This is a genomic window from Phocaeicola acetigenes (assembly GCF_027529745.1).
GTDB lineage: Bacteria > Bacteroidota > Bacteroidia > Bacteroidales > Bacteroidaceae > Phocaeicola > Phocaeicola acetigenes.
Genome location: NZ_JAPZVM010000013.1, coordinates 1 through 57671 on the forward strand (window position 1 = coordinate 1; position 57671 = coordinate 57671).

Here is a 57671-nt window from a genome sequence, read left to right on the forward strand (position 1 = left end):
AATCTTTCCCCTTCTGATTTTGAAGATACGTTGAGCGATGAGGAAGCGGAGGAACGTTCGGTCAGGGAAGCGCGGATGTGGACTGCCATTGATGCCTTGCCCGAACGCTGCCGGGAGATATTCCTGCTGAACAAACGCGACGGCATGAAATACAGGGAGATAGCCGCCAAGTTCCAGATTTCCGTAAATACGGTGGATAACCACATCAGCAAGGCGCTCCGACTGATACGGGAAGGGACACAGAAAGTTTACGCATTCTTATTTAACTAATATTCACAAATTCCGCATAGTGAATTTGTCTGTAATCCCAGTCATTAATACGAAAACCAAAATAAAAGAGTATGAGAACCACGGATGAAAAATGCCTTCATTTTGTCTTGCGCCACTATCAGAAGAACAAGTTGGATACGCAAAAAGCATTGAAGGCTTTCAAAGAGAAATACCAGATAACGGAACAGGAACGGAAATCCTTCCGCTTGTGGTGGATACTTCCCGGTATGGCGGCAGCCATTCTGGTCGCAGTCCTTATTTATCCCCGCTTCCGGGAAAACGGAGCATGGAAGGAGGTAACGGCTTACTCGCACCCCGTGGATTATATGCTTCCGGACAGTTCCTCCATAACCCTGTTCCCGCATTCTTCCGTCCGTTTCCACGCAAAAGATTACCGGAAATCCAGCCGCAAAGTTCACATGGAAGGAAAAGTCGCGTTTTCTGTCAAGCATGACAATGCCCACCCGTTTACGGTAGAAGGGAAACTGTCCCAAGTCAGGGTATTGGGTACTGTCTTTACCGTCGATGAGAGCCGTGCAGACACAGCTATCGTGCAAGTCACATCGGGAAAGGTGCAGTTCTCAGCAATCGGGCAACCGGACGTTGTGATACTGACCGGAGGCATGGCAGCGCAAGTGACGGAAGAACAACCGGACGTACAGGTAATCAAAGAACGGAAAGCGGGCAGCTTTATTTTCGACAACGCCCCACTTCCAAAGGTACTTGAGGAATTGTCCCGATATTATAAAGTCAAACTATCCGCAAGCAATGAGAATAAACGCCTGACGGCCAGCTTCAAGAACAAAAGCCTTGATGAAATAATCAGGTTTATAGAGAAAGTGTTGAATGTAAAGATAGAAAAAGTAAAACAATGAAGTTAACAATCATTGCGATTATATTGTGTGTCTCTCTGGGTGCTAAAGCCCAACAGGATTCAACCGAAATGAAAAAAGCCATAGATGCCATGCAAAAAATGTATTCTGTTCATTTCGTATACGATTCTTCCTTGGCAAATATAAAGCCCAAAGGTATCTTCCAGCGGAGCAGTTCCTTGCCTGAGAACCTAAAAAGGATTTTCAGCGGAACCGGCATCCGATGGGAGATTCAGGGAGAATATGTCCTGCTGTTCCGCCAGAACAACTATACTTTTTCCGGCCACATATGCGAGGATAAGGGAGAAACGCTGATCAACGTGACCATTTTCGATTTGAATACCCAAACGGGAACACTGAGTAACGAACAGGGATTTTTCAGCATTACGCTGCCGGAGGGGAAACACAAACTTCGTTTCTCTTATATAGGTTATCAGGATGTGGTGAAGGAGGTGGATTTGACATCCAATTACAACGGTGTCATCTACCTGAAAGAAAGCAATACTTCGCTGAAAGAAGTAGTAGTGGTTGCAGACTTGAACGCTTCCCTCCGCACGACACAGACCGGCAAAGTGTCGCTGACCTCGGAACAGTTGAATACGGAGTTTTCGCTGCTTAGTTCACCGGACTTGGTAAAGACCCTCCAGAATATTCCCGGTGTGGCTTCCGGAACGGAGCTGCTTTCCGGCATGTATGTACACGGAGGCAAGAACGATGAGAACCTTTTTCTGCTGGACGGAACACCGCTTTACCAGATCAACCATTTGGGCGGGCTGTTCTCCGCTTTCAATACGGATATTATCAAAAACGTGGATTTCTATAAAAGCGGTTTCCCGGCACGTTACGGCGGCAGACTTTCTTCCGTAGTGGATGTACGCACCAAAGAGGGGAACATGAAGGAGTTTCACGGGACTTTCTCCTTGGGGCTGCTCGATGGCAGAGTCCAGTTTGAAGGCCCGATCATAAAAGACAAGACCTCGTTCAACATAGCCATGCGAAGAAGTTGGGCAGATCTTTTCACAGCTCCGGCATTCTTCCTGCTCAACCGTTCCAATCCCGATGACAAAAAGAACGTGCGCTATGCCTTTCACGACATCAACGGGAAAATCACCCACCGTTTTTCGGACAATAATAAACTGTCCCTTAGCGTGTATTCCGGAAATGACCTGCTGAAGACAAAAGCCCGGCAGACGTTCGAAGACGGGGAACATTACGACTCCGATTTCAAGGCTCAATGGGGCAACCTGACTACGGCTTTGACGTGGAACTGTCAAATCGTCCCGAAGTTGTCCGGCAGTTTCACCGGTGTCTATTCACGCAATATCTCCATGTATGATTATGTGGAAGGCAGCCGTTTCTTTTCCGACGGGGAACAAACTTCCATGACGGGAATGGAACGGTCCAACCGTTCCACAATCGACGACATGGGATACCGCATGGAGTTCGACTACCGTCCCGGCACGAATCATCATATACGCTTTGGCAGCAATTATCTGCATCACATATATCATCCGCAAAGCACGGCTTCCAGAAACCAGACGGACAGGGATACCTTATCGACAGAAAACGCAAGCAGCTATAAGGGTAACGAGGTCGCTTTTTATGTGGAAGATGAAATGCGGCTGTCCTCCAGGACGAAATTAAACGCGGGACTGCATTACACCCTTTATCAGACAGACGGAAAGATGTACCATTCCTTGGAGCCAAGACTGGCCATGAGTTACCAATGCTCGGAAAAAGCCACGATGAAAGTGTCCTATACGGAAATGAGCCAATTTGCGCACCAACTGTCAAACACCTATCTGAACCTGCCGACAGACAGTTGGGTTCCTTCCACACGCAAAGTTCGTCCCATGCGTTCAAGGCAAGTGGCAGCCGGGATATATACGGAGTTGCCTTGGCATATCAGTTTGAACGTGGAAGGATATTACCGTACCACAAGCCAACTGCTGGAATACGACGGGGGCAACAGCCTGATGCTTCCTGCCGAGAACTGGGACAATCTGGTCAAGACCGGCAAGGGAAAGTCTTACGGCGTAGAATTGTCATTGGCATACAAAGACCGTTACAATGTCATCGAAGCAGGATATACGCTTTCATGGAGCTTGCAAAAGTTTACTGATTTTTATCCCGGCTGGTATTCCAGCAAGTTCGACAACCGGCATAAACTGAACATCGCCTACCGGCATAAGTTCAATGACCGTATAGATGCCTACGCCGCATGGGTTTACCGTAGCGGCGACCGTGCCACCGTCCCGAACCAGTATGTAAACGGGCCCTCTTTTCCGGGCATACCGGATTCAGGCGAACCGGAACTGGTTTACGAGAAACCGAACAACATCACGCTCCCGGCATATCATCGGCTCGATTTGGGTGTCAATTTCCGGCGTACTACCAAAAGGGGATTCGAGCGTATCTGGAACGTCAGCATTTATAACGCCTATTGCCGTATGAATGCGTTTTATACCCGGATAGAGCGTCTGCCCGACGGCGGTTTCAGGGGTAAGGGATTTGGCATTTTCCCGATTATACCCTCGTTTAGTTATACCCTCAAATTTTAAGTGCATGAAACATTTATATCATATATTACTGCCCGTGTATATCGGCTTACTTTCGTCCTGTACCTATCATTTTGAACTGGACGATGTGGGCGCTTCTCCCAAACTGGTGCTATACAGCTATCCGGGAAGCGGCGACACAACGGTAGTCCACCTTTCACGCAGCCTTCCCGTCAGTCAGAAAGGCGAGCTCGTCCGGGGACTGAAGGGAGCGGACGTCCACCTGTCCGTAAACGGTGAAGCGGTACCCCTTGCATGGACGGACGATTCCATACCGGGAGTCCCCGCCCAAAGCTATTACGCGGTAAAGGCGTATGAAGATGGCGACAAGGTCAACATAACCGCAGCGGCAGAAAGAATGAAAGCGGTTTCATCCGCTACGGTTGTCCCGTCCCGATTCCCTTTGACATCAATCAAATTGGCTCTCAAAGACGGTGAACCGAACCTGCTTCAGTTTCGGATAGGCTTTACAGACAATGCGCAGACAAAAGACTATTATGCGTTGAAGGTGGAGCGTAAACAACTGTTCTGGAACGATGGCAAGTATTCGGAAGAAAGCAGTACCCTCGCGTTGAACTTGGACGACGAACCTCTGCTGAATACATCTTCCGGGTTAGACGATATCCTGATGATTGAAAACGGGTTCTACCGGAATTTGTATTACTGGGACGATACGAAAATTAAAGGGAAAAGCTACACGGTTCGTCTGAATACCAATTACGAGGCAGACTATGAAGACGACTTCATAACCCCTGACGGAACCGAACATATCAAACGCCAAGTGAAATACAGAATCAGCCTGTACAGCCTTTCGGAAGAGTTTTACAGGTATCTGAAATCACTGAACGACCAGAAAAACAACGGGCTTGGAAACTCTGAACTGGCTCCCATACGCTCTACTTACACCAATGTCATAAACGGGATAGGTGTCGTGGGAGGATGCAGGATGTTCCAGACGAAATGGATAGACAATTTACAGGAAAACTAAATAATAATAAAAAAAATGAAAAAGACAATTTTATCAATGCTTTTCTTGCTGGCAGGAATAGGATGCTTTGCACAAAAATCCGGCATTATCATCGGTGTGACGGACGGACATTTGGGAAAATATTCGGGATATGCTTACATGAGTACGGGAACGGCGAACAACTCTTCCTACCCCGAAACCCGATGGACACCCGGAGTAGGCTTTAATTTGGGCTACCAGTTTGGCTTCGATCTTTCCAACCGTTTCTGGATTGATGCTTCCATATTGGGAAAAGCCGTTCAGGGAAAAGCAGAGTCCTTCGATTTGAATGGAAACAACGTTGTTCCCTGGTCTGACAAGGCATGGATATGGGGACTTGCTTTGAACGGCTCAATCAATTACCGCATCTGTTCCGGACTGTATGCCGGTATTGGCATTGAACCCACCGGTTATTTCAAAACCGATAAATTGAAGGAAAACTTGGAAGGGCGGGTTTTCGACTTTCCGATAGTCCTCACCTTAGGCTATGAGTTTAAGAACGGCATGAAATTGTCCGCTTCCTACAAGCATGGTTTCAAGCCATTGTATGACAATGCTTTTGCCTCCAATACAAAGAATAACAAAGAGTTCGGCATATCATTATATGTGCCCATGTTTAAATAATAACCAATTATTAAATTTTTTCAATTATGAGAAAAACGCTTTTTAGTCTTGCTTTGGCAATGGCTGTCTTATCATCATGTAGTTCTGATGACATAGTGAACAATCCGATGAATGAGGAGAACCATTCTTTCCCGGCCTCCAGAAGTTTGCATGAAAATATTCTTTCCTTTTCCAGTGAGGAGGAATACAATGCCTTGCTCGATTCCTTGGGCACGTTGTCCGATGAGGAACTTCTGCAATGGGAATCCGGACAGAAAGGCTTCACCTCCATGTACAGGATGCACAGCGAAGCCTTGGGACAGATATTAAACGCCACATGCAAGGAAGAATATGAATCCATTAAGACTGCTTACCAGACTGATTTTATATTCAACGACAAGGACAGCACCGATTTGTCGATATATATGCCGGTGTTGAATGTAAGCAAGGCAATCACATTGACCCCCGAAGGGTTCGTATGTATCGCCGGTGAGAGAAAGAACATGAAGGAGTTTGAAAATTATGACGGATATAAAAAAGAACTTTCTTTACTTTATCCTGTCCCGCTGGGTGTAACGATCGAAAATGGTATAAACAGGGTTTACGTGAAAACGAAGAAAAGAAAGTTCACCGCACAGATTGGTATGCGAGGAAACCAACAGGCTATCCGTGTAAATGCGTCTAAAAAAGTTTTATGGGGCTGGGTGGAATATACGACTGCGTACTATTGGAAATACACGCCTAACGGCCCTGTACAATTTGGTAAAGAAGTGAAAAGCGGTCATGACATTATGATCGTGGGCAATCCTTTCCCAAATGGAGCGAAATTGTATATGTGGACTCGCGGTACCGGTGAAGAAAACTGCGGAATAATGACTGTGCAATTGTAATCCTTATTGAACCGGATTATTCACCAATCATTCGGGACGAATCTCTGATATAGCCAAATGTTCGTCCCGAATATTAAAATTATCATTTTATGAGCAGGAAAGTATTTACTTGTTTTATAGTGATTTTCTTTTTTCTAAATAAAGCCGCTTCTTACGGTCAGGAATTTCAAGTGTCGCGTGACACCGTCAAGGTTTCCGTTCAGGAAGGAAATACTTCGCCTCATAACGAAAGAAGCATTACCCCAAAGCCTTTGGATATACGGAAAGCGGTTGATCTTTCTTCCGGCAGTTGCCCGTCCCAGATAACATTTGACGTGCAGAACCCATATAATCCGACATTCCCTACCGACAAATCGCCTTTGCATGAGGGGGAATATTCGACCTCCGGTATCATTAAAAGCTATCCTTCCGGCTATTTTTACGGCATAGGCAGGCAGGAAAACTTCATCGGCTTGGGAACAATGAACTATGCAGGTATCGGATATGTATATTCTCCCGGTTGCTGGTCATTTAACTTGCAGGCATATACCGTAAAATGGAGTGTCCCCAGACGCGAGAGTCAGCTATTGGGATTGTCCGGGCTGTTGACATATCCCGTCAACGAGAAAATTCGTCTAAACACATTTGCCTCATACTCCTTCATTCTTTCTTCTCCTTTCAGTTCCTCGAATTACGGGGGATTCGTTTCCTATGACATCATTCCCAACTGGGGGATGGATTTCGGCGTCAGAAGCCATACCGATTTTCCGTTGCATAAAACGAAAACGCTTCCGATAGTAGCTCCGTATTTTCAGTATAAAGGCAACAAATTGGGTATTGATATCGGTGGCGGATTATTTAATTTGCTATTCAAATAACCTGCACTGATTTCTATCGTTACTCCTGAAGCGAGGATTATAAGATAAAGGTATTATCTTTTCATCGAAAAACCTCTTTTCTGCTGCTGGTCATAATTCCCTTCCACCACATTGTCAACTTCCCGTCTGGCTTTGATTTGCTCCCGGTTGTCAAATTCACCCTTTTGCCTGGCAGTGAAGTACAGGAAATCCCCTGCCGCCTGATGTGATTGTCTGTCATCCCCGAACAGGTTAAGGGCGTTCTTGATGTCATATACCTGTTCCGTGTCAAAACGGGACTTGTAATAATCACGGGCAAAACGGATGATACTGTGTACCGCCTTGCGGAAGATGTCGCTTGTTTTTAGCAGCAGGAAACTGAGGCAGCCGATAATATGGCTTTGCCATGCAATCCGGTTCTTGAGTCTCGTAGTTTCCTGTACATGTTCCGTTTCCTTGCGGTTCAGTTCGGACCGGTGTTTGGCCTCCAGTTGCATCAGCTCACGGCTGTGGTCGTTCTGTATGGTCTGGATTTTATCCTGCAACCGTTCGATGGTTTCCTCGTGCGTGGAAATCTCACAGCGCAAATCCTCTATTTCATTTTTCAGGGCTTTCGATTTCCCGGTAGCCCAGCCGACAGCGGCGTTCAGAAGTTCACTTCCTTTTTCCTTGTTCAGTCTGGAGCGTTTCTCGCTGATAGCCCTGTCAAGGTCTTCACTCTGCCGTTCCTTTTCATTTGCCTTTTCGATAAGGGCGTTGGTAATGCTTTCCGTTTCATGCATCTTTTTGTTCGCCATTTCCAGCTCATGTTCCCGGTATTGCCTCGTGGCATCAAGCCGCTTCATTTCCTCCTTCTGCTTCCCAATGATAAAGTCGTTACGTTCCTGATGTTCCTTGCCTGTAACAGCCTTTGACTGCCCACGCTCCATCAGGAGTATGTCGGATGCCAGATTCTGCATTTCTGTCATATCCTTGTCATTGAGCTTGCAGCTCTTGCCTGTGTCATGGTTCATCCAGTCAAAAACGATATGGGCATGGTAATTCGGCTTGAACCATCTTTCGCCGACTTTGAAACTCTCCCTGTCTTCCGCTTCCGGCTGACCGTTCAGCCAGTGTCCCTCGTCCTTGTGCAGGAAGATCTGGAGAGGAGTGATGCCCCAGCGTCTCTGGCACTCCTCGCCAAACTTGCACACATCTGCCAGTGTCGTGTCCGGTCTGATGAGCAACACGCCCTCACGGATTGGCGAGCATCCAGCCACCTTGGTGATTTTCCCGTTCTTGCCTTTTCGTTCACGTTCCTTCTCCTGCATCGCACGTCCTGTCTTTTCCTTGACCATCCGCTTGATGTAGTCATAGTGCGCCTGCAGGTCGGGATTGCCGAAGCCCGGGTTTATCCACTGCTCGTTACCGGCAGTCAATTCGGGTACGATGTAGATTTGAGACTTGCCGATATTGCGCATATATTCGGCAGTTCTCCGGTTATGAGCCCCACTTGATGTGACTCTGCAGGGCTTGATATGTATGCTTGATTTTGTTGCCATTTTTATGTTGATTTGGTTATTAACTAAAGTTGTTTGCCGCTGTTCGCTCATAACCGCTATGGGGTTCTTAGAGGCTGTGCCCATAAGGGAGATTGCAAAGAGAGGGTCACTCTTTGCTCGGGGTTCTCAGGGGTGAAACGCCCTGAGTGGGACGGGGCAACGCCCAGCCCCTCGGGAGAGCCCACAACTACGAAAGCGGAGCGTGTAGTTATAGTGGGCTATATCAAGGGCAAGCCCTTGTCTGTCCGCTACAGCCTACGGCTTCCGCTCTCCTCCATTAAGGAGGGTTTTCATCGCCACTGCCGATTGGGGATGTACTGACCAGTACAAGGTCGAAATCATCTATCAGCTTTTGCAGGACGGGGTTCTTCTCTATCATCCGCCGGAGGACTTTTTCCGCCTCTACAAGATGATTGGCTGTACACATTATTTTACTTTCTCGTATCTGGAAGACAATCCAGTCGGCTATGTCGATATGGGCTGCCTTCTGTTCCGGTGTGGCGTTCTTCTCTATGATGTCAGACACGACAACCTTGCAATAGGTCATGTCCCTGGCATGCTGTTTCCACTCCGAATATCCGTCCGCATCGGGAAAGAGAAGCACGGTTCGTCCGCTCAGCACACGGAGCTTTTCCTCTCTCAACTGGCTTTTGCCGCCTGTCGCCAGCCATACATAACCGGGAAAGAGGGCAGAGCCGATAACGGCACTCTTTTCGGATTCCACCAAGACCGCTACCTTGTCGGGATAGACATTCAGCAGGTGTTCCCCGAACAGGCATTGGGAAAGTTGCCAATCCTCCGGCAGTACCCGTTGCCTTTTCAGTATGCTGTGTATCCAGTCCACTGCCGACACCTCTCCTCCCTTGATACGGTGTCCGTCCTCTGGATTGTACTGCATCACCTTGCCCGTGCGTACCCTGTTTGTGCGGTCTATCTGCCAGAAGATGACAGCCCCGTCACGGGTTGCTCCAAGACGGTACTCTTCCAGCAACCGCTTCAACACTTCCTTTGCCTTGCTGCCGTAATAGGAATCAAGGAGCGAGGAAATGAAGCGGAAGAAGTTGCTGTGCACGCTTTGCGACCTCTCCACATACTTTGGCGGTATGTAGCCTATGCTTGCTTTTGGTGATGTCTGTCCGGGCTTCCGTTCTGACCTTTGCCTGTCAAAAGAGAACCCCTTGTCGGTATGGCATTCGGGGTGGTCGTGGAAATACTCCTTGGGAGTATAATGATACCCGCAACTGCTCTCATGATTGCACCTGCCGACAGACGGATGCAGGAGCATACCGCTTTCATCCACATAACATGTGAAAGAACGCTTGTCCCCGCAATTCGGGCAAGTATGCCGTGTTGCCGTTCCTTTATATTTCTGTAACGAATAGTTGCTCATGGCTTGTCTTTGTTTTTGAGTTTTTCGATTGTTGTCCCGCTGTCCCATTGTCCCGTCCCTATAAGACTTGGGACAGTGGGACACCCCGGGACACCTTGGGACATCAGGCTTCTGCCTGTATCATCCCTTGTACCGTAAATGAAGCGGTTATCCTTTATACAGCTATGTGCAGACTGCTTTTTCATGCCTTATTCTCCTCTTTCCCATATCCTGTAAACAACTCTGCCTGCTTTGTTTCTCTTACTGTCCCGCTTGTCCCATGCTGTCCCACCTGTCCCATTGTCCCACTTCCTGTCTGTTGGGACAGCGGGACACTTGGGACGGCTGCATTCCTGTCCTCCTTGCTGCGCTGGATTATCCGGCTGACGGTGGACTTGCCGCAGTTCACCTGTGAGGCTATCTCCCTGACGGACTTGCCGGACTGGGACAATTGCAGGATTTGGCAATCCCTCTGGCTGGATTCGTTGTCACCCAGTTTCTTCAGGTGTTCCTTTTCCGTTGAATAACCCCTGAACACGAATTGCAGGAAAGCGTCCACCTTCTCAATCTCGTAGATGATTACATTGTCCGCATCGTGGGAGAATGTCCCGTACCGGACTTTGAGCTGCTTCACATAGCGAAGCCCTCCGTCCTGCGCACTCTTCCCGATGGCGAACACGCTGTCAAAGAAATTGTAGAGCCGTTTGCTTCCGGCAAGGTCGTTGGAAGTGATGGGACAGTCCAAAGAGCGTTTGGGTGTATGTGCCAGAACAAGGACGGACAATCCGTATCTCTTTTTGAGGTTGTTGAGCTGTATCATCAGCCGTCCTGCCGCATCGCCTTTCTCCATGGCGCAGCACAGGTAGGTAAGATTGTCAACGATGAAGATTTTGCACCCGGTTTGCAGAGCCATCTGTTCTATGCCTCCCATGATGGCTTCCTCGAAATCGGCTTCCAGCAACGAATTGCAGTCAAGCGATACCCGGTACAGCCTTTCAGGAAAGATGTATGGCGTTCCATGCTCGCTGGTATAGCGTAGCTGGAACTGTTTTTCGGAGAGTTCAAAGTCCAGATACAGCACATCGTCAGTCCGGGCGATACGGTCGGCTATCTGCACGGCAAGGATGGACTTGCCCACATTGGAATCCGCAAAGAGGCAGGACAGTTCCCCCTCATACCAGAAACTGTCCCAGAGCGCACGGGGCGTGGGCAGCAGCGATGCTTCGAGTATCGTCCGGTTGGCGGTCTTGATACTCATCACGCCGATGCTGTCCGGCATCCCGTGCTGTACTTGGGTCGCCCTCGTCAGGTCGCCATGTATCAGACTGATATAATTCTTGTCCTCTTCCATGACGTTTACCAATTACGCGGAGCGGGCTTGCGGCGGTGGGAAGAATATAAGGATTCGCTCAGTTCCTCATCGGACAGGGGTACGGGATTCTTCCGGGAGGATTCCAGCCATTTGTCCAGTTCGTCCCTGTAAAGGCAATATCGTTTGCCGGGCTTGGTGGCGGGAATGCTTCCCTCCGACAGCTTCATGTAGAGCGTGCCTTTGGGAATGCCCAGATATTCCGCCGCCTCTTCCACTGACATGGGGACATGGGTGTCCACCGCCCTTGCGTTGTTCACACTGCGCTGCTCAGTAAGCAGGCTTCTAAGGCTCATCACCTCGTCCCGAAGCTGAGCCACAATCTCCGGGAGGTCGTTGAATGTAATCACTGTTTTTTCCATTTGCGTACTCGCCTCTTTTGTAAGGCTTGGCGCAAAGGACTGGAATGATACAGCCGTGAATATCTCCACGAAAGGTCATTGCAAAATAATTCCCGAATAACGATGCCCAACCGCAAATGACGGGTAAAGTTATTCGGGAATTATTGTATAACAGAGGATTATGAGTTTTGGCTGTTTGTCGTTATTATCGTGATTACTCTAAAACAGGCTTAAATCCGCTTCTCCTGCACATAATCCGCAGGATAATGGAAATCCAGTCTGCCGTTTTCAGGCTCGTCAATGGGAATCAGTGTCTTTAACGGCTCTACCTTGAAGTTCTTGATGGTAGCTATGTCCGTATCGGCAAACTCCCGTGGGAAAAGGGTGCTGATGAAGCGGGCACGGTTATCCCCCGTGTAGTATTTCTTGTACATGAAACGCTCGGAGATATTCCACACGAAATGGCGGAGCGGAATGTTTGAAATATCTTTGGTCAGCCGCCCTTTTATCGGCTTGGGCTTGTAACTGTGGAGCCGCATCCAGTTGTTGACCTCGGCACAGATGTGGTTCACGGTCTCCTTGTCAGCAATACGGGGCATGATGAAATGGATGTATTCCATGACCATAGCGATGCGCTCCTCATTTTCCCGCTGCTCCCTGTCCTCGTAATCGGCACGGTTCTTCTCGTGAAGCTCCGGGGATATGGCAATCTCTGTCGGTTTTATATCCGGGGTCGCTTCTCCACCTGTTGGCATTGATGCCGATATTACAGGCTTGTGTGCATCTTGGGACTGGTCTTCCTGAATTTCTGTGATTTCGGCAGGTGTCTTTTTCCTGCCGAACTTGATTCTGTAGATTTCGTATGTATCGAAAATGACTGTCTGGAAGGAGAAGTAGAGCAGCCACCCCAACAGGTTGCTGCACACAAAGACTATCAGCCTTACAAAGGTGTCTTGGTTGAATTTCTCAGCGACAATCAGTGTCGCTATGGAAGATATTAGGAGGATGGCAAAGCCGACAAATCCTAAAATGATATGTTTGTCTTTTACGGACGGTTCCATATTCTTTGTCTTATTCGGTTGTTACTTGTTACTGTTTTCGCAAATTTAATAGTCTTCTTTCAATTATTACTCATTATCCTTTGTCAGTGGTTTCTTTTTCAATGTTTTTCACCAAATGTCCGGAATCATACTCAATTATCATACTTTAAGTACCAACCAAAATAAAAGGAACGGTTAAAGCTCCAAACAATAACCGCTCCCTCTGAATATCATGGATTTTGAACCGCCTTACGCTTCCTTGCGTTTCAGGGTTATCTTGTCCACGACCTCGCACATCTGCTGTGCCGCCATCTTGGAATAAATCTGCGTGGTGGTAATGTTCTTGTGTCCCAGATAGGCTTGGATGACAGCCATGTCCGTACCCATTTCCACGTGCAGGCTTCCGAATGAATGCCGGGTGCAGTGAAAGGTTATCTTCTTGGTTATGCCTGCCGCCAAGAGCCAGCGTTTGAGTGGTCCTTGCAGCATCTTGTCCTTGAAACCGTCAAAGATAAGTCCCTCGTGCCGTTCCCCAAGCAGTCCGTAGGCTTCATCGCTGATGGGGTTGTGTACAATCTGTTTGGTCTTCTGCATACGGGTGGTCACGAACATCTTGCCGTTGGTGTACGGCTGTATCTGCTGCCAAGTGAGCTGCCTGATGTCGCTCTTTCTTAGTCCGGTCAGACAACCGAAAAGGAACGCCCTTTTCAATACCTCTTCCTCACAAGGCGTTTCGGCAAGCCGTATCAGTTCCTCTTGGCTCAGATGTTCCCTCATGGTGGGAATGCACTCGATGCGGTCTAAGAATCCGTTTGGGTTCTCCTTTATCTTCCTGTCCCGGTAGGCGGTGTGAAGTACCGCACGGAAAGCCGACCAGTAGCCCGCCGCAGAATTGATATGCAGCTTTTGGCTGGTGTGTATGGATTGTGGGGCGTTAAGCAGATATTCCATGAACTTGCGGCACAAATCCACGTCCACCTCCTCAAAGGTGCATTTGCCGTTCACGAACCGCTCGAAATGTTTATAGACGTGCTGCCACTTGATATTCTTCCTGTCTGCCAACCCCTTGAAGTAGGCGAGGAAATCGCCTTTCATCTTGGCTTTGTCAAAGAAGCCGTTGTTCTCGTTGAAGATGGCTTCATAACGCCTATTACGCAGTATCTCCGCTTTTTTCATCATGCGTGCGTTGAAATCACGCTCCTGCTGGTTGGCAGGTTTGGCGAAGATGTAAATCCCAAGAGCTTCACGTGTAATCACCTTCATGGTGGTGTTGTCACGGTAGCCGGGATAATAGTCCAGACACAGCGAATACTGTGTTCCGTTCTTAATCTTGCGCTTGCGCAAGGTAACTGTCTTGCATTTGCTCATATTGATGATGTTTTAAGTTGTACATTTTCGGGGGTGTTCCCGTGTTTACGGTGGCAAAGGAACAACGTGAAACAACCGTGAATACCTCCACGACAATCATTTTGAAATAATTTTCCGGCAATGTCGGTTGCTCACGGTTGTTTCTCCCTTTCAGCCATGACACGCTCCACATCGGAGCGTAAAAGCAGGTTTTTCACGCCTACTTTTATCTTTTCGATGTGCTTCACCTTGACGATATGGCTGATGTTGGCGGAGGAAAGCCCGTAAATCTGCCGGACTTGCTCCACGGTGTAGTAGCGTTCATCGTTCACGAGGTCTGTCCTGCGGAGTTCGTCCAGATGGGATTTGGAGTAATAGGTGCGCCCGTATTCTCTTTTGGTCGGTATCTTGTGGCGGTAGGCGTATGCCCGGAGTGCGGAGGGTTTCATGCCGAACAGTTCTTCCGCTTCTTCAATCAGGAGCCAATCGGTGATATTGCTTGTATCTATAGCCATACCGAAGAACTCGTCAACGTGTTTCTTGCTGTAATAGTTTTTCCCTGCGATGCGGCAGATGGGAATGCGGTTGCGCTTGGCTGTGGTATAGAGCCACGACTGCCTGACCTTGAAGAGCGACATCACCTCCTCGCCAGAATAGAAGTCCAGCACTTCATAGGTTTCCTTTTCCCTTTTTTCTTTTTTGGCAAGCGGGGAAGATGAAGCGGACTTTCTCGGAGTGGAAGTACTGCCGGGCAGGACACGGTGGTAGGGATTGCCCTCCAGCATCCGCTCGATGTCTGTCTTGCGGATAAACGCCATGCGGTTGCTGATACGTGAGGCTTTCAGTTTGCCGAGGGCTACGAGTTTATAGATGTACTGTCGGGAACAGCCCATGAGTACTGCTGCTTTGGAAAAGGTGAGATACTCCTGATGCTGTATCTCCATCAAGGGGCGGACAGCTTTGAAGAGGTTGTTCTTCTGTTCCGTTCTAGCTCGTTTGGCTTCCGCCTGACAAGCCTCGCTGCAATATTTCTGTACCCCGCTCCGGGTTACAAATGACTTGCTGCAAAAATTGCATTTTCTGGTTGTTTTCATGCTGCTTTTATCGTTTACTGGTTCATTCCTTCAATCGTATATCTCTGAAATGGTGAACGGATGTAAACGGAGGTCAACCGTTGTCGCCTTTCTGCACAATGTTACTATTGCTGCATATCAGGGCGGTTGTTGTCGCTCATCGTAAACGGTTGTAAACCCTTGTCAACTGTCCGCACGATGTGGCAAAAAACAAGCTCCGCAAATTCTCCACGTCAGAAATACGTCTCAAAAATATGTGGAAATTTGGGAAGCATCAAAAAGCAGCCGAAAAGTGTTAATTTTTAGAATATTCTGATAGATAAAGACTTACGCTTGAATATTTCTGGTTATTTTTGGTTGTTTTGAGATTCTAAATACAACAGCTGAAACCTTACACATGATTTTAAAACAATTTATTAGGGTATTTTAATGAAAATCGAAGACTTTTTTTGAATACGGACAATAACTTGACTAATACAACAGAAAAAGAGTATACAATCTTACAACATTTATAATTGTATTTTTTTAATTCATAAAAAAAAGAATCATAATCACTTTCCTCAATAAAATTTTTTCCTCTTGAAAAATGTATATAGTCAACCAATATATTTTTAGGCAATAATTGTTTTAAAACCAATTCCCTTTCTAAATCACAAGAATATTTATTCGAACTAATTCCCCCCTCTTCAAAATCCGAAACAATATATTTTATTATTTTATATGTACATTCATTAAAAATAATAGCCTGCATAAAAAATTTCCAGTCACTTACTATCTTAAGATTTTCATCATATCGTATATTTTCAAATAATGAACTTTTAATAAAGCAAGCCTGATGTGGCACAGGACCATACACATAAAAATCGTACATTGTAATCGGAAACTTAAGATCATTCCAGCCTATTATTCCTGAAGGCTGTATAAGAACCTGTCCCATTATCAAATCTTCACCATCTATTAAATAATCTATACAATCAGAAATTGAATCACATGAATGTAAAGAATCACCAGAATTCAAAAAAAGAAAATAGTCGCCTGTCGCTTTTTCTACTCCTTTATTCATGGCATTATATATACCACTATCCGGTTCACTTACCCAATATGATATACGATCTTTATATTTTTCGATAACTTCTTTACTTCCATCAATCGAGTTACCATCAATTACTATATATTCAATAAAAGGATAAGTTTGAGAAACAACACTTTCTATAGTCCGCTTCAAACCGTTCTTATTATTATAATTAATAGTAATAATACTAATTTTTAATTGTTCTTTCATCGTATAAAAATACTAAATTACTTTCTCTATAATTTCTCTGAATGAATCTGACCATACTTTCCAATCAAGCTTCTGAGAATAAACTTGTATTCCTCCTTGATGTAATTTCAACATTTCATTTGAATCTATTACCCGCTTTATACAATCTGCAAAATCAACGTAATTTGATCCAACAGGTAGTCTATAACCATTTATTCCATTAAATACATAATCACCTATTCCTCCTGTATCGTATGTAAATATAGGCAATCCAAAAGCAGAAGCTTCACTAAACACTATTCCTGCACATTCTGCCTTTGTAGGTAAAAGTAATATATTACATCGCTTAATTGTTTTAATATATTGTTGATACTGATTCTCTACATTCTTATCAAGAAAGCCTACACACTCTATAAAAGGCAACTCTTTATATTCTAAAGGCAACTCACGGATACCAACTATTACCAATTTAGCTTTTATACCCAATTGATTTAATCTATCAACAGAGTTAACAGCTACATCGCCTCCCTTCCGTTCCCATTCTACTCCGGAAAACAACACATTTAGAATGCCGCCATTATAAGGATCTACCGGAAGTAAATCTTTAGATTCTAATGTAGGTCCTAATGGTAACACAAAAGTTCGATTAATATCAAAGCCATAATCATTTATTACAGAATCTGTCGCCCATTTAGATGCTCTAATATTTATTGTAGCTCTATGAATAGCTTTCCATTCAAGCAGATTAGCTTCTCTCACAATCCAAGGATGTACCCCTTTCCAATAATAATTTAACATATTTCTAAAGCTAGCATCTGCATAATAAAATATAGGCTTATCTGTCTTTAAAAAAAGAGCAATTTGAGCCCCACCTGGAAAAAAGAAACAATCACATTGTTGAAACTTTTCACTCTTTTCATTTATAGAATTAGCACATAATTTATAAAACCATCGATTCTGCATATAGGCTGTTATTTTTCCACGAAGGAAATAACGAAGTATATAAAGGACTAAACGAATCTTAAAAGAGGCTGATTTATAAGGAATCCAAACGACTTCGTAGCCAGCATTTTCTATACTTTCCCTTAACTTATATATACTCCCGCTCCAAGCTTTTTTATCCTGAAAGGGATTAGAACTACAAATATAACCTATTTTCATTTTTCAAATTTCAAGAAAGAAAATCTTTATGCATACACATTCTCATTTCATTGAATACATTTTCTGACCAGATCTTCTAAAGTGATAATCATTGTTGAATACCAACTATCCAAATTTATATTTTCTTTATAAACTTAGCCGGATTCCCTCCCCACAACTCACCTGCAGGTATATCTTTTACAACTACACTACCTGCTGCAACTAATGATTTTTCGCCAATATGAACTCCTTTGCAAATGATAGAACGAGCACCTATAAAGACAAAATCATCTATTTTTACCGGAGCTGTCTTAGCATTGATTATGTCTTTCTTCCTATCCATTCTAATCTCCCAATTTGTACTATGAAAATTTGTATCCATTATCAAACATCCGGCTCCTATATTTACATAGTTACCTATCTCAATCTTTTCTGCACAATAAATAGCAGTTGAAGTAATTCCAGAATTATTGCCAATAGATAATACAGCATTTTGACATACAACAATATGAGACTTTGTAAAAATATCAACTCCTATTGTATTTATAATTAAATTATTACCAAAAATAAAATTTCCATCTATATCTAACATTAATCCTTTACGCTGTACATAACCTCCCTTTTCACGTATCATAGCATGATACTTACAACGAATACAAAACAAATGTATAATCCTAACTAAAGTTCTTAGTTTTTGCAATAACATCATTTTTTTTCAATTTACATGAAAAATAATCTTCAACATAAGAAATAAATTTTTCCACATTTAAATCATTATTCTTTTCGTAATCTAAAGACTGTAATAACTTATCTCTTGTAGATATCGCAAAATTTATTTCTTCTGAATTATCACCATATGCTATACCATAGCCGATTTTATCATTCTCCCCTAAATAATCAAATCGACTTTTACCTTCTTCCACCATTACAATAGGAATACAACCGCAGACTGATGCTATTACTGAGTAGAATGTTTGAGTATCATATATATAACAATATTTATATTCGTTAAATATTCTATTAATTTCACACTCAGATGTTCCATAATCAATAACTTCACCATCAAAACATTCCGGTAAATCTTTTCGTCCTCTACCTTTTCTTATTAAATAACATTTTTCTTTTCTATCACCAAAATTATATTGATAATATAATTTTGAATCAAATACATTTATTTTCACTTCTTTACATTCTGGATTTAAATCATACGAATTAAATTTTTCCCTGTAACAAAGAAATAAATCATCATTAGAATAGGCTTCTTTTTCATTAGAATATTTATAAAAATACAATAACCACCTTACAACACTTTTTCCCCCCAAAACATTCCCGTAAAGATATTCCGGATATAAAACGAGGGTATTTTTTCGATTAAAGAAAGGTGAATACTGAATTTTGCAACCATATGTATGATTTAATGCTACAGAATTAAAAAAAGTTGACTTAGCATATTTCGTATTTTTTGCAAAAAAATAAATAATCTTTTTTATATTATATACACAAATGTTTCTAAGCCATGAATACCAAAACTTCAGTTTATTTACTTTTGAAGTAGGAAAATCATGTACCATAAAAAGTCTAGCATCATATCCTTTTTTTATCAAAAATCTACATAAAGTAGATAATACCAAAGTTCCACCAAAATAATCATAACTATTTAAGATTATTATCCTTTTTATCATAAGAAAGAAGATTTAACCGCTTTAGAAATTCTCATAAATAACACACGAAATAGCATTTTTAAAACAATGGCATATTTTTTTCTCAAAAGAAAACTTCTAAAAAAAAGCTTCCAGCTTGTTTCATATAACAATCCCATTTTATCCTCATATATTCTTCTTTTTAAGGCAGCAGATAAATATTTTTCTTTATCATGAAAATTTGCATCAATAAACTTTTTCATTTCCCTATCAAAATCATTAATAGCTTCTAATAATGCATAAAGTTTATAACCACCTAATGATGTAATATTAATTCCACTCATCCTAAACTTTACTAATATTTTTGATGTAGAACCAATTCCTTCATCAAGAGAAAACCTAAATACCGAAAAATAATCAGAATACCATGCATAAGGAAAAGAATAATACCCATTACAATATTTAATTCTTTTTAATCTATACATAAATTCAGAAATAGTCTGTCTCCTTAATTGATGAACAACATGCCAAACATAATCAAAACAGGTTTCCAATTCAGGCGAAGAAGGGTAATAATCTATGACATAACCATTACTATCTATTATCTCTGCTCTAGCTCTAAAAACATTTATAAAAGGATATTTATATGCTAAATACAGCATTTCTTCAATAAAATTAGGTTCATATACATCATCATCACATAATAATGCAAAAAATTCTCCACGAGCATATGACAAACATTTATTCCAATTATTGACAGGATTAAATTTTCCGATATTGTTTTGGTTCACATAATACTTAATCCTTTCATCTTTAAAAGAAGACACAATGTCTTTTAAATTCTCAGGCGAATGATCATCAACAATAATTAATTCAAGATTACTATAACTTTGATTTAAGACTGACTCTATTGCATTATATAAATATTCTCTTTTATAAGCTGGGATAGCAACTGTTACCAATGGATTTTCTTTAAAGAATGACATAAATTTATTCTATGAAAAAATAATATGGATAAAATGAATTCCAATAAGCACTTTTTTTATAATACATCTAAAACTTTATTTTTCATATAAGTAAACAAAGGATGTTCAATAAAAACAATACGTAATCGGTCGATAACAATGCAAACAATAAATATACAAAAAACAGCCACAATAGGTCTCATCCAAAAATATTCATCACTATAATGCCCTACGTTATCCAATAAATCCTGCCACAGCCATCGTCTCATTGTATCACTATTAGCATGAATCAACAACACACCGAATGTAGACCCTCCTACCATATTTATATATTTACTTTGAGGAAGTTTTATATTCTTAAACCACATAAAACTGCAAACTGCTGTAAGCAACGCCAATATCACATTACTATCTGATAGCATGCGATAAGGAAATATATCTTTACCAAATCTTACATTCACCCACAAAATACTTATTATACTTACTACAGACAAGATAATACATAATATTGTACATATCATCCAAAACATTGTATTCCTATCATACTTGCATGGATAAAGACGAATGTACGATGATATGAAATATAGCACTATAAACCAAGAAACATAATTCATATTAACTCCCATATAAGGGAAAGAAGAATGCAAGGTATATATAAACAGACTTAAAAGAATTAACAAACCATGTTTCTTTTGCTCTAAATTATTTATCAATATATTAAGAAATGGAATACACAAATAAAAAATCAAGAAACAACTTGTAAAATTATCACATAAATATCTACATGGAATTATATTTATTACCCCACCCAATGAAAATTTTTCATATTTACAAGCAACAAACACGAAATAGATCAAAATATTATAGAATAAAACCTCAAACAGAAGTTTAAGAAATTTTTGGACGGTTATTTGAGATTTACACATAAAGTATCCGGTAATCAAGACAAAACAATTAATACCGGTTTTTCTTCATGCTCCAAATAAATAGAAGAATATACTACGTACAGAAAAAGGATTATCTTCCATTATTGTCATCAAACCAGAATTTACAACATAATGATGAGCAACTATTAATAGCATAACTATCACTCGATAAAACTCTAAATTTGTATTCCGCTCATTAAATGTCATATTCCACAAAATTTTACAACTCTATATTTTATATAAATAAGAAGAATATTACAATTTATTTTTCCATAAAAGTTTTTCTTGATAATGTTTAGTTATAATCTGCTCTTTAAACTCAATCTTAGATAAAATTTCTTTTCCCAAAAAACAATTAAGATGTGATATAACCATATCATAGCCTACAAAATTACTAAATGCTACCCCAGCTGAAAAACGAGGATTGATATCTATGAGATAATAATCTGCGTCATGGAGTATAAATTCCATATTTATACATCCTACCACATTTAATTTATTACCAATATAAGATACAATATTAATTAAATTCTCATCATACAGAACCCTTACAGTAATCCCTGCTCCATTTTTTGTACGAATTAATTCTTCACGTGGAATAGCAAAACTATTACCAAACTCATCTCTCACATAATCAACAGTATAAACATTTCCATCTATGTATTGTTGGATAATATAATTTGCTTTTATTCTTTCTCTGTTTAATTCTTCTATAGTGTTAATTTTAATTATACCTTCACTACTTCTACCATTGACTGGTTTTGCAATAGCAGGTATCGGAAATTCTATTATATTATCCTTCTTACTGAAAAAACGTGGTATCTTTACTTTACTATCTTTCTTAAAAAATTCACTTAACAATAATTTATTTCTTACATAAGAAAGACACTTTTCTGATTGAATACAAAGAATAATATTATTTTCTTGAAAAATAGAACGATTTTTATTTAAAACATCTATCTCTACATCTGTTAATGGAAATATATAACTTACATTTTCAATCTTACAAATATTCAATAATGCACCAACATAACTTTCATCTGTTGCTAATGGAACCTGATATGTCTTAAAACATTTCTGTGAGACCCAATGCCATTCTGGAGTATATATATCACATCCTATTACTTTATAATTATTATTGAGCAGATTTGTTATTACACAATCTGCAGAAAATGATCCTATAGCTGTAACCAATATATTATTATCCATAATATAATTATAATATTAATTCCATATATACCCTTTTATTGCTATCTATATTTATAATTCTAAAGCCCAATCTTCTATATAAATCTATGGCAATAGGATTATTAGAATGTATTCCAATGATTTTAAAACCTTTCAGATTTACATAGTTCAAGCATTCTAACATCATTTTTCTAGCCACACCATTTCCTCTAAAACCATCTAACACACCAACTAAAGGAATATAAGCTTTTTTATTTTCAAAATCATTACAATACAAAACTAACAATCCAATAAGATTACCGTCATTATTATAATGAATCAAGTAGGCTTTTTCCAAAATCTTATCTATATACTCTTTTAAATCAACCTTTTCTGACAAATGAGGATTAAAATCTTTATCTATAGATTTCAGAAAGTTAAATAATATACTCTTATCTATCATATTATCAATTTTAATATTTCTTCTATATCCTCATCACTCAGTCCATAATACATTGGCAGGCAAATCACCTGCTCGGCCTTTTCGGTTGCGACAGGCAGATTGTCCTTATTAGCAGATTCCAGTCCACGATAGGTAGAGAATGAACTAATCAAAGGATAGAAATATCTTCGACCCAATACGTTATGTTCCTTCATCTTGAAATATAGTTCATCACGGGTCATACCGTATTTTTCTGCATTCACGAATATGGGGAAATATGCATAGTTGTGTGTTACACCGGGTATATCATTGAAAAATGTGATTCCTTCTACATCCTTTAACGCAGCACGATACAATTCTGCCACATGCTTGCGCCATTCGATAGCCTTATCTACCTGTTTCAGGTTAAGAAGTCCGTAAGCAGCACGCATTTCGTCCATCTTGCTATTTATACCAGGTGCTACAACCTCTGTTTCTCCGGCAAATCCGAAATTCTTGAGATAATCGATACGTTTCTTAGTCTGCTCATCGTGCATCACCAATGCTCCTCCCTCGATGGTATTGTATACCTTTGTAGCATGAAAACTAAGTGTAGACATGTCTCCGGCATTAAGGACTGATTCTCCGTTTACCCGTACTCCAAAAGCGTGAGCTGCATCGTATATTACTTTCAAGCCGTACTTGTCGGCAATATCCTGTATTCGTTTTGTATCACAGGGATTTCCATATACATGTACGGGCATGATAGCTGTAGTACGCGGTGTAATGGCTGCTTCTATCTTTTCGGGGTTGAGATTGCAAGTCACAGGGTCTATATCTACAAAAACAGGCTTTATGCCATTCCACCATAATGAATGTGTGGTAGCCACAAAACTGAAAGGTGTAGTGATAACTTCTCCTGTTATACGCAGGGCTTGTAATGCCGTAATCAACGGCAATGTTCCGTTTGTAAAAAGACTTATATATGGAACTCCGAGATATTCGCAAAGGGCTTTTTCAAGCTCTTTATGATAGTATCCGTTGTTTGTAATCCATTTTCTCTTCCATATATCTTCAAGATATGTGTTAAATTCTTCTAATGATGGCATCAAGGGCGATGTCACTGTAATCTGTTTTTCTGCCATATATTATTTCCGTTTTATTATTGACAAAACCTCTTTAAGTTCATCAAAACGCATTAAATATGCTCCCCATATATAATATATTCCCCCGACCAATATTCCTGCTATAAGTTTGGCCCACGTTATTTCCACCAAAGATATAGTAAACAGAACTATACCTCCCATAACAAGCGAATGTATAAGTATATGTGATAGATCCTTTATCTGACTAAAAAAGCCATACCCGATAAGCCGGTTGGTATAATAGGTATTCCATACCAATGAAAGCAAGGATGTGACCACACTACCGTAACACATGGCTACAATACTGAAAGGAACGGTGATACATAAGATACACACACCCTGTATTTTCTTGATAACCTCCAATTTCAGAAAATAATCTGAACGACCTTTTACCTGAAGTAGGTTAAGATTGATAGCATGTATGGGATACCACATCATTGAAAAGCAGACTATCTGTAAAAGATATATGGCTCCTTCCCACTTATCAGTAAGCACTACCCTGATAAAAGGATCGGCTACCGCTGCCAAACCTACCATTAAGGGGAATATTATAAATGCAGACATACGGATAAACCTTTTATAAGCATCAGCTAAACGTTGTTCATCATTCTGAATAGAACAAAGCACGGGAAACGTAACCCCTTGCAGTACTCCGGTTATGTTGGAAGACGGATATTGTGCAAAACCTGATGCACGTGAGTACAAACCTAATGCGAATGACGAATAAACTTTTCCTATCACAAGGGTATAGATGTTATTATAAATTGTATCGAGCAATCCGGATGCCAACAATTTTGATCCAAAAGAAAATAACTGCCTGAAAGACTGCCAAGAAAAGATTAATTTGGGAATCCAACGTACAAAGTACCATAATAATATGGTGCCAAGCAAAGAAGAAAATACCATCTGTAGCACCAGTGCCCAGGCTCCATATCCGTTGTAAGCAAGATATAATCCTAAACAACCGGTAGAAACAGCTGATATTACGGATATCTTAGCACGTGTCTTGAAATTTATAGCTATGGATAACTTTGCACTTTGAATGCCTGAAAGAGATGAAAAAACAAGCATCAAGGATACTACTCTTGTTACATCTTCCAGCATGGGGATATTGTAGAATGATGCAATAAAAGGAGCAGCAAACCACAATAAAATATAGAAAAATATTGCTACTACTATATTGAAATAGAATACTGTAGAGAAATCTGTTTCTGTACGATTGACCTTTTGAACAAGAGCTGTACTGAAACCGCTATCTATAAAAGCCTGTGAAACGGAAAGAAATATACCAAGCATCGCAATCACGCCATAGTCGGAAGGCATTAAAAGACGTGCTATCAGTATACTGAAAACAAACTGTATTCCTTGCGTAGAGAAACGGTCTATAGCACTCCACATCACGCCGTTTACAGTTTTTTTCTTTAAAGATTCACCTTTCACCATACTTATTTTCCTATAAGTGATTTTGCTTATAGATAGAGCATTTAGTTCTTTATACTGCTCTATCACAGAGCAATTTATATTGTTTTCATCGCTATAAGAAACTTTTCCACCATAAACTCATGGTACATATTATCTATCTATCGGAAGAAACGGATAACGGACCGTTATGGACTGTATCTGAGTTTTGATGTACTGTACCAAGTCTTCGGATGTATGAGAATGGGTGACTACATCGTACAGGGTACAGAAAACTTCGGTAAAAATTTACCAAAATATTGATAAAGTTAATGTAGCGGAAAATAATCTTATTTTAACATTGGTTTCTATAATAAACACAAGTTAAAAAGTATTCCTATTATACTTCCTACCTGAAATAAGTGTACAATCAAGTGACTTAATAATTATTAAGCTACAAGTTCAAGTCAATTAATATGCTATTTGGTGAATACTCTATAATATCCTTGATCGGCAAAATCCAACAAATCACGATCTCCCCTACTATCTCCAAAAGCAATTAACTCATAATCCTCTCTATTAGGATAAAGATTAAGCAAACGATTTACTTTTTCTTTGCCGAAACAATTCTTATTCTGAAAGTATCCTGTTAGTTTATCCTGACGGTCAAACTCTGGTATTGTTGCCAGCAGCGTTGACGCATTCAGATATTCAGCAAAGGGTTTCACCCAATCCTCAATACTTGCAGAGATAATTAATATTTCATATCCTTCTTTCTGTAAGGACAGTATTTTCTCACGCGCATCCCAACGTATTAAAGAAATACCTTTAAACTGAAAAAAACATGTACATAGCTTATCGAACTCTTTTCTGGTAACTCCTTTATATAAAAAAGAGAATATTAATTCTTTAATCTTCCAGTTAGGATATAGCTTCATTTTATAGCAAATCAGCAAAGGGCTAAAGAGTAAAAACGTCATCCACAAACCCACGCTTCCCTTAGTGTAACGGATAAACTCCAATAAGGTGTCCTTATTGGTTATTGTCCCGTCAAAATCAAAAACTGCAATTTTCCTTTTCATCTTTTATAAATACAATATGATTATAAAAGAGATTATCCATCCTAAAATAGTCATTTGTAGAAAATGATCCGACATTAAAACCTTAGTGGGACTTCCACTTTTCTCATCAACTAAAACTACCTGAAGATATCGCAATAATCCCAGTAACACAAAAGCAGCTGTAATATACACATTACTACTGTTCATACGCTCCATTACTTCCGGAGAAACACAATACAACAGATATACCACTACTATCACAGCTACAATTACTGTAATAATCTGATTCAGAAAAGTTTCATTATAGCGTTCAATATTGGCTCTCGGTTTGTTGCCCGTTTGTTTATAAACAAGCACATCATCTCTTCTTTTTGCAAAAGCTAAAAAGAGAGCAAGCAGAAAAGTCATAATAATTATCCAATGAGACAAGGCTATCCCTGTAATACTTCCTCCTACAAAGATTCTCAATACAAATCCTGTTGCAATAACCATCACATCAATTAAGGCAATATGCTTAAGATATAAGCAATAAAATATATTCAAGATATAATAGAATCCTATAAGGGCAGCTGCCTGTAAACAAAGGATGTCCTGCACATAAAATCTGGAACAAGTTAACACACCTCCAGAGACAAACAACAGCAAAAATACCAAAGCATATCCCCAAGACAATGGCACCCTACCACTGGCTATAGGGCGATACTTTTTTTGGGGATGTAAAGCATCTGCCTTCCTGTCCAGAATATCATTCAGACAATAAATACTACTGCTCGCCAAGCTATAAGCAATGAAAGCTATTAAACATAACACTTGGCTGTTAAAATCAAACAGCTTTCCTCCGAAAAAGACCGGCAAAAAGATAAATAAATTCTTCAGCCACTGATGAGGGCGAATTAACTCCAAAACATCACGCACCATAAATATAACTAATTGTATAACTCAGTGCATACCAGATATTTCCCAATACACTTGATATAAATGCATTCATATAACTGAAACCGTAAGAAGGAACACCTAAAAAACAGAATACAATAATATAAAAACTTTTCTTACCCAAAATACCAGATGTAAGAACCCTGTTAAATGTCTGTAATTTATTTGAGAATACTTTCACATTAAGAAGTTTCAAACAATTACTCCGCAATGCGAAACAAAAAAGGAAAGAAGATATTGTCCAATACAAAATAACCCGTCTAAAATCACAAGACAAAACAGTAAACATGGGTAAGAGAAAGATAAACTGTAACACTAAAACATTAGAGAGATTCATCATAAACAGCTTGTCCTCTATGATACTATTTTTAACTCCAATCTTAACCTTATTGAGCTGAATCAGCAAATAATAAATAGCAATAAAAATAAAAGGCCATATACAGAATCGGTATACACCTAAAGTTTTATCCATATAATTACCATTCAGGTGCATCTTAAATGTATCCATACCATCCCATCCTAAAGCTCTGCAACCAGCTCCCATAGGAAAAATTGACCCAAACTCGGATATAAAGTAATTATCCCAAGAATGCCATATAGAATCTGCCATTGTACCATCTCCTTTATATATGACACAGATGAACATAACAAGCAAACCCGGCAACATAAAAAGACTCGCTTTCACTATTGATGCAAGCAGGTTATTTTCTTTCTTCACAAAAAGGAAATAATGCAATCCCAATATAGGTAAGAAATAGAAAAATGACGCCTCGTGAGACAATATAGCTACAGCAGATAATATATAGAGAAGAATCAAATGAATCTTACTCCCCTTTAAGAAAGACCTGTAGCAGATAAATATATACCAGATAAACAGGAATATGAGAATATCCCTCCTATACCATCTTAAATCGGACATAGCAAACGCACCAATCAGACAAACAGAGGGCAACAAGAATAAAGACAAATTATTCCGTTTCCATTCACGTAAAAAAATATACAGGAACAAGAATAAGAAAATATAGGATAAGGTATACACCAAATAACCAACATTGATACCCCAGCAATCATACAGATAAAAAAACAATTGTCCCCAAAGTCCTCTACGAACAAAACCTGCCTCATAATTGATGAGCCAATCGCTTATTGAAAAATCTAAAAATCCCCCCAAATAAGCCACTGGTGATACTGACTTTACAAACCTTAATATAAGTTCAAACACCAATAAGAGGCAATATGAATAAAAAACAAGACTAAAAAGTCTGTCTTTAGTAAAAACAAGATATTTCATCTATATAAATTCAATTGTTAGACTAACGATTACCCTCTTAGCTAATTATTCATTTGCCAGGTAGTATAAAAGTTTTATACGCCTAATGTATAAATCATCGGACAATCGCACGCTGAGATTTCTTAAGTTTTTCTATTCCGAATAAGTCTGCCCCGGGGAGCATTTCAGCGCATATCTCACAAGAAAAAAATTTACTGGAACTGCAATTGCATATACCGGAATAGGAGCATATTGTTCTTTCACACCTAAAGTGATGAAAGCATACAAAAGACCTACCTGAAGCAAATAATTAATAATATGACTTAATCCAAACCCCAAACTTTTCTTAAAAGAGGGCTTTGTTCGGAATGTATATCGATTTGAGAAATAAAAGTTACCAATAAAACTAACTAAATACCCTATTGAATAAGCTATTGTGGTATTAAGCCATAGATTTAACAAAAGATAGATAGCGTAATGAATAATGGTAGCTACACATCCTACAATACCAAAACGAATAAATTCTTTTAGTTTTATTGATTCCATAGAATAGATTACTTATTTCCTCTGCAAGTGATTTTGCTTATAGAGTATTTGGTACTTTATATTACTCTATCGCAGAACAATCTGTATCTTTTCTTGCTACAGGAAGCTTTTTCCATGAAACAGGTATTATCTATCTATCGGAAGAAAAGGATAACGGACCGTTATGGACTGTATCTGAGTTTCGATGTACTGTACCAGGTCTTCGGACGCATGGAAATGGGAGACTACATCGGACAGGATACAAGAGGCTTCGGCACAGACGTAGGTCAGTTCCTTGAAGGATCCTATTTGAGGACTGTCGTATATGGAGTGGAAACGGTTTCCGACCTCTTCTAAAAGAAACAAGGCTATTTCTGCAGCTTCCGACAGTTTTTCAGTATCGATATGCATGCGTGCTTTGATAATCCAGGAATGCAGACATCCGGCTATGGCTACCACATCGAGCTGGTTTTTAGGATGGAAGAAACATTTGTTGATTTCCGACTGAACCGGTGTGAGTTCTACATCGCGAACAAGTGATTCTTCGTTTTGCTCTTCCCTACGCTGCCGGATATATTGGTCTATATTCTCGAAACTTTCCTTATTTACTTTTCCAATGGCTACTGTAATGCCTCCAATGGAGGTGATAAGACAGCGGTCTTTGGCAATTCGTACCTGATAGCCTTCCATACCTGCCAGAATGCCGGAAGTAATACGCACTAACGTATGGCCTTCTGCATAATAGTCTAAGGAATGGGGCATAAAACGGATTCGATGTGCATCCAGACGGGAGAGCTGCATGAAAGGTTGCATCACGCTATCGGGGATGACAGCTATCTTTCCGGTGCTGCAATCGTTTACCAGATAAAGTCCAAAATAATTCTGGCTGAGATACTCCTGAATGACACATGGTTCTCCTTGTATGAAAACAAGACCGGTTATTGTGGGTTTCTCTTCCTGATAGATATGCCCTTTTTCTTTTTTATAAAGGATTCGCTTATGAACAAATACGTTGAATTTCTTCTCCAACTTTTGGGTTACGTTTTCTACTTTGGTATGATGTACGAAAAGGTAACACCAAGATGAAAAAGTCTTTTGTCTTGGATATATTTCACCTTCCGGGCCTAATAGTTTAGTCTCGTTCTTTGGTGTGTCTTCCATGACGTTAGAAAAAGTTTCTGTACTATCCAGTGACATCGATACTCTCTCTAATTTATGTAACGGTTTGTCTTTTTACTTGGTAAATATGACGAAAACCTTCCCCAACTAACTGAGTGTAACACGTTTTTCATTGTCTAGTTTTATCTAAAAAACACGTCCTACTTCTGTAAAATAAGAGGATTTTTCAATCACTCTCTTTTTAAGAGAAGTATTATTATGCGACAAAGATAAATAATTCTATCAATTATAACTAGAAACCAACAGAAATAATAATTTTTTTAAAACGAGTCCAAATGTTTTACAACAGATGTTGATTTTTTTCTTAGCTATAAATCATTTAATTAGCTGCTTTTATGGGTATTTATAAGGGCTTTATTTCTCTTAAAAAGAGAACGAAATAGATTTGATATTAATATTATTTTATATCTTTGTCGCATAATAATACTTCTCTTAAAAAGAGATACACTCCATAATCCACAATAAATAATCGCCTCACATTAACCATATAACGTATCTTTTTTTTACGTTATATGGTTAATAATGTATATCGCTAAATCAGATTGATGATCAGACGATTGGCTTTATCGACTAAAGAGGTGTCCAATGAAGCAAGGTAAATACGGGTGGTATTCTCTGAATCGTGCCCCATAGCTTCGCTAATGACTGACAAAGAAATGTTTTTGCTTTTGGCTATACTGGCCCAGGCATGGCGTGCCACATAGGTAGTCAGTACAACCGGCACATCGAGTAAACGACCTATTTTCTTCAGTTTATCGTTTACGAAATGGGTGGCTGTTTTATATTGGCGCCGGGGATCTGTATGGGGATTTTTGATAATCGGCAGCAAATAGGGACTGGAACTGGTATCGTATTTGTCGAGAATGGCCTGCATCGGTTTTTCCCACTTAATGAAAAGCTGCTGATTGGTTTTATGCCGGCGATAGGATAGAATGCCACCTTGCAAATTTTTCTTCGTGAGATAGGCCATGTCTATAAAGGACATGCCTCGGGTGTAAAAGCTGAACATGAACATGTCTCGGGCATAATCTAAGGATGGATGGAGGGTTAAGTCCAGATCTCTTATCTTACGGACTATTTTTTCGGAAACGGCACGCTTCACGGTTTTATCGATACCGGTATATACATATTTGAACGGATATCGCTGAACGGTCAGTTCGCAATCGACAGCACGATTGTAGACAGCGCGAAGATTGCGCATATAAAAAGAAGTGGTATTCTGGGTTAAGCCTGTGGACTTAAGATAGGATTCGTATGCAATCATTAAATTGGAATCGATTTCGTCTAAATACAGGTCTCTGCGGTTTTTGAAGAAACGCATGAAGCTATTTAAAGTAGTAGTATAGGTTTCGGCCGTACGTTCCCTACCTGCATAGTGCATATGCTTAATCAGTTCATCCGCGAATGAAAAGAAATCGCCGTTTTCTCCTTTCGAACAATAGGCCTGTACGACATGATCGGCTGTATAATGCCGGCCACAACGGTCGAAACGAACAATGATGCGCTGCAAGCAAGAGGTATCTTCCTCGATACGCTTCTGCACAGATAACAGATAATCATAGCGTCCGTATGGACATTGGAATAAGGAAACAGCAGATGTCTTATCATCCCACTCGGAGGGGAAGAGTTTATAACCGGTGGAAATTTGCCGTACTACACGGGCGTGAATGACTTGGTAGAAGACTACCCCTTCTTTTGTACTGACAGAAGAAGGACGAAATTTTACTTTTATTGTTGCCATATCTTATTGTTTTTAATACAATGTGTAATATAAGACATTCGCAACAGAATAAAAACAGTTGGCAGTGACACAGTCACACACCTTCCAAAGGGGAATAGTAAACTTAATTTATAAAAAAACGTTTTACTTGTATTTTTTCTATACATTTGTAGACTGTTTAATGTATATGAAAAACCCTTAAATCGGAGCAAACAAACTTTTTTAATTTGAACTTATGTCTATATGGAGCAGAATCATAGGGAGGCACCACTACTATCCAACAATTCAATACTGTTCAATCTCGCTGTCCATAAACCTGTAGTAAAGAATCAGCTATTATACACACGATTTTAATAGAGAGACTGAAAAAAGGTATTTACAGTTTTATAAATCTTATAAAATAGATGAAGAGAATAGAAGTAGTGGCAGCTATTATCTGCCGCAATAATAAGTATTTTGCCTGCCAGCGTGGTTATGGGGAGTTTAAAGACTTTTGGGAGTTTCCTGGTGGGAAAATAGAGCCTGGCGAAAGTCGGGAAGAAGCCTTAAAACGGGAAATCAGAGAAGAACTTGATTTGAGTATTTGCCTAGATTCATTTTTGACGACAGTTGAGTACGATTACCCCAACTTCCATCTGACAATGCATTGTTTCCTTTGCTCCATAGACTCTCAAGATCCTATCATAAAAGAACATGAAAATGCACGGTGGCTGCTGAAAGAGCAACTCCACTCCGTACAGTGGCTTCCTGCTGATATAAAAGTGGTAGAAACGCTAAGAGGCTCCGTATAGCTTATAGTTATACGGAGTTTATTTGACTCTATAATTTAACCTTTTTGATAAAATGGTAAAGTGGAATCAAAATAATAGATTGAAAAGAATAACATCAACTATACTACTTATCATATTTTCATAGCTTATTTAAAACTCAACATACATTTCTATGGGGAATTTTCAATAAAAACGAAAATAATTATAGAAAAATGAAATTTCTATGATCCAATGAGTATAATTGAATAAAACTTATAAACATTTAAAGCTATGCTCACAGAAAAATTTATTGAAAAGAGTTTTCCGAAAGGAAAACTTACATTGGTTGGCGGCCGCCCAGCTATAGGAAAAACATCTTTCGCTATCTCTCTTACTATCAGCCTTGCCAAACAAAGTAAAAAATGTATCTATTTCTCAGCAGAATTGCAAGAACAACAGTTGGCTAAAAGATATAAACTCCAAATCGACATAGAAGAATATAACGGTATAGTCAGCAATATAATAGTGGATGACAGATGGGAGAAGTTTAATACTATCTATATGCGTAAACAGATTGAACACTATCAGCCAGATTATATTATTGTGGACTATATCCAACTAATGACCAGTGACAATCCGTCATCTGACCGAAATGCTGAAATGCAAGCTATTGTACGGGAATTAAAATCCTTGGCAAAGGATTGCAATATAGCTGTTATCGGACTGAGTCAGCTAAACAGATGTCAAAATGAGGCTTCCTGTTTTTTGACTCCAAACAATTTCAGAGAGCTTTCTTTGAATGACCTGGAAGACATCAACCTGACTTGTATCTATCGGGGTGATTATTTCAGAATATATGAATATGACACTAATGGCGAAGTGATATATGGTAAAACAAAGTTTATAACCTATCACGATAATAGTCCTGAAATTATTTACCTGTTATGGAACCATGAAACAACAGAATTTTCTATGCTCCCAAGTGTGATGTATATTCATGGACTTTCTTCTTCAGGAGCCTCTTCTACTGTAGGTTACTTACGCAAACTTCTCCCCCAATATGAAGTATTGTCTCCGGATTTGCCCATCCAACCGCAGGAGGCATTAACCATACTGACAGAGTTATGTGAGTTGTATAAACCCGAATTTATCATCGGTTCCTCAATGGGAGGCATGTTTGCCCAGCAACTCAGGGGGTATAAAAAGATACTTGTGAATCCGGCATTTCACGTTTCTGAATTCATGCGTACACAACTGGGAGTACACGATTTTCTGAATCCACGTAAAAATGGAGAAACTCAATATGAAATAACTTCAGAGTTATGTGATAACTACCAGGCCATAGAAGCTAATCAATTTGCGGATATAACAGCATACGACATAAAAAATACATACGCTCTGTTTGGAAGCCAAGACACTTTGGTACATGGATATGATGAATATATAAATTATTATCGAAATGTTATGTGGTTTGAAGGGGGACATCGGTTGAACTTTGAGATTATAAAAAAAATAGTTGTACCTTTAGCAAAAATGATAATAGAGAAATGAATGAATTTCAATTTTTATTTGATAAGATTTGTTTACTGAACCAAACATACAAAAAGTTGGAAGATGAAAAAGGGGAAAATTACAACCTGTTCAAAGTTATTGATATGACCTCAAATGAAACGGGGGTACATTCAGCTTTTCTTGCCGATTTATTAAACCCCAAAGGAATGCACCATATGGGAGATGTCTTTCTGAAGCTTTTCACAGATGAGTTTCTGAACGGTATGTTTTTTTCTACTGAGACAGCCACAGTGGAACGGGAAAAATATATTGGTCCAGTAACAACAACGACTGGAGGTCGTTTAGATATTCTTATAACTGATGTCGACAAAAAAGCAATTATCATTGAAAATAAAATATATGCTTCCGACCAAAAAAACCAACTAATTCGTTATCATAACTATGCCGAGGAGATGACCTCTGAGCATGAACTATTTTACTTGTCATTAGATGGCATTGTTCATGACGAATATAAAACTGCTAAATGTGGTGACAAAGAATTAAAAGAAGGAGTAAATTACTTTACACTCTCATACGAAAACGATATACTAAGATGGTTGGAACTATGCCGTCAAAAAGTTGTAAATAAACCTTTGATAAGAGAAAGTATCAGCCATTATATCAATCTGATAAAATATTTGACAAACCAAACTTTAAGTAAGGATATGGAAAAAGAATTAACAAATTTGATATTAGAAAATCCGATATACATTAAAAATTTAGGAATTATCAGGCAATCAATTACTATGAGCGTGATTGAACTGCAAAGAAGATTCTGGGAACTTCTAAAAGAAAAAATGGAAGGAAATTATCCTGTAATAGAAGATAATACTTATAAATATGCCTTGGATAAAAAGAAAAATCGTATAAAAGGCTTTTACGGAGGTATGCCCAACAACCGAAGATATGGCTTTGAGTTTCTCGTAAACGACTGTGGCAAGTATGAAATAAGATATGCCATCAGAATAGATGAGCCTATGGTTTGTGGCTTTTTTATTAGAAAAAAACAGTATGACAGCAATGATGTCAATCTTGGAAGACGAATATCAACAAGAGAAGACTTTGGCGATTTAATTGAAAAAATTGAAAATATAAAAGATTTAGGATATAAACACGATGATGGTGGAAACTGGTATTTAGGTGTAAAAGATTTAACACCTGATTTAAGATTTAAAACATTAGATTCTGAAACCTTATTCAATCTTTCAAAAATGGATGATACTGTTTCTAAGATTGCAGAATCTATCACAAACGACATCAATACAATAAAACAAATGACTCAAAATCTATCTTATTAATATTTATTATATTTTAAACTGAAAATTTCCTCTGTCTCCGAATATAATTGAATAAAAATGATTCATCACAAAAAGATTTAATTATATGACAGAGGAAATCAAACTACACACAGAAAGACTCATCATCCGTACACCTCGGGTAAAGGATGCACAGGAGATCTTCACATTAATGAAGGATAAGGACACTGCTATGATAACAGGATTCACTCCCATGAACAATATCAGTGAAGCAGAAGGTAAAATACGCAGAGGCATATCCAGTGGAAATATGTTTGTTATAACCACAGAAGAGAAACCGGAGCATGTCATAGGAGTGTTTGAAATTTCATCCCTAAAAGTGAGTACCACTCATGGCGAAAAGCAAGAATATAAGATCTGCTATTTCCTTCACAAGGACTTCCGAGGTAAGGGTTATATGACAGAGGTTGTGAAATCCATGAAACGTTATTTGTTTATGGAGAGACAAGCTGATACGCTTATTATTAGTATTTTCCCTAGAAACGATGCTTCACGAAGAGTTGCTATCAAAAACGGATTCATTTTCAAAAATCTGGAGCGTAAATGTAGTGTTACCGGTTGTGGTGAAATAGCTGATTTAGAAGTTTATATACTTGAAAAAGAAGAATATCTCAATCCAGGTAAACAACACAAAAAAGCATTCATCCAATGGATGGAAAAGCAGAAATGGATTAATAGCAATGGTATTCTATACCCCATCCCCGGTCATGCCACTCTTCTCCCTGCTCCAGGGAATGGAGTATTCAGAATTCATGAAGATTTTCAAACCAAAAGACTTGGCCTGGAGAAAATAGACGAAACATTTACCTTTAACTTCAAGATTTACGACCTCGAGTGTGAGCAGATTATGCAACGAATCATTAAGACATGGTCATCTGAACTCTTTATAAATAACAACAAAAATCTTGGAGTTATATTCAATGGTTTAAAAGGAACAGGAAAAACTATCGCAGCCAAATTACTAAGCAACCGGATGGGTTTACCAGTAATTGTTATCTCCAATCCTATAGAAGGAATGCTGGAGTTTATCCAGTCGTTGTGCTTTGAATGTATCATCCTCATCGATGAAGCTGAAAAGACCTTCAAAGAGGAACAGGAGGTTTTACTGAAAATGATTGATGGTGTTTACAACAATACACGCAAACTTTATCTTCTTACGACCAACAAACTTACCGTTGATGAAAACCTATTAGGACGACCAGGACGGATACGTTATATCAAGGAGTTCGGCAATCTTTCAGTAAAAGCAATCAACGAAGTGATAGACGATAATCTGTTGGATCCTACTCTTAAAGTAGATGTTCTGAAACTGGTAGATACACTTGAAATTTCTACTATTGATATTCTGAGGGCCATTATTGATGAATGTAATATCATGGGTAAAGTGCCTTCAGACAAAGAATTGAACATACCTAAAGCCCTGTTTAAACAGGAAATAATCGAGTTTTATGGACTTGAGCAAAGCTATCATCAAGAAGTTAGGAATCTGATAAAAAGTCAACTAAATACTAATGAGACCGTAAAGGAATGGTTGATGAGAGCTACTAACAGACAAGATGAGATAAAAGAGAAGAATCTAAACAAAAACATGTTAGAGGATAAGTATGATTGCCAAATTGAATTCGTTACCATATCATCTGCATCTCCTATTCCATATATAGGATTGCAACTAAATCATGGCACAGTAACAAGTAATCCTGATGCTTTGGGATTTTTTACTATAGAACATGAGAGACACTGCGATGTGACTGAGCTATATTGCTTCATAGGTAATGTTTATACTCCATCTTTATACAGAGGACTTTTACAGTAGTGAATAAGGATTTAGTATGCTTAATTAAAGCTAGAAACAGTTGTAATTATAGGTGGGAGATAAACCAGTAGAGAGAGCTGGATGTCAGAATATTTATAACTTATGTTACAATCAGTGGGTTGAGATACGATTTCTAAACCCATGATGAACTGATTTTATAGTGCCAATATTTCATATTTTCTGCAAAGTGAATGCAACATAAATAATAATCGAAAATATATAAACAAAGGTATAAAAAAACACTATATAAAAAAGGTGTGAAACCCAAACGGTTTCACACCTTTTCTTATTATTATTTATCTACTCTTACTTAACTTCCTCAAAGTCAGCATCTTGAACATCGCTCTTATCATTCTGAGCGCCGTTGTTTGCCTGACCTGCGTTAGGACCAGCCTGAGCACCGCCCTGTGCACCTGTCTGAGCATACATTTCAGCACTTGCAGCCTGGAATGCGCTCTGCAATTCTGCGCTTGCAGCATCGATACCAGCCAAATCCTGAGCTTTGTGAGCATCTTTCAGTTTCTGAAGAGCAGCTTCGATAGGAGCTTTCTTGTCTGCAGGAAGCTTATCACCAAGATCTTTCAACTGATTTTCAGTAGTGAAGATCAAGCTGTCTGCCTGGTTCAATTTATCGATACGTTCCTTTTCTTTCTTATCAGCTTCTGCATTTGCTTCTGCTTCTGCTTTCATACGTTCGATTTCTTCTTTGCTCAAACCAGATGAAGCTTCGATACGGATAGCCTGTTCTTTACCTGTAGCCTTATCTTTTGCAGATACTTTCAAGATACCGTTTGCATCGATATCGAATGTTACTTCAATCTGAGGAACACCACGACGAGCCGGAGCAATACCTGTCAAGTTAAACTGACCGATAGATTTGTTCTGTGCTGCCATCGGACGTTCACCCTGCAATACATGGATAGTAACTTCTGTCTGGTTATCAGCAGCAGTAGAGAACACTTCGCTCTTCTTGCAAGGAATAGTAGTGTTGGCATCAATCAATTTTGTCATCACACCACCCATTGTTTCGATACCCATTGACAGCGGAGTTACGTCCAAAAGAACTACACCCTTGATTTCGTCTGTCAAAACGGCACCCTGAACAGCAGCACCTACAGCTACCACTTCGTCCGGATTTACACCCTTAGAAGGTACTTTTCCGAAGAAATCTTCAACCAACTTCTGAACAGCCGGGATACGTGATGAACCACCTACCAAGATTACTTCATCGATATCTGCATTGTTCAAACCTGCATCACTCATAGCTTTCTTACAAGGTTCAAGACAAGCCTGAATCAAGTTGTGAGCCAAAGCTTCGAATTTAGCACGAGTCAAAGTCTTAACCAAGTGCTTAGGCACACCAGCTACCGGCATAATGTACGGCAAGTTGATTTCTGTAGAAGTTGAAGAAGACAATTCGATCTTAGCTTTTTCAGCAGCTTCTTTCAAACGCTGCATAGCCATCGGATCTGTTGTCAGATCTGCACCTTCATCGTTCTTGAATTCCTGTACCAACCAGTCGATGATTACCTGGTCGAAGTCATCACCACCCAGGTGAGTATCACCGTTAGTAGACAATACTTCGAATACACCACCACCAAATTCAAGGATAGAGATATCGAATGTACCACCACCAAGGTCGAATACAGCTACCTTCATATCTTTGTTAGACTTGTCTACACCGTAAGCCAATGCAGCTGCAGTCGGTTCGTTTACAATACGTTTTACTTCCAGACCTGCAATCTGACCAGCTTCTTTTGTAGCCTGACGCTGAGAGTCTGAGAAGTAAGCCGGAACGGTAATTACAGCTTCTGTTACTTCCTGACCCAAATAGTCTTCAGCAGTTTTCTTCATCTTCTGCAGAATCATTGCAGAGATTTCCTGTGGAGTATACAAACGTCCGTCGATATCTACACGCGGAGTATTGTTGTCACCTTTTACTACTTTATAAGGAACTCGTTCTATTTCTTTTGCTACCTGATCGTAAGTTTCACCCATGAAACGTTTGATTGAGTATACTGTACGAGTCGGGTTTGTGATAGCCTGACGTTTTGCAGGGTCACCAATCTTACGTTCACCACCGTCTACGAAACCTACTACAGAAGGAGTTGTACGTTTACCTTCGCTGTTAGCGATTACTACAGGTTCGTTACCTTCGAATACGGCTACACATGAGTTTGTTGTTCCTAAGTCTATACCAATAATCTTTCCCATAATTGTATCTATTTTTATTTTTATTCAACATTTAGTTAATTGCTTTGTGCGCCGAAGCGTCACGCCTATCTTTAAACAAATGGCGTGCCAAAAGGAAATAAAAGATTTTATCAGACAAAGACTGCCATTTTGGCTGCCTGCTCTGCCAACTTTATCAAAAGATAAGACAATATTTACATTTATGTCTTCAAATCTTTTATTACATTTGCGAATGTAGAAACAACGTATGGAAAGATTAAAATGGATTATTACCCTTCTTCTGGCTCTATTCATGTCATATACCTCATGGGCTCAGAAACAAACCCTCACCGGACAAGTCATTTTATCGGGAGGAGAAGAGAGTCATAATCCATTGCCTTATGCCAGTATATCAGTGCTTCTCTTACCGGATTCAACATTCATTAAAGGTCGAGTAACCAACGAACAAGGGAAGTTTCAGCTGGATTTTACCCGAAAGCCTCAACAAACTTATTTACTGAAAGCCTCGTATATGGGCTGTGAATCGAAATTCTATACACTGCCGGGCGACAAGGATACATATAATGTAGGTACTATTAAAATGAAGAATGCCAGCATTCATCTGAAAGAAGTCGTAGTTACGGCTCCCCTACAACCGTCAGAGCAAAAAGGAGATACTACCATATTCAATGCTGACGCCTTCCCTACTCCCGAAGGTGCTTATCTGGAGGCATTGGTGAAACGGATACCGGGACTGAGTTACGATGCCAAGGAAAAGAAACTGAGCTACAACGGATATAGTATCAACGAAATAACGGTCAACGGAAAAGAGTTTTTTAAAGGAAACAATCGGGTGGCACTTGAAAACCTGCCGGCTTCTTTTATCTCGCAACTGAAGGTTTATGATAAAGCTTCCGAAGAAGAAAAGGCAACAGGCATTAAATCGAATAACAAGAATTATGTGCTCGACTTAAAGACTAAGAAAGCACTGAACAATACACTCATGGCTACTGCCGAGGTGGGATATGGAACTCACAGAAAAAAAGATATTAACGGACAGCTCTTCCGGTTTACAGACAAAGGAGACAATCTCAGTCTGATAGGAAATTCAACCAACCGCTTTCATAATACTCCTTATAAAGGAAATATATCAAACAATATCGGTGGCAATATCAGCAAGAGCTTTAGCAAAGATTTACAGGTTTCCGGCAATATCAACTATTCGAATGGACGGGATGGAGGTGAATCGTCTTCGTATAGCGAACAATATCTTACAAACAGCACACAGTATGGCATAGCGTCTTCTCAAAGCAGAAGCCGTAACCATAATATTCAGGGAGGAGCCGACGTAAGATGGAATATTAATGAAAAGACAACTGTTACCCTAAGCGGCAACCTCAACTATGGGAAAAACCGCAGTGAAAGTATGGGAAGAAATGCCACATTTACAGAAAATCCCCAACTCGATCTGGTACATCCATTTAACCATATAGAAAAGATAAAAAAGGAGAGTCGTATCAACGAAAACAGACAAGATAATCAATCGGAAAACCGAAATCTATCTTATTTCCTAAGAGGGAGTATTACCCGCCAACTCAATGAAAAAGGAAACAATCTGAGTCTGTCCGTCCAGTCGTCTCAAAACCGGAACCATTCTTATTTGTATACACAGGCACAAACGACTTATTTCCGGATAACCGATATCTACGGAAACGACTCTGTCTATCGGAGCAACCAGTATCAGGAATCTCCTCACACTACCCATGAGCAGGAAATAAAACTGGCTTATACACACGTATTCAGTCCTAAAATCCGACTCCAGTTTTCCTATGGCATAGGATTGGAAAAAGAAAACGGAGAGCAAAATACTTATGATTTTTCGCCTTTAAAAGACTATATACAAGGGCAACCGTTGCCACCAGATTATAAGAGACTGTTTGTAGATAGTCTGAGTAACCAAAGCGAGAGTAAAAAACTGAAGCATCTGCTGGCCATGCAGTTCCAATATCAGGGAAAAGCCTGGGGGATACGGGCTTCTTTACAAATGTACCCACAACGACGCACCCTAAAACAGGAAAACGGGCAAAGCCAAATAGATACAATGGCATGGTCGGTAGAATGGAGACCTTCAATCAATCTGACCTACCGGAAAGAAGACAATTATTTTGTCATAAATTATAGCGGAGGTACACGACAACCTTCATTGTCAGATATGCTTGCACCCACTGATTACAGTTTGCCTTTATATATAAGGAAAAGCAATCCTAATCTCCGACCGCTATATATGCAGGGGCTTAATATGATGTTCAATAATTTCAAAAAAGGAATTATGGTCTCACTTATGGCTTCTCAGCAGTTCAACAGTATCACACGGGCTACTCTTTACAATCCGGAAACGGGAGTCAGAGAAACTTTTCCAGTCAATATCAACGGCAACTGGAACATAAGCGGTAATGCCAGCTATGACAAGAAGATTAAATCGTTCCGATTTTTCGTCAACGGAGGAGGAAATTTCAATCGCCACACCAGTTTAATCAATGAAGAAGGCAACAGAGATATGAAACAAAGTGTAACCCATGCATCGGGTATTTATAGCCAGATTCATTTTTCTTATCTTCCTAAATGGGGAAACATTGATTTATCAGGCAACTGGAATTTCCAACAGTCTAAAAACCTGTTGAACCAAAGCAATACTTATACACGTATGTATACTGTCAACTCATACATCTCTATCAATCTGCCCTGGCACCTACAATTTGATACCGATGCAGCTTATAACATACGCAGTGGTACAGGAATAGAAGGAGACAGCGAAAATGAGCTGCTTTGGAACATGAAGCTGATTTATAAGTTCCTGAAAGAAAAACGCGCAGAACTTTCTTTTTACTGGGCCGATATTTTGAGTCAGAAAAAAGACTTCCAGCGATATGCCTCTGCAACTGCTTTCAGCGAAAAATACGAAAAACAGCTGCAAGGATATTTCATGATTTCCCTGAAATACAAACTGAATACGCTGAACTAAATGCTAAACCATGAAAAACATTTTCATGATCCTAAAGTCACCACATTTATAAAAGAAAAATTCTTATGTTTAAACTTATAGAAAAAGACACTTGGAAGAGAAAACCCTATTTTGATCATTATTTCAATCAGATACGCTGTACATATAGCATTACCGTAAACATAGATATCTCCAAGGTTATAACATTCAAAAACAAGCATCATACCAAACTCTACCCTCTTCTGATTTATGCATTAACAAAAGCAGTAAACAATCACGAAGAATTCCGGACCGCTATTAATGACAAAGGGGAACTGGGGGTATGGGATACCTTATTGCCATGTTATACAGTGTTCCATAAGGAAAATGAAACCTTTTCCAATCTGTGGACAGAATGGAATGACAATCTCATGGCTTTCCTTTCCAGCTATGAACGGGATATCGAAATGTTTGGCGCAAATTACGATATAGATGCTAAGCCTGGCATACCTGCCAACACCTTTCCCATCTCTTCACTGCCATGGGCCACATTTACCGGCTTCAATCTGAATATCTTTGCGGATGGAAGCTATTTATTGCCTATTTTTACTTATGGAAAGTATTTCCGACAAGATGATAAATATCTTATACCTCTTTCTATCCAGGTACATCATGCTGTTTGCGACGGGTTTCACGTCTCAAGACTTATTAATGAAATCCAGCAGATATGTAATAACATAACAGCAGATATCGAATAAAAATATTGTTTGATCATAAAATCAGGAAAATTATGAAGAAACTAAGTTCATTTGTATTATGCGCCTTGCTGATGTCCTGCTCTTTCAGCAAGAATGAGAAAAGTAGTGCCTCCGACACAACAGTCAAAGAAGGTGTTGATTCTGTAAAACAGGAAATAAGTTTCAATACGGAACTGACATACCCCGGAAGTAATATTTCCTTTAAAGTCAATACAAAAGGAGACAGCCTTATCATCCAACCTTCCGGTTTAAGTGTTTCCAACGAAACATTATATCATGATATTACCGGATATACAGTTGTCAATGCCGAAATAGGTGATTTGAATATTGACAGCTATCCGGAGTTATTTGTCTATCTTACTTCGGATGGCAGCGGCAGTTACGGGAAACTAATCGGATATTCTGTAAATAATGGAAAATCTGTAAGTCAGGTGTATTTACCAGACATCTCGGAAAACGATGAGGTAAGCAAAGGATATATGGGACATGATGAAATGGCCATTGTGGAAAATACATTTTGCCAGCGTTTCCCCATCTATAAGGAAGGAGACAGTAATGCCAATCCGACAGGTGGGATCCGACAGATACAATATAAGCTGGTAGATGGAGAAAGCAGCAGAATACTGAAAATAGATAAGGTCATTAATTTCTGACCTTCAGATTTCAAAAAAGCCTGTAATTACTCATAAGTTTACATAAAGTCTCAGGAACAAATCCAATTTCTGTGCTTATGAAATACGCATTATTCATCCTTACAGCATGGGGAATACTGTTTGCAAGCTGCAAACAGTCTCCCCGCAAACAGGCCTCTTCCCTATCGTTTTCAAAGGAATTACAGGATGACACAACTGGCACGAAGCCGGCCATGTCTACTGCAGACAGCATCAGACCGGAGCAGATACGCCTGCATGCCGAACTGGTATACGATTCTGTATCGTATCTCACAATAGAAAATAATGGTGTACTACCAGTCCGTACCGACAAGACTTATCAACTGATACACTATATACACAACCAGTGGAAACCAGTCAAAGTAAATCAGGCCGATACCTCCTCTGTGACTATTGCTGCCGGAGAGAAAGACACTCTATGGATTCATTTTAAACGGCAGATCGGTTACGAACCTATTGGACGGTGTAGCATAAGCAAGACGTTTTATTCATTGTCTCAACCTCAGTGCTCTATACAAAAAGCTATAGAAGCGCACACCCGAAGTATTATAATTGACTGGAACCGGTGCGAACTCATCCCCGACCGTACAGAACTGACCAATTTGTATGTAGACATGAGAGCCACTCCGTCTGAAGAAAACCTCTTACTCACCATTCATAACCACAGTAACCAGACCTTGATTTGTGGAAACGAAACCGATTATACCATCAGTATCTTTCAGGACAATCAATGGAAAGAAATCTCATATCCCAAGATAACGGAAGATCTGGCTGTTGTACTTCCTCCAGACCACATCATATCCAATTGGAAATACCGTTTGCCTTATGGGCGTTTTCACTTCAAACCAGGACGCTATCGCATCATAAAGGACTTTTCGTTAGAATCAGACTATCGGAAAAAATTCTATACGGCAGCAGAGTTCACGCTGCAATATGAAGTATATGCAGGAAAAGAGGGAGAAGTAGTGATAAAATAAAAATTATTCCGGGAGAGAAGAGAAAACATGCACAAAAAATGCGATGTTTCTTCTTCGTACTGCCCGGAACAAAAAAAGTGAAGTTATTTATCTATGGATATTTCCTGTATCAGAGATCGTGGTTACGCATACGGTATTCTGCCAGCTCCTCGTACTTTGTACCCGGACGACCGTAATTACAATATGGATAAATGGAAATACCTCCACGTGGCGTAAAGATTCCAGTCACTTCAATATACTTGGGATCCATCAGTTTAATCAGGTCTTTCATAATGATATTGACACAGTCTTCATGAAAATCACCATGATTACGGAAACTGAAGAGATACAGTTTCAAGCTTTTGCTTTCCACCATCTTTATATCCGGCAGATAGCTGATACGGATTTCAGCGAAATCCGGTTGCCCTGTAATCGGACACAAGCTGGTAAATTCCGGACAGTTGAAACGTACCCAGTAATCATTCTCCGGATGCTTGTTGACAAATGCCTCCAGTACTTCAGGAGCATAATCCTGTTTGTAAGCGGTAGTCTTACCCAATATTGTCAGTTCATCTTTTCTTTCCATCTTCAATTCTTTTGTTTAGTTGACAAATATTTTTCCAATCCCTCACGGCGAAGTTTACAAGCCGGACAGTGTCCGCATCCGTCACCCGGAATACCGTTGTAACAAGTCAGCGTTTCGTGACGTATCAGGTCGAGTACTCCCAATTCGTCGGCTAATGCCCAAGTTTGTGCCTTATCAATCCACATCAGTGGCGTATGAATAACAAACTGCTCTTCCATCGCCAGATTAAGTGTCACGTTAAGCGACTTGATAAAAGCATCACGGCAGTCGGGATACCCACTGAAGTCCGTCTGCGATACCCCTGTAACCATATGATTGATTCCCCGTTCACGGGCATATACCGCTGCTATACTCAGGAAAAACAGATTGCGTCCCGGCACAAAGGTATTGGGAAAAGAGCCTTCGGGCTTTTCTTCATCCATGCGGATAGTGGTATCCGTCAGAGAGTTTCTGCCCAGATGTCCGATGAAAGACACATCCATCACATCAAATTCCACATCTGCCTTACGTGCAATTTCACGTGCCAGTTCTACTTCTTTTTCATGCTTTTGCCCATACAGAAAACTAAGGGCATATACTTTCTTGAAATGCTTCTTTGCCCAGAAAAGGCAAGTGGTAGAGTCTTGACCTCCGCTAAACACTACCAAAGCTGATTCGTTGTTCATTTGTCTCAAATATCTTTAATTTTCAATACATTGTATGAAATGTGCTCATCGTACACATCACTATCGTCTACCCGCTTGATATAGTTTACCACACGGATGGTGACTGGAAGGATAATCACTTCGTACAATGTTTTCAGTACAACCTGTACCAACATCATTTTTCCTAATTCACTTACTGGCATTAACCCGCCGAATGCCAACGGGAAGAAAATAATGGAATCGGCACTCTCGCCAGCCACTGTCGAAAGAATGGCACGCGCCGAAAAGTTCTTGCCATGCGAAGCTACCTTCATCCGGCTCATCACATAAGCATTGATAAACGAACCTACCAGAAATGCAGTCAGACTGGCTACTGCAATACGGGGAGCCATACCGAACACGAAGTTAAAGCCTTCTTCGCCTTCCCAAAAAGGAGCAGCAGGCAAAGCCACGGCAATCTGTCCCATGGCTACCACCATGAAATTCATCAGAAAGCCCATCCAGATAATAAGACGTGCCTTTCTAAAGCCCCAGACCTCGGCTATGCAATCGTTGATAATGTAAGAAATAGGGAAAACAATCAGTCCCGCAGTTACAGAGATGGGACCTAATTGAACAACTTTGGTCTCTAACAAATTGGCTGCCACCAGACAGACACAAAACACAATACCCAAGACCATGAAAGGTACTGATACGAGATTTTCTTTTTTCATCGCTCCTGTTTTTTACGTGGTGTTCTAGAATACACGGCCGCTATTCACGGCATCGTATGTAAATGTTCTCTTTTTTTGTGGCTGCAAAGATACGAAAAGATGACCGGATCACAAAATATTGAAACTCTTTTCAAGTATTTTTTCCAAGAAGTCAGCCTCACAGGGATATTCCGAAATACAAATAAAAGTACTATTTTTGCAAGAAAGAGTTTCTCTCTTTTACAGAGTGACCACTTATATTATCAATTGGAAATCTTTTATATTCGTAATGCAATGACAAATATCCATATAAACCACGAGACCTGCATCCGATGCAAGAAATGTGTACGGATTTGCCCTTCTGCACTGTTCACACTCAATGCAGAAAAACAGATTGAAGTATGTGCCGACAGTTGTATCGCATGCGGACATTGTGTGGCGATTTGCCCCACTAACTCCATCAGTCATTCAGAGTTTCCGGAAGACAAGGTACATAGCTTTGACCGTAGCCAACTTCCAAATGCCGATCAGGTAGAACTTCTTATCAAATCCAGACGCTCCAACCGTGCTTTTTCTAAAGAAAGAATACCCGAAGAGTTGTTGCAGCGTATCGTGGAAGCGGCCCATCGTGCTCCTACTGCAACCAACGCACAGGAAGTGAAAATGGTGATGGTAACCAATCCCGAAGTACTGACTGCCATCAGCCGACTGACTATTGGTACTTTCATGTCTATTGTAAACATAGTAGATAATCCGCTGGTCAAATGGATACTGAAACCTATGATGCCTTCCGGCTACCGCTATATACCGGTTTTCAGACAACTGAATGATGAATTTGAAAAAGGAAACGACGGTATTCTAAGAGGAGCTACGGCTGCTATTTTCTTCTATACAGAAAAGAAAGCCCGGTTTGGATGTCAGGATTGCAATCTGGCATATCAGAATGCCTCTCTCATGGCTGAAGCAGAAGGAGTGGCTCACTTCTACACCGGATTCGTATGCAGTGCTGCCGGAATGGACAGACAAAATAAAGTACAGAAGTTGCTGGGGATTGAAGGAAAAATTCACGCCGGTATTGCACTGGGAATGCCCAGTTTCCGATTCGACAAGTACATCGATAAGAAAGAAGTATCGCTTATACGAATAGACTAAATCCCTACCGGCCATGACAAAAAACAACCTGCTCAGCGAAAAGCTGAACTATATAGGAGCAAGTGATACTCCTACCCACCTGCACCTATGCAGCTACAACGCAGAAGAAGTGCAAAGTTTTCAGGAGAACAATCTGGAAAAGATTATTCCGTCGCTCAAAGAAGACCATATCAACTGGATTCAGGTACACGGACTGCAAAATACGGAAATGGTACATCAGATTTGCAGGCATTTCTGTATCGACTTTCTTACAATACAGGATATCTTGAACTCAAAACATCTGACCAAGATAGAAGAACATGATACATATAATGTGGTTATCCTAAAACAGTTGCTGACAGCCGACAGTAAGGAGTTTGTACCCCAACAACTTTGCATTGTACAAGGAAAAGATTTTGTCCTCACTTTTACAGAAAGTGAAACCGATTTTTTTAACGAAATTCATACGGCACTGGAAAAGAATGTATTAAAGATACGCAACCGACAATCGGATTTCCTTTTGAGTGTTATTCTGAACAGTGTCATGGCCAGTTTTATGTCCATCATCTCCGAAATGGAAGACCAGCTGGAAGATTTGGAAGAGTTGTTTTTGTCACCATTTCCATCTGCCGCAGACGCACAGCCGGGAATAGAAGAAATACAGCGATACCGTAAGAATTATCGCCTGATAAAAAAATGTATTTTCCCTCTAAAAGAGCAAATGAGCAAGTTGCTCCATGAAGAGAACCAGTTGTTGCATAAAGCCAACCGGCCTTTCTTCAACGACGTAAACGACCATCTGCAATTCGTACTGCAAACCCTGGAAGGATGCCGGGATTTACTTTCCGCGATGGTAGACCTTTATCTGTCGAACAACGACCAGCGTATGAATGGCATCATGAAGCAGCTGACGATTGTATCGACCATCTTCATTCCACTGACATTTCTGGCCGGAATCTGGGGAATGAATTTCCAGTGGATGCCCGAACTGGGATGGAAATACGGATATTTATTTGCCTGGATACTGATGCTGGCAGTAGGTACAGCCGTGTATTTTTACTTCAAGCATAAGAAATGGTACTAAATCACTACTAAATGAAGCCCGATAATTTATGAGAAAACAAGAACTTTACAATAAAGTCATAGAATATTTCCAAGCCACTATGCCGGTAGCAGAAACCGAATTGCATTACAGCAATCCGTTTGAACTGCTGATAGCCGTAATACTGAGTGCACAGTGTACAGACAAACGTGTGAACATGATTACCCCTCCCCTGTTCCGCGATTTTCCTACCCCCGAATCACTGGCAGCCAGCACACCGGAGGTTATATTCGAGTATATACGCAGTGTGAGCTATCCCAACAACAAAGCCAAACATCTGGTGGGAATGGCACAAATGCTGGTGAAGGATTTTCAGAGTGAGGTGCCCGATACACTGGAACAGCTCATCAAACTGCCGGGAGTGGGCCGGAAAACAGCCAATGTGATTCAGAGTGTGGTATTCAACAAGGCCACCATGGCAGTAGATACGCATGTGTTTCGTGTAAGCCATCGCATCGGACTTGTTCCCAAGACCTGTACAACTCCGCTGGCTACGGAAAAACATCTGGTAAAACACATCCCCGAAGCACTGATTCCTACAGCACATCATTGGCTCATTCTGCACGGACGCTACGTGTGTACGGCCCGTTCTCCCAAATGTAGCGAATGTGGTCTGAACGGATTGTGCAAAGAGTCACTGAAAATAAAACCGGGCATATAAATACACGGACAATACATTGCCCGAGACTTGAAACAAACTGTAGCCGACGTCGTCGATTACAAAAACGGCGATGTCGGCTATACAGCCAACGCTGTCGGCTCGACAAACGGCGACGCCGATTATATCGTATTACGGCTTATAAAAAAGGAATCAACCTTATACAAGGGATTATAAAGCTAATTAAAATCAAAGAGAAATCACCTGATTATCGTAGGTAAGATGTACATGAGAAGGCAAGGTTGCCTCTACAACCTGATGCAACCCCAGATGATGGCTCATGTGAATAAAATAGGTTTCTTTGGGTGCAATCCTTTCCACCTGCTGAAGTGCCTGTTTCAAAGACTGATGAGTAGGATGTTCTTCTATACGCAGCGCATTGATAATCAGACAATCCAAATTTTCCAACAACGGATACGACTCTTCGGGCATGGAAAGCATATCGGTTATCCAGGCCATTTTCCCGATACGATAGCCCAATATGGGAAGTTTACCGTGTATCACGCGGATAGGTATCACCTCTACCACAGCACTTTCGGAAGCCTCAACCCGAAAAGGAATCCCCGGAGAGACACGCTGTAAGGCAATACGAGGCACACCTGGGTACAGTTTTTCTGTAAAACAATAAGGCATCCGTGCCTGTAATCGGTCGGCTACATAATCTTCGGCATACACAGAAACATCACCAAAATAACAGAAAGGACGCAAGTCATCCAATCCTCCTACATGGTCGTAGTGTTCATGAGAAATAAGTACCCCATGTATTGCTTGAAAATCTTTCAGACGAAGACATTGTTGACGGAAGTCGGGACCACAGTCTATCAGAATACGCACTCCATTTGTTTCTACCAGCCCCGAACAGCGCAACCGATTGTCCCGTGGATCGGTACTGGTACAGACTTCACACGTACAGCCTACCTGAGGCACTCCTGTAGAGGTTCCACTGCCCAATATTGTAATCTTCATCTTGATTCTGTTTTTAAATAAAATTGACTTCCGGATGGATGGCGATACCAAATTTCTCTTTCACCGAATCGACAATGGCTTGTGAGAGACGAATTACTTCGCATCCGGTCGCTCCTCCGCAATTGACCAGGACCAACGCCTGCTTGCTGTGTACACCAGCACGTCCTATCGTCTTTCCTTTCCATCCACAACGGTCTATGAGCCATCCGGCAGGTACTTTTACCCAACCTTCTGCAGCAGGGTAAGAAGGCAAATCGGAATAACTCCGCTTCAACTCCTCAAACTGAGAAACAGGAATGATGGGATTCATAAAGAAACTGCCTGCATTTCCCATCACCTTAGGATCGGGCAGTTTTGCCGTACGGATACGGATAATCACACGGCGAAGTTGTTCAAGGCTTAATTCACCCTGTTCCTTTTCCAGCTCGGCACGTATGTTTCCATACTCCAAATGATACACAGGCTGTTTACTCAGACGATAAGTGACATGTGTCACAATATACTGTCCTTTCAGCTCTTTCTTGAAAATGCTGTCACGATAGGCATACCGGCATTCTTCATTTGTAAAATGACGGATACTGCCATCGGCTACTGCTACTGTATCGACTTCTACAATCAGGTCTTTTGCCTCAACTCCATACGCACCGATATTCTGCACGGCAGATGCTCCTACCTCACCGGGAATATGCGAAAGATTCTCTGCGCCATACCATCCCTTCGATACGGTATATGCCACAAAATCATCCCATACCACTCCGGCCCCTACACAAATATCCACCTCTGTTTCAGTTTCCTTTACTATGTAGTAGTCTTTTATGGCTGAATGCAGCACTACTCCCTTATAGTCTTGAGTGAACAAAAGATTGCTGCCTCCACCTATATGAAGTAAAGATGAAAGCTCCTCTTTGTTGTCTCTCAGGAAAGCTATCAGTTCGGCCACCGATGTATATTCAACAAAACGGGCAGCCTGTACATCCATACCAAATGTATTGTGCGGAAGCAAAGAGTAATTGTATAAGTCTTTCATGGGTTTTTAATCGCTTAAGTCTTCAAATTTCATCAACTTCCAGATACCGTTACGACGCTCAAAATACAACACATTGCTGAAACCGTTTCCGAACCCTTTAAATTCTACAATTTTAGTTTCCGACTCCATTGTTTCTTTCTGTCCGTAACGCACATTGGTCAGTTTATCCTTCATCATAGGAGGACGGAAAGCAAACCACTGTCCCTCATCCAAAGTCGTTTCCAAAATCTGAAACTCATCCTCAGGATCGGCAGTCACAAACAGCAAGGGCTTATGCAGCCGCTCTCGCTGAAACACAGAATCGCTGGCAAAATGTTCGTAAAATGAAAGGAAATCTTCTCCTTTGCTATCATCTCTTACGATTTGCTCCAGGTTCATGGCTTCCAGAAACCAACGGTCATTTTCGCGTTCAAAATAATATCGCTTTACTTTTTTCTTGTTCAAATAAATCCAGTCTACCTGTACGCTATGTACACTGGTATCCTTTTCCATTTCCATCTCTTCTTCATTATCGAACAAAACAGTATAAGCGGTCTGCCGACTGAACAATGCATCGTATTTCCAATCTTGTTTCGAAGATCGTATTACTTCTTTACCTTTATAATAGGAAATAGGGAAAATAATACGTGAGCGCTGGAATTCTTCATCCGACGCAAAATTGTAGAAAAAATCGGCAAAACTTTCATCAGCAGTCACCGGAACCTGGTCATCTATTACAACCCCCGTATCTGCATACATTGTCTGATCCGTCCCCTGTTGAAGCGAATCAATTTCTTTTGTTAATGACTCGAAGGGATCTATATTCTTTTTACCTCCTCCGCAAGAAGCCATAAGCGCAAGCAAACAGCATCCAAAAGTTATTTTTTTCATCTTATCCTCTGAAAAATCGGCTACAAAAGTACCTATTTTTTCTTTCATTCGACCAATTTTAAGGAGGAGTTTTTCTTTTTATACGATGAAAAGAAAAAATTTCAGTTTAAATAATTACCTTTGCGCTTACGAAAATAAAGTTTAAAAAGAATATGTTAGCAAAAATAGAGCAGTTACTTCAAGAAATAGAAGGTGTAACAGCCAACAACGCTGAAGAGTTGGAAGCTTTACGTATCAAATACTTAAGTAAAAAAGGAGCTATCAATGCTTTGATGGCCGATTTCCGTAATGTACCTGCCGAACAGAAGAAGGAAGTAGGTATGAAGTTGAACGAACTGAAAAACCGTGCACAGGAACGCATTGCAGCACTGAAAGAAGTTTTCGAAAACCAGGATAATGGTGCAGCAGAACTCGACCTTACACGTACAGCCTATCCTGTAGATCTGGGTACACGTCATCCGCTGAGTATTGTACGTAACGAAATCATCAGCATCTTCAACCGTCTGGGATTCACTATTGCCGATGGACCTGAAGTGGAAGACGACTGGCATGTATTCTCTTCCATGAACTTTGCAGAAGACCATCCGGCACGCGATATGCAGGATACATTCTTCATTGAAAGCCATCCGGACATTATCCTCCGTACACACACTTCGTCTGTACAGAGCCGCGTAATGGAAACTTCCAAACCTCCTATCCGCGTCATCTGTCCGGGACGTGTATACCGTAACGAGGCTATCAGCTACCGTGCACACTGCTTCTTCCACCAGGTAGAAGGTTTGTACATCGACAAGAATGTATCGTTTACCGACTTGAAGCAAGTATTGCTCCAGTTTGCTCAGGAAATGTTTGGCCCTCAAACTAAAATCCGTCTACGTCCGTCGTATTTCCCATTTACAGAACCTAGTGCCGAAATGGATATCAGCTGCGACATCTGCGGTGGCGAAGGCTGTCCGTTCTGTAAATATACAGGATGGGTAGAAATTCTGGGATGTGGTATGGTAGACCCTGCTGTACTTGAAGCTAACGGTATAGACAGCAAGGAATATACCGGCTATGCATTCGGTATGGGAGTTGAACGTATTGCTAACTTGAAATACAAGGTGAAAGACTTGCGTATGTTCTCTGAAAACGATACTCGATTCCTGGAAGAGTTCGAAGCGGCAAATTAATAAGCTTATCTCACTATATTTATTTTACTCCAAAGGTAAGAGTATGTTTCCTTTTTCTGACATACTCTTACCTTTTTCTTATTCACTTTCAATGCATGTACTATGCCTAAGGAACGTTTGGTTACCCCTAGCTACTGCTTTATTTTAGCGGCCAACTTTCTTCTTTACTTCGGATTCTGGTTGCTTACACCGATTCTTCCTTTCTACCTGTCGGAGGTATTTCAAGCTTCAAATACAGCTATTGGATTTGTATTGTCCTGCTACACCATTTCCTCCTTATGCATCCGGCCATTTTCCGGCTATCTGCTGGATACCTTTGCCAGAAAACCTCTGTATCTGTTTGCCTATTTCATTTTTATGATGATATTTGCCGGATACATGATAGCAGGATTACTTACCCTGTTTATCATTTTCCGTATCGTACATGGAGTATCTTTCGGAATGGTTACGGTAGGAGGTAATACAATAGTCATCGACATTATGCCTTCTTCACGCAGAGGGGAAGGTTTGGGGTATTACGGACTGGCCAACAATCTGGCAATGTCTATAGGTCCTATGATCGGATTGTTTCTACATAATGCAGGAGTATCTTATATCACTATCTTTTCTTATTCGCTGGGTGCATGCATATTGGGGTTTCTATGTGCAAGTTTAGTGAAGACACCATATAAGCCACCGGTTAAAAGAGAGCCTATTTCACTCGACCGGTTTATACTTATCAAGGGACTGCCTGCCGGCCTCAGTCTTCTGTTGCTTTCTATTCCTTACGGAATGACCACCAACTATGTAGCCATGTATGCCCAGCAAATCGGAATTACAGCCGAAACCGGATTTTTCTTTACTTTAATGGCTGTTGGAATGGCTGTCAGCCGACTGTTCAGCGGCCGCCTGGTCGACAAAGGGAAAATCACCCAAGTGATTCATGCCGGCTTATATTTAGTCTGCCTGTGTTATTTCAGTCTGACAGCTTGCGGATGGCTGATAGAATGGAACAAGACGTTTGTCACCATTCTCTTCTTTTTGATTTCCCTGCTATTGGGTATCGGCTTTGGAGTTATGTTTCCGGCATACAATACTGTATTTGTCAATCTGGCTCCCAACAATCAGCGGGGAACTGCAACCAGTACATATCTTACTTCATGGGACGTAGGACTTGGAATCGGAATGTTGACTGGAGGATATATTGCCGAAATAGCCAGTTTCCGGATGGCTTATTTATTTGGAGCTATGCTGACTGTGGTGTCTCTTTTCTACTTCCAGTTCAAGGCTGCCCCACATTTCCACAAAAACAGACTCCGGTAACTTTATTCTTTGTAAGTAAAGACAAAGATGTGAGACAGCTTATTGCCCACCTTTGTGATTTGTACAGAAAGAATAAAAGAGCGGAACAGATAAATATGATCTTTAATAAACAAAGGCAAATAAGGGGCATACTTATCTATCTGACCGGCTACCTTATCCATATCAGCTACCATCATATAAGAGGCATCGCGAGAAAGATTGGAGATACATTCATCAAACAGAGAATGATAGGAAATAGAAGCGATCTGACTGACACAAGAATCAATCCGGCTCTGACCGGACACAATGAGCATGCTTTCCGATTCATAAGAAGGCTTCACCTGTTCCAGACGAAGCAAAGAAGACTGAAAACAAGAATCAGGCTCATACATAAAGCCACTCAGATATAACACTTCACTATTCAAGTGGATGTCAAATTCACTCCAAACTTGAGTTGACTCCGGTTTATCCAGCAAAGGAACAGAGGCAGAATGAGTATACAGCGTCATAAAATTAGACGACTTAGGACTGTAAATGGCTTTAAAAGACTCATCTGTATCCAAAGAAGTCTGATCTTTGGAAGCGTCAATCACCTGTTCTATCAATCGTTTCTGATAACTGAGCGCCAATAAGCCATCTTCCATATATGCGGAAACAAAATCGCCATTGTCTACCGGATATACCCAGATGTCTTCTCCCCGATATTTCTCCTTTCTGGCCTCAAACGAATGTCCTGTCCGTTGCAAAACAGACTTCACAAATGCTTCCTGAGAATTGTTCATTTGGAAATAGATAACCAGATTACGTGAAGAACCAGGCTCGTGAAAACTAATCATCATTCGGTTTACCTGATTGGACCAGTCGTGTGCCGGACTATCTGTATAGCGGGAAAGACCTCCTAATACAGATTTTAACAGCCCCGCTCTTTGCAGAGTATCCAGTTGACCGGCATAGGCCGTCTGGGGAAACTCATTCATGAAATAATCGAAATTATCGGTTTCCAGCACTCCCATGCAATTACGAGGAACAAAAGCAGCAAGGTGTATATCTTTCCCCTTGTCGACCAAGCTTAACTGGGTAAAGCTATACACTCCTATTCCTATACAGAATAAGATAATGGAAAGGATAACCCCTAATCTGCCAACTGTCCGTAATTTCATATACCGTTATTTTATATTTTTTTGCAAATATAATAAAATATTTAGAATATGCAAAAAACAGATTCACGGATATTCAAATAATAATCAGCTCTTTCTACAATTTATCCATAGAGATGTTTTACCGGAAACAGTCCTTTTCGGCATGATATAAAGCTTCAATATCATCATCAGATAAAGCTGCTCCGTAAATACGTGTTCTACCAAACTTCATATCCGAAAAGCGACTGAATGGCATCTCGGCATTCCGGCCGATATTCCAAGAAACTTCAGTTTCTTCCAATCTACCCGACACGGCGATTTCCTGTACACAACGACCGTCAATATAAAGCTTCAAACTATCTCCCGTACATACACCAGCTATTTGATGCCAGGCTGTATACCAATCGGAAGGAACACGAACTTCACACATCCCTCTTCCCCATCCTCCAGCAAAAAAGACCAAAGACTGAGGACCCTCCATTTTCATTAACGTATAATCCCCTTTTGTAAAGAAATCAGCATAAGTATGTGGCTTAACAGGCACCTGAGGAGCAATCCAAGTCAACAGAGTCAGTCCTTCCCTTGTTTCCATCAGACTCTCCGCAGCAGGTAAAGTAATGTAAGAGCCTTCCCCTGTCTGTACATAATTTGGCCCCCATTGCAAATCACCACAGGCCGTTCCATTATTTTCAAACCCAGAATTATCGGGTATACATTGCCCTTTTCTTCTACCATAGTCCAAATCCAATACACATGCTTCCTGCGCCTTTGAATAGACTTTCACCCTCTTTTCTTTATCCAACAACCGCACCTTGTACATACCAGCTCTATTCACACACAAAGAAAAACAGAGCGTTTGCTCTTCTCCCGGCTCCAAAACCAAAGATTTAGTTTCAACCAGCGTATCATCTAAATACAAAGGTACTGAATATGTTCCGCGCTTTCCGGACACATTTTTACAAACAAACAGGCCTTCTACCTGCTCACCGGACTTCCACAAAGAAGGCAGGGAAACGGAAGTACAAAGCAAAGAAGAGGTTCTTCGGACAGAATCCAAAACCTGCACTGTATACTCTCTACCCGCAAAAGAAAGTGTATGAATTCCTTCTCTATACAATGAAAAAGTCAATGTATCTGCTTTTTCCTGATTTGCTTCCAATAAAATCCTCATTGACGCATTATAGCGATTTTCAAGAGCTGTTTGTGCCAAATACGAACCAACACTTCCCTTATTCTTCACCGTAAACAGAAACGCATTAAGACCGCCAGAATACATCACAGAATCTGCCAGTCGTACAGAAGAAACTTCAAACTCCGGAGCATCTTGTGTAAGAGAATACGGTCGTTTCTGAACACTCTTCTTTCCCGAAGAATCTGATTCTTCAAAAGATATCACCTTTTCCCTCATCCATTCATGATGCGACACAAACCACCTTGATATGCGTTTTCCACCCAAGCAAACAAATGGTAACCGGTCTGAAGAAAAGGCTGTATCATTTTTCTTAATCTCCAATTCTATATTTCCAGAACGAAAAATCCGCACCTTATCAAACAAGGGTTCAGTCAGCAAA

The 57671-nt window shown here is 40.4% G+C and carries 52 protein-coding genes (1 of these 52 running past the window's edge); 20 read left to right on the forward strand and 32 right to left on the reverse strand.

Features of this window, described 5'->3' with window-relative positions:
- The 7 genes from O6P32_RS12335 to O6P32_RS12365 form a co-directional block, all read left to right on the forward strand.
- Window positions 1–270: sigma-70 family RNA polymerase sigma factor (locus tag O6P32_RS12335; RefSeq protein ID WP_269878823.1), on the forward strand; the 270-nt coding region annotated here is incomplete at its 5' end.
- 71 nt (window positions 271–341) lie between these two features.
- A complete protein-coding gene (locus O6P32_RS12340) occupies window positions 342–1145 on the forward strand; it encodes a FecR family protein (protein WP_007558542.1) in 804 nt (267 codons plus the stop codon).
- Window positions 1142–3703: a TonB-dependent receptor domain-containing protein gene (locus tag O6P32_RS12345; RefSeq protein ID WP_007558544.1), complete on the forward strand. Its 2562-nt coding sequence runs from the start codon at window positions 1142–1144 to the stop codon at window positions 3701–3703. The genes O6P32_RS12340 and O6P32_RS12345 overlap by 4 nt, the downstream gene beginning before the upstream one ends.
- Window positions 3704–3707: 4 nt before the next feature.
- Entirely contained in the window at window positions 3708–4688 is a 981-nt protein-coding gene (locus O6P32_RS12350; RefSeq protein ID WP_007569488.1) for a DUF4249 domain-containing protein, read from the forward strand.
- 15 nt (window positions 4689–4703) lie between these two features.
- Window positions 4704–5330 carry a hypothetical protein gene (locus O6P32_RS12355; RefSeq protein ID WP_007558550.1) on the forward strand — a complete coding sequence of 209 codons (627 nt, stop codon included), beginning with the start codon at window positions 4704–4706 and terminating at the stop codon, window positions 5328–5330.
- Window positions 5331–5356: 26 nt separating this feature from the next.
- Entirely contained in the window at window positions 5357–6199 is an 843-nt protein-coding gene (locus tag O6P32_RS12360) for a DUF4848 domain-containing protein (protein ID WP_007558552.1), read from the forward strand.
- Between the two features lie 89 nt (window positions 6200–6288).
- Complete coding sequence (locus O6P32_RS12365) at window positions 6289–7056, forward strand: hypothetical protein (RefSeq protein WP_007558554.1); 768 nt, start codon at window positions 6289–6291, stop codon at window positions 7054–7056.
- Between the two features lie 53 nt (window positions 7057–7109).
- On the opposite strand, the gene O6P32_RS12370 is transcribed toward O6P32_RS12365, so the two are convergent.
- The 23 genes from O6P32_RS12370 to O6P32_RS12480 all read right to left on the reverse strand — a co-directional run bounded on the left by O6P32_RS12370 (window position 7110) and on the right by O6P32_RS12480 (window position 31887).
- On the reverse strand, window positions 7110–8576 hold the full coding sequence (locus O6P32_RS12370) for a coiled-coil domain-containing protein (RefSeq protein WP_171028056.1): 1467 nt from the start codon (window positions 8574–8576) through the stop codon (window positions 7110–7112).
- A 277-nt stretch (window positions 8577–8853) separates the two neighbouring features.
- Complete coding sequence (locus tag O6P32_RS12375; protein ID WP_040312054.1) at window positions 8854–9966, reverse strand: DUF6371 domain-containing protein; 1113 nt, start codon at window positions 9964–9966, stop codon at window positions 8854–8856.
- A 181-nt stretch (window positions 9967–10147) separates the two neighbouring features.
- Complete coding sequence (locus tag O6P32_RS12380; RefSeq protein WP_007558561.1) at window positions 10148–11296, reverse strand: AAA family ATPase; 1149 nt, start codon at window positions 11294–11296, stop codon at window positions 10148–10150.
- Window positions 11297–11301: 5 nt separating this feature from the next.
- The gene (locus O6P32_RS12385) at window positions 11302–11676 is read right to left on the reverse strand and encodes a helix-turn-helix domain-containing protein (protein WP_040312055.1); all 375 of its coding nucleotides are present in this window, start codon (window positions 11674–11676) and stop codon (window positions 11302–11304) included.
- 209 nt (window positions 11677–11885) lie between these two features.
- Complete coding sequence (locus O6P32_RS12390; RefSeq protein ID WP_007557693.1) at window positions 11886–12716, reverse strand: hypothetical protein; 831 nt, start codon at window positions 12714–12716, stop codon at window positions 11886–11888.
- 228 nt (window positions 12717–12944) lie between these two features.
- Window positions 12945–14063: a tyrosine-type recombinase/integrase gene (locus O6P32_RS12395; RefSeq protein ID WP_007557695.1), complete on the reverse strand. Its 1119-nt coding sequence runs from the start codon at window positions 14061–14063 to the stop codon at window positions 12945–12947.
- 131 nt (window positions 14064–14194) lie between these two features.
- Window positions 14195–15136, reverse strand: a complete 942-nt coding sequence (locus tag O6P32_RS12400; RefSeq protein WP_007557696.1) for a helix-turn-helix domain-containing protein — start codon at window positions 15134–15136, stop codon at window positions 14195–14197.
- A 382-nt stretch (window positions 15137–15518) separates the two neighbouring features.
- The gene (locus O6P32_RS12405; protein ID WP_269878827.1) at window positions 15519–16397 is read right to left on the reverse strand and encodes a glycosyltransferase family 2 protein; all 879 of its coding nucleotides are present in this window, start codon (window positions 16395–16397) and stop codon (window positions 15519–15521) included.
- Window positions 16398–16409: 12 nt separating this feature from the next.
- Complete coding sequence (locus tag O6P32_RS12410) at window positions 16410–17537, reverse strand: glycosyltransferase family 4 protein (RefSeq protein WP_269878828.1); 1128 nt, start codon at window positions 17535–17537, stop codon at window positions 16410–16412.
- A 115-nt stretch (window positions 17538–17652) separates the two neighbouring features.
- The gene (locus O6P32_RS12415; protein WP_269878829.1) at window positions 17653–18150 is read right to left on the reverse strand and encodes an acyltransferase; all 498 of its coding nucleotides are present in this window, start codon (window positions 18148–18150) and stop codon (window positions 17653–17655) included.
- A 40-nt stretch (window positions 18151–18190) separates the two neighbouring features.
- Window positions 18191–19198 (reverse strand): hypothetical protein, encoded by a 1008-nt coding sequence (locus O6P32_RS12420; protein WP_269878831.1) that lies wholly within the window; start codon window positions 19196–19198, stop codon window positions 18191–18193.
- Window positions 19195–20142, reverse strand: a complete 948-nt coding sequence (locus O6P32_RS12425) for a glycosyltransferase family 2 protein (protein ID WP_269878832.1) — start codon at window positions 20140–20142, stop codon at window positions 19195–19197. Before O6P32_RS12425 ends, O6P32_RS12420 begins: the two co-directional genes overlap by 4 nt.
- 56 nt (window positions 20143–20198) lie before the next feature.
- Window positions 20199–21065 carry an acyltransferase gene (locus O6P32_RS13640; RefSeq protein ID WP_332909939.1) on the reverse strand — a complete coding sequence of 289 codons (867 nt, stop codon included), beginning with the start codon at window positions 21063–21065 and terminating at the stop codon, window positions 20199–20201.
- Window positions 21066–21302: 237 nt separating this feature from the next.
- On the reverse strand, window positions 21303–22256 hold the full coding sequence (locus O6P32_RS12435) for an ATP-grasp domain-containing protein (protein WP_269878834.1): 954 nt from the start codon (window positions 22254–22256) through the stop codon (window positions 21303–21305).
- 7 nt (window positions 22257–22263) lie between these two features.
- Window positions 22264–22677, reverse strand: coding sequence for a GNAT family N-acetyltransferase (locus O6P32_RS12440; RefSeq protein ID WP_269878835.1), 414 nt, complete (start codon window positions 22675–22677; stop codon window positions 22264–22266).
- Window positions 22674–23780 (reverse strand): DegT/DnrJ/EryC1/StrS family aminotransferase, encoded by a 1107-nt coding sequence (locus tag O6P32_RS12445; protein ID WP_269878836.1) that lies wholly within the window; start codon window positions 23778–23780, stop codon window positions 22674–22676. Before O6P32_RS12445 ends, O6P32_RS12440 begins: the two co-directional genes overlap by 4 nt.
- 3 nt (window positions 23781–23783) lie before the next feature.
- Window positions 23784–25223 (reverse strand): lipopolysaccharide biosynthesis protein, encoded by a 1440-nt coding sequence (locus O6P32_RS12450; RefSeq protein ID WP_269878837.1) that lies wholly within the window; start codon window positions 25221–25223, stop codon window positions 23784–23786.
- A 434-nt stretch (window positions 25224–25657) separates the two neighbouring features.
- Window positions 25658–26260 carry an HAD family hydrolase gene (locus O6P32_RS12455; protein ID WP_269878838.1) on the reverse strand — a complete coding sequence of 201 codons (603 nt, stop codon included), beginning with the start codon at window positions 26258–26260 and terminating at the stop codon, window positions 25658–25660.
- Between the two features lie 3 nt (window positions 26261–26263).
- Window positions 26264–27157 (reverse strand): decaprenyl-phosphate phosphoribosyltransferase, encoded by an 894-nt coding sequence (locus tag O6P32_RS12460; RefSeq protein ID WP_269878840.1) that lies wholly within the window; start codon window positions 27155–27157, stop codon window positions 26264–26266.
- Entirely contained in the window at window positions 27147–28463 is a 1317-nt protein-coding gene (locus O6P32_RS12465) for a hypothetical protein (RefSeq protein ID WP_269878842.1), read from the reverse strand. The genes O6P32_RS12460 and O6P32_RS12465 overlap by 11 nt, the downstream gene beginning before the upstream one ends.
- Window positions 28464–28595: 132 nt before the next feature.
- Entirely contained in the window at window positions 28596–28988 is a 393-nt protein-coding gene (locus O6P32_RS12470; RefSeq protein ID WP_269878843.1) for a GtrA family protein, read from the reverse strand.
- Window positions 28989–29114: 126 nt separating this feature from the next.
- Complete coding sequence (locus O6P32_RS12475) at window positions 29115–30128, reverse strand: transcriptional regulator (protein ID WP_269878844.1); 1014 nt, start codon at window positions 30126–30128, stop codon at window positions 29115–29117.
- Window positions 30129–30678: 550 nt separating this feature from the next.
- Window positions 30679–31887 carry a tyrosine-type recombinase/integrase gene (locus O6P32_RS12480; RefSeq protein WP_269878847.1) on the reverse strand — a complete coding sequence of 403 codons (1209 nt, stop codon included), beginning with the start codon at window positions 31885–31887 and terminating at the stop codon, window positions 30679–30681.
- A gap of 383 nt (window positions 31888–32270) precedes the next feature.
- Between O6P32_RS12480 and O6P32_RS12485 the strand changes: the two genes are divergently transcribed.
- The 4 genes from O6P32_RS12485 (at window position 32271) to O6P32_RS12500 (ending at window position 37295) form a co-directional block, all read left to right on the forward strand.
- Window positions 32271–32657, forward strand: a complete 387-nt coding sequence (locus O6P32_RS12485) for a (deoxy)nucleoside triphosphate pyrophosphohydrolase (RefSeq protein ID WP_269878848.1) — start codon at window positions 32271–32273, stop codon at window positions 32655–32657.
- A gap of 249 nt (window positions 32658–32906) precedes the next feature.
- Complete coding sequence (locus O6P32_RS12490; protein ID WP_269878849.1) at window positions 32907–34166, forward strand: YqiA/YcfP family alpha/beta fold hydrolase; 1260 nt, start codon at window positions 32907–32909, stop codon at window positions 34164–34166.
- Window positions 34163–35464, forward strand: coding sequence for a PDDEXK-like family protein (locus tag O6P32_RS12495; RefSeq protein WP_269878852.1), 1302 nt, complete (start codon window positions 34163–34165; stop codon window positions 35462–35464). The genes O6P32_RS12490 and O6P32_RS12495 overlap by 4 nt, the downstream gene beginning before the upstream one ends.
- A gap of 85 nt (window positions 35465–35549) precedes the next feature.
- Window positions 35550–37295, forward strand: a complete 1746-nt coding sequence (locus O6P32_RS12500) for a GNAT family N-acetyltransferase (protein ID WP_269878853.1) — start codon at window positions 35550–35552, stop codon at window positions 37293–37295.
- A 306-nt stretch (window positions 37296–37601) separates the two neighbouring features.
- Here the strand turns inward: O6P32_RS12500 and dnaK are convergent, their stop codons facing one another.
- Window positions 37602–39509, reverse strand: a complete 1908-nt coding sequence (dnaK, locus tag O6P32_RS12505; RefSeq protein ID WP_178266815.1) for a molecular chaperone DnaK — start codon at window positions 39507–39509, stop codon at window positions 37602–37604.
- A 226-nt stretch (window positions 39510–39735) separates the two neighbouring features.
- On the opposite strand from dnaK, the gene O6P32_RS12510 reads away from it, so the two are divergent.
- The 4 genes from O6P32_RS12510 (at window position 39736) to O6P32_RS12525 (ending at window position 44853) form a co-directional block, all read left to right on the forward strand.
- Window positions 39736–42489, forward strand: a complete 2754-nt coding sequence (locus O6P32_RS12510) for an outer membrane beta-barrel protein (protein WP_269878854.1) — start codon at window positions 39736–39738, stop codon at window positions 42487–42489.
- Between the two features lie 65 nt (window positions 42490–42554).
- Window positions 42555–43205, forward strand: a complete 651-nt coding sequence (gene catA / locus O6P32_RS12515) for a type A chloramphenicol O-acetyltransferase (RefSeq protein ID WP_269878855.1) — start codon at window positions 42555–42557, stop codon at window positions 43203–43205.
- Between the two features lie 32 nt (window positions 43206–43237).
- Window positions 43238–43858 (forward strand): PliI family lysozyme inhibitor of I-type lysozyme, encoded by a 621-nt coding sequence (locus tag O6P32_RS12520; protein ID WP_269878857.1) that lies wholly within the window; start codon window positions 43238–43240, stop codon window positions 43856–43858.
- A gap of 77 nt (window positions 43859–43935) precedes the next feature.
- Window positions 43936–44853 carry an immunoglobulin-like domain-containing protein gene (locus O6P32_RS12525; protein WP_269878859.1) on the forward strand — a complete coding sequence of 306 codons (918 nt, stop codon included), beginning with the start codon at window positions 43936–43938 and terminating at the stop codon, window positions 44851–44853.
- Between the two features lie 109 nt (window positions 44854–44962).
- Here O6P32_RS12525 and queF read toward each other — a convergent pair whose 3' ends face one another.
- Genes queF through O6P32_RS12540 form a run of 3 tightly spaced genes read right to left on the reverse strand, consistent with a single transcriptional unit; the run spans window position 44963 to window position 46775 of the window.
- The gene (gene queF / locus O6P32_RS12530; RefSeq protein WP_178266810.1) at window positions 44963–45418 is read right to left on the reverse strand and encodes a preQ(1) synthase; all 456 of its coding nucleotides are present in this window, start codon (window positions 45416–45418) and stop codon (window positions 44963–44965) included.
- Between the two features lie 2 nt (window positions 45419–45420).
- Window positions 45421–46083, reverse strand: coding sequence for a 7-cyano-7-deazaguanine synthase QueC (gene queC, locus O6P32_RS12535; RefSeq protein ID WP_178266809.1), 663 nt, complete (start codon window positions 46081–46083; stop codon window positions 45421–45423).
- Window positions 46084–46088: 5 nt separating this feature from the next.
- Window positions 46089–46775: a queuosine precursor transporter gene (locus O6P32_RS12540; protein ID WP_178266808.1), complete on the reverse strand. Its 687-nt coding sequence runs from the start codon at window positions 46773–46775 to the stop codon at window positions 46089–46091.
- Between the two features lie 273 nt (window positions 46776–47048).
- Here O6P32_RS12540 and O6P32_RS12545 point away from each other — a divergent pair, with 273 nt between their 5' ends.
- From O6P32_RS12545 to nth, 3 genes are read left to right on the forward strand one after another with little or no spacing between them, the layout of a single operon-like run.
- Entirely contained in the window at window positions 47049–47906 is an 858-nt protein-coding gene (locus O6P32_RS12545; RefSeq protein WP_269878861.1) for a nitroreductase family protein, read from the forward strand.
- 13 nt (window positions 47907–47919) lie between these two features.
- The gene (gene corA / locus O6P32_RS12550) at window positions 47920–48969 is read left to right on the forward strand and encodes a magnesium/cobalt transporter CorA (protein WP_269878862.1); all 1050 of its coding nucleotides are present in this window, start codon (window positions 47920–47922) and stop codon (window positions 48967–48969) included.
- A gap of 28 nt (window positions 48970–48997) precedes the next feature.
- Complete coding sequence (nth, locus tag O6P32_RS12555) at window positions 48998–49648, forward strand: endonuclease III (protein WP_178266805.1); 651 nt, start codon at window positions 48998–49000, stop codon at window positions 49646–49648.
- A 186-nt stretch (window positions 49649–49834) separates the two neighbouring features.
- On the opposite strand, the gene O6P32_RS12560 is transcribed toward nth, so the two are convergent.
- Genes O6P32_RS12560 through O6P32_RS12570 form a run of 3 tightly spaced genes read right to left on the reverse strand, consistent with a single transcriptional unit; the run spans window position 49835 to window position 52508 of the window.
- Complete coding sequence (locus O6P32_RS12560; RefSeq protein ID WP_269878864.1) at window positions 49835–50611, reverse strand: MBL fold metallo-hydrolase; 777 nt, start codon at window positions 50609–50611, stop codon at window positions 49835–49837.
- Between the two features lie 13 nt (window positions 50612–50624).
- The gene (murB, locus tag O6P32_RS12565; protein WP_269878865.1) at window positions 50625–51638 is read right to left on the reverse strand and encodes a UDP-N-acetylmuramate dehydrogenase; all 1014 of its coding nucleotides are present in this window, start codon (window positions 51636–51638) and stop codon (window positions 50625–50627) included.
- Window positions 51639–51644: 6 nt separating this feature from the next.
- A complete protein-coding gene (locus O6P32_RS12570; protein ID WP_269878881.1) occupies window positions 51645–52508 on the reverse strand; it encodes a DUF4348 domain-containing protein in 864 nt (287 codons plus the stop codon).
- 152 nt (window positions 52509–52660) lie between these two features.
- On the opposite strand from O6P32_RS12570, the gene pheS reads away from it, so the two are divergent.
- Together pheS and O6P32_RS12580 are read left to right on the forward strand one after the other, a co-directional pair.
- On the forward strand, window positions 52661–53680 hold the full coding sequence (gene pheS / locus O6P32_RS12575) for a phenylalanine--tRNA ligase subunit alpha (RefSeq protein ID WP_269878866.1): 1020 nt from the start codon (window positions 52661–52663) through the stop codon (window positions 53678–53680).
- Window positions 53681–53782: 102 nt separating this feature from the next.
- Window positions 53783–54982, forward strand: coding sequence for an MFS transporter (locus O6P32_RS12580; protein WP_178266801.1), 1200 nt, complete (start codon window positions 53783–53785; stop codon window positions 54980–54982).
- 2 nt (window positions 54983–54984) lie between these two features.
- Here the strand turns inward: O6P32_RS12580 and O6P32_RS12585 are convergent, their stop codons facing one another.
- The gene (locus O6P32_RS12585; protein WP_178266800.1) at window positions 54985–56121 is read right to left on the reverse strand and encodes a DUF3352 domain-containing protein; all 1137 of its coding nucleotides are present in this window, start codon (window positions 56119–56121) and stop codon (window positions 54985–54987) included.
- A gap of 118 nt (window positions 56122–56239) precedes the next feature.
- Window positions 56240–57671, reverse strand: the final stretch of a protein-coding gene (locus O6P32_RS12590) for a GH92 family glycosyl hydrolase (protein WP_269878868.1). It continues 1778 nt past the right edge of the window; 1432 of the gene's 3210 nt are visible here — the last part of the coding sequence; its start codon lies off the right edge, out of view; the stop codon is at window positions 56240–56242.

What these genes read in the sequence shown, in the direction of transcription:
- O6P32_RS12340 (WP_007558542.1), top strand. Translation starts at nt 342, where the DNA reads ATGAGAACCACGGATGAAAAATGCCTTCATTTTGTCTTGCGCCACTAT.
- O6P32_RS12345 (WP_007558544.1), top strand. Translation starts at nt 1,142, where the DNA reads ATGAAGTTAACAATCATTGCGATTATATTGTGTGTCTCTCTGGGTGCT.
- O6P32_RS12350 (WP_007569488.1), top strand. Translation starts at nt 3,708, where the DNA reads ATGAAACATTTATATCATATATTACTGCCCGTGTATATCGGCTTACTT.
- O6P32_RS12355 (WP_007558550.1), top strand. Translation starts at nt 4,704, where the DNA reads ATGAAAAAGACAATTTTATCAATGCTTTTCTTGCTGGCAGGAATAGGA.
- O6P32_RS12360 (WP_007558552.1), top strand. Translation starts at nt 5,357, where the DNA reads ATGAGAAAAACGCTTTTTAGTCTTGCTTTGGCAATGGCTGTCTTATCA.
- O6P32_RS12365 (WP_007558554.1), top strand. Translation starts at nt 6,289, where the DNA reads ATGAGCAGGAAAGTATTTACTTGTTTTATAGTGATTTTCTTTTTTCTA.
- O6P32_RS12370 (WP_171028056.1), bottom strand. Translation starts at nt 8,576, where the DNA reads ATGGCAACAAAATCAAGCATACATATCAAGCCCTGCAGAGTCACATCA.
- O6P32_RS12375 (WP_040312054.1), bottom strand. Translation starts at nt 9,966, where the DNA reads ATGAGCAACTATTCGTTACAGAAATATAAAGGAACGGCAACACGGCAT.
- O6P32_RS12380 (WP_007558561.1), bottom strand. Translation starts at nt 11,296, where the DNA reads ATGGAAGAGGACAAGAATTATATCAGTCTGATACATGGCGACCTGACG.
- O6P32_RS12385 (WP_040312055.1), bottom strand. Translation starts at nt 11,676, where the DNA reads ATGGAAAAAACAGTGATTACATTCAACGACCTCCCGGAGATTGTGGCT.
- O6P32_RS12390 (WP_007557693.1), bottom strand. Translation starts at nt 12,716, where the DNA reads ATGGAACCGTCCGTAAAAGACAAACATATCATTTTAGGATTTGTCGGC.
- O6P32_RS12395 (WP_007557695.1), bottom strand. Translation starts at nt 14,063, where the DNA reads ATGAGCAAATGCAAGACAGTTACCTTGCGCAAGCGCAAGATTAAGAAC.
- O6P32_RS12400 (WP_007557696.1), bottom strand. Translation starts at nt 15,136, where the DNA reads ATGAAAACAACCAGAAAATGCAATTTTTGCAGCAAGTCATTTGTAACC.
- O6P32_RS12405 (WP_269878827.1), bottom strand. Translation starts at nt 16,397, where the DNA reads ATGAAAGAACAATTAAAAATTAGTATTATTACTATTAATTATAATAAT.
- O6P32_RS12410 (WP_269878828.1), bottom strand. Translation starts at nt 17,537, where the DNA reads ATGAAAATAGGTTATATTTGTAGTTCTAATCCCTTTCAGGATAAAAAA.
- O6P32_RS12415 (WP_269878829.1), bottom strand. Translation starts at nt 18,150, where the DNA reads ATGATACGTGAAAAGGGAGGTTATGTACAGCGTAAAGGATTAATGTTA.
- O6P32_RS12420 (WP_269878831.1), bottom strand. Translation starts at nt 19,198, where the DNA reads ATGATAAAAAGGATAATAATCTTAAATAGTTATGATTATTTTGGTGGA.
- O6P32_RS12425 (WP_269878832.1), bottom strand. Translation starts at nt 20,142, where the DNA reads ATGTCATTCTTTAAAGAAAATCCATTGGTAACAGTTGCTATCCCAGCT.
- O6P32_RS12435 (WP_269878834.1), bottom strand. Translation starts at nt 22,256, where the DNA reads ATGGATAATAATATATTGGTTACAGCTATAGGATCATTTTCTGCAGAT.
- O6P32_RS12440 (WP_269878835.1), bottom strand. Translation starts at nt 22,677, where the DNA reads ATGATAGATAAGAGTATATTATTTAACTTTCTGAAATCTATAGATAAA.
- O6P32_RS12445 (WP_269878836.1), bottom strand. Translation starts at nt 23,780, where the DNA reads ATGGCAGAAAAACAGATTACAGTGACATCGCCCTTGATGCCATCATTA.
- O6P32_RS12450 (WP_269878837.1), bottom strand. Translation starts at nt 25,223, where the DNA reads ATGGTGAAAGGTGAATCTTTAAAGAAAAAAACTGTAAACGGCGTGATG.
- O6P32_RS12455 (WP_269878838.1), bottom strand. Translation starts at nt 26,260, where the DNA reads ATGAAAAGGAAAATTGCAGTTTTTGATTTTGACGGGACAATAACCAAT.
- O6P32_RS12460 (WP_269878840.1), bottom strand. Translation starts at nt 27,157, where the DNA reads ATGGTGCGTGATGTTTTGGAGTTAATTCGCCCTCATCAGTGGCTGAAG.
- O6P32_RS12465 (WP_269878842.1), bottom strand. Translation starts at nt 28,463, where the DNA reads ATGAAATATCTTGTTTTTACTAAAGACAGACTTTTTAGTCTTGTTTTT.
- O6P32_RS12470 (WP_269878843.1), bottom strand. Translation starts at nt 28,988, where the DNA reads ATGGAATCAATAAAACTAAAAGAATTTATTCGTTTTGGTATTGTAGGA.
- O6P32_RS12475 (WP_269878844.1), bottom strand. Translation starts at nt 30,128, where the DNA reads ATGGAAGACACACCAAAGAACGAGACTAAACTATTAGGCCCGGAAGGT.
- O6P32_RS12480 (WP_269878847.1), bottom strand. Translation starts at nt 31,887, where the DNA reads ATGGCAACAATAAAAGTAAAATTTCGTCCTTCTTCTGTCAGTACAAAA.
- O6P32_RS12485 (WP_269878848.1), top strand. Translation starts at nt 32,271, where the DNA reads ATGAAGAGAATAGAAGTAGTGGCAGCTATTATCTGCCGCAATAATAAG.
- O6P32_RS12490 (WP_269878849.1), top strand. Translation starts at nt 32,907, where the DNA reads ATGCTCACAGAAAAATTTATTGAAAAGAGTTTTCCGAAAGGAAAACTT.
- O6P32_RS12495 (WP_269878852.1), top strand. Translation starts at nt 34,163, where the DNA reads ATGAATGAATTTCAATTTTTATTTGATAAGATTTGTTTACTGAACCAA.
- O6P32_RS12500 (WP_269878853.1), top strand. Translation starts at nt 35,550, where the DNA reads ATGACAGAGGAAATCAAACTACACACAGAAAGACTCATCATCCGTACA.
- dnaK (WP_178266815.1), bottom strand. Translation starts at nt 39,509, where the DNA reads ATGGGAAAGATTATTGGTATAGACTTAGGAACAACAAACTCATGTGTA.
- O6P32_RS12510 (WP_269878854.1), top strand. Translation starts at nt 39,736, where the DNA reads ATGGAAAGATTAAAATGGATTATTACCCTTCTTCTGGCTCTATTCATG.
- catA (WP_269878855.1), top strand. Translation starts at nt 42,555, where the DNA reads ATGTTTAAACTTATAGAAAAAGACACTTGGAAGAGAAAACCCTATTTT.
- O6P32_RS12520 (WP_269878857.1), top strand. Translation starts at nt 43,238, where the DNA reads ATGAAGAAACTAAGTTCATTTGTATTATGCGCCTTGCTGATGTCCTGC.
- O6P32_RS12525 (WP_269878859.1), top strand. Translation starts at nt 43,936, where the DNA reads ATGAAATACGCATTATTCATCCTTACAGCATGGGGAATACTGTTTGCA.
- queF (WP_178266810.1), bottom strand. Translation starts at nt 45,418, where the DNA reads ATGGAAAGAAAAGATGAACTGACAATATTGGGTAAGACTACCGCTTAC.
- queC (WP_178266809.1), bottom strand. Translation starts at nt 46,083, where the DNA reads ATGAACAACGAATCAGCTTTGGTAGTGTTTAGCGGAGGTCAAGACTCT.
- O6P32_RS12540 (WP_178266808.1), bottom strand. Translation starts at nt 46,775, where the DNA reads ATGAAAAAAGAAAATCTCGTATCAGTACCTTTCATGGTCTTGGGTATT.
- O6P32_RS12545 (WP_269878861.1), top strand. Translation starts at nt 47,049, where the DNA reads ATGACAAATATCCATATAAACCACGAGACCTGCATCCGATGCAAGAAA.
- corA (WP_269878862.1), top strand. Translation starts at nt 47,920, where the DNA reads ATGACAAAAAACAACCTGCTCAGCGAAAAGCTGAACTATATAGGAGCA.
- nth (WP_178266805.1), top strand. Translation starts at nt 48,998, where the DNA reads ATGAGAAAACAAGAACTTTACAATAAAGTCATAGAATATTTCCAAGCC.
- O6P32_RS12560 (WP_269878864.1), bottom strand. Translation starts at nt 50,611, where the DNA reads ATGAAGATTACAATATTGGGCAGTGGAACCTCTACAGGAGTGCCTCAG.
- murB (WP_269878865.1), bottom strand. Translation starts at nt 51,638, where the DNA reads ATGAAAGACTTATACAATTACTCTTTGCTTCCGCACAATACATTTGGT.
- O6P32_RS12570 (WP_269878881.1), bottom strand. Translation starts at nt 52,508, where the DNA reads ATGAAAAAAATAACTTTTGGATGCTGTTTGCTTGCGCTTATGGCTTCT.
- pheS (WP_269878866.1), top strand. Translation starts at nt 52,661, where the DNA reads ATGTTAGCAAAAATAGAGCAGTTACTTCAAGAAATAGAAGGTGTAACA.
- O6P32_RS12580 (WP_178266801.1), top strand. Translation starts at nt 53,783, where the DNA reads ATGCCTAAGGAACGTTTGGTTACCCCTAGCTACTGCTTTATTTTAGCG.
- O6P32_RS12585 (WP_178266800.1), bottom strand. Translation starts at nt 56,121, where the DNA reads ATGAAATTACGGACAGTTGGCAGATTAGGGGTTATCCTTTCCATTATC.